This is a genomic window from Coriobacteriia bacterium (assembly GCA_013336165.1).
Classification (GTDB): Bacteria; Actinomycetota; Coriobacteriia; order Anaerosomatales; family JAAXUF01; genus JAAXUF01.
On record JAAXUF010000001.1, the window covers coordinates 229,093 to 286,763 of the forward strand.

Here is a 57,671-nt window from a genome sequence, read left to right on the forward strand (position 1 = left end):
CGACCTCCGCAGTGATCGGACGGGCCCGCTTGGCACCCTTTGCAAGCACTTCATCGGCAAACCCGGGAATCGCGGCCAACTCGGCTCTGCGCTTCTGAAAGTCGGCGAGGTAACTCACGAGGTCCTCGGCGAATGCGCGCTTGTGCTGCACGCAACCGCACTCGGCGACGCGGCAACAACGGTCGAACTCAGAGATGGCATCCGCATCGCCGATCAGCTTGTGCACCTGATGCAGCGGGCAGATGTCGGGGTCGCCCGGATCGGTCTTCAGGCGTCGCGCGGGATCGGTCATGAACGACATGGCTTTGGCGCGCAACTCCTCGGGCGGGTCAGACAGGAAGATCGAGTTTCCGTAGCTCTTTGACATCTTCCGGCCGTCGGTTCCCGGTACGCGGGCGCCTTCCTTGGCGATGATCGATTTGGGCTCGACCAGGTAGGTGCCATACGTGTTATTAAATCTCCGCACAATCTCGCGTGTCAGCTCGAGATGCGGGAGTTGGTCCTCCCCCACGGGCACGGCGTCGGCAAGCACGATGGTTATGTCGGCTGCCTGCATCTCCGGATACAAGAAGAACCCCACATTGCCCAGATCCTTGTCGGAGATCTGATCGCGCTGCTCCTTGTAGCTGGGAACGCGCTCAAGCCACGCCATCGGCGTGACCATGGTGAAGTACAGGGTGAGCTCGGCGACTTCAGGCACATCGCTCTGGCGGTAGATCGTGGAGACGTCGGGGTCGAGGCCGGCAGCGCACCAGTCAAGCACCATCTCTTCGGTGAACGCGCGGATCTCGCTCGGGTCGGCCCACAGCGTGGTCAGTGCGTGCCAATCGGCGATGAAGTAGTAGGCGTCATAGTCGTGCTGCATCTGAAGCATGTTCTGGAGGTTGCCGAACCAGTGCCCAAGGTGAAGCTTGCCGGTCGGGCGGTATCCGGTCAGGGTGCGCTTCTTGGTCATGGTGCGGAAAGACCTCCTATACGTGCGGACGACGGGGACACGTGAGCATCATACCGTCTTGGCTAGGGCAGTATCGCGTTCAAGATCGGAACCACGGTGTGATCGAAGTACCAGCCGAAGGGATCCAGCCCGGGTACAAGCGAGGGCAGGAGGAAGATCAAAACGATCAGAATCGCGAACGAGTACCGCTGCAACTGGTACCAACCCTTTAGCGCCCGATTTGGCAGGAAGACCGGCACGATGCTCGATCCGTCCAGTGGAGGAATCGGAATGAGATTGAAGAACATCAACACGAGGTTCGCGTACGCAAGCACAACTCCGACGAGTCTGACTCCGTCAGCGAGCGACCCCGAAAGGAGAAGCGAGGCCCACGCCAGGAGGGCGCCAGCGAGGGCAAGCGCCAGGTTGGCCGCAGGCCCAGCAAGGCCAACTATCAATTCACCCTTGCGCAGATTCTTGAAGTAGCGCGGATTGTAGGGCACGGGCTTCGCATAGCCGAAGATGAATCCACCGAAGATGAAACCTATCAGCGGCAACACAATGGATCCAAACGGATCGATCGACGCGATTGGATTCATCGTCAAACGTCCTGCGTTCTTGGCGGTGAGATCGCCCAGCCGATAGGCCGCATAGCCATGCATGAATTCATGGAATGTGATCGACGGTATGAGGAGTACAAGCCAAACGATGGTCACCGGGCTGATATTCACTCAATATCCTTTCAGGGGCGCAAGAGCCCCGCGCGCAACGCGAGCCGTCTGAAGGTTCGCGAGTTCGGCTTGTCTGCCAACAGCGCGACCGTCAAGACGGTCATCGCGGGCTCGCGCAAGTATAGCCGAGAACGCCTCGGACGGTGTTGCGCCCCACCCGGTCAGATCGCCCCTGCTGTCCTCGCGTGCCATGTGTCCCTACCTATGCAGCTCCCACACGCACAGCCTCACGAAATCGCTTCTCAGCCGCATCGAGAAGCGATTCTTCCGAAGCATACAAGCGCCCGACGACACTTCCCGCAACGATGCGGTCTCCCACTCGCACATCAAGCACGAGACCTGCAGCCGGATCAACCGTATCGCCGATGCGCTGCCGCCCGGCGCCAAGTGCAGCAGCTGCCCGGCCGATCTGCTCGGCATCGAGCCGAGTCACCCGGCCGGCCGTCTCAACTCGCACCTCGCGCATGAAGGCCGCTTGCGGCAGCAGCGAAGGATCCTCGGCGACGCGAGGGTCACCGCCCTGCGCTTCGACCCACAGCCGGAAGCGCTCGATCGCGCGTCCTGAAGCGATCGCGTCGATCAACATCGCGCGTGCGGCGCCCTCATCGGCTGCGACCTCGCCCATCACCAGCAGCCGAGAACCCAGCGCCAGGCACAGCTCCGTCAGCTCCGCCGGACCCTCGCCGCGCAGAGTGCGGATCGCCTCGGCGACCTCGATGGCGTTACCCACCGCCATGCCGAGCGGTGCATCCATGTCGGAAAGCACGCACTCGATCCGCCTGCCCAAGGCCGTACCGACGGCCGTCAGCTCTTCGGCCAGGCAGAGGGCGTCCTTGCGCGTCTTCATGAACGCGCCCGAGCCGACTTTCACGTCCACCAGGATCGCGTCGGCCCCGCCCGCAATCTTCTTCGAGACGATGGAACTCACGATGAGAGGTATCGACGGCACCGTTCCGGTCACGTCGCGCAGCGCGTAGATGAGGCGGTCGGCCGGGTCAATGTCGGCGGTCTGTGCGACCACGGCCACGCCAATGCGCCGTACCTGCGCGATCATCTCTTCGACCGAGAGCGCCGTGCGCAACCCCGGAACGGATTCCAGCTTGTCCAGCGTCCCTCCGGTGAAGCTTAAGCCGCGGCCACTCATCTTGGCGACCGGCACGCCGCACGACGCAACCAGAGGAGCGAGCACGAGCGTGGTGGTGTCGGCGACTCCGCCCGTGGAGTGCTTGTCGACCTTCACCCCGGGAATCGCCGAGAGGTCCACGCGCCGTCCGGATCGCACCATGGCATCGGTCATGGCGATCGTCTCAGGCCGTGAGAGCCCGCGCAGCAGCACCGCCATCAGCCACGCGGACATCTGGTAGTCGGGAACGTCGCCGGCAACGAATCCGGCAACTATCGCCGCGATCTCTTCGGCAGAGTGCTCGCCGCCGTCGCGCTTGCGTTCGATCAGCTCCTCGAAAGATGCGTCCATCAGGATCACACTCCCTGCAGCGGAGTCAGAAACGATGTTCCGCGCAGCCCAGAGTTCGCAAGCCCATAGAACTCCGCCACCGTTGCGCCGATGTCGGAGAACGTCGCCCGCACGCCGAGATCGACGCCGCGCGTGGCGCCCTTCACGCACGCGAGCAGCGGTGCATACTCACGGCTGTGGTCGGTCGACGGCGTAGTGGGGTCACAGCCGTGGTCGGCTGTCACGACCAGCAGATCGCCATCGGTCATGGCGCCGAGCAACTCCGGCATCCGCGCATCCAACTCCTCGAGCCCGCGAGCATAGCCGTGGGCGTCGTTCCGGTGGCCCCAGACCATATCGAAGTCGACAAGGTTCGCGAACACGAAGCCGGGTGCCGACCCGCCCACCAGCTCAACCAGCTTGTCGAACGCATCCATGTTGTCCGTCACATGTGGTGAGTCGCACACACCTCGCCATGCGAAGATTTCGCCGATCTTGCCCACGCCATGTGTCGCGATTCCCGCCTCCGCAAGCCGATCCAGAACGGTGGGACCCGTCGGCGGCAGTGCGAAGTCGCGCCGCCGATGTGTGCGCACGAACGCGCCACTGGCATCAGGACCGGTAAACGGCCGCGCGATCACGCGCCCGACCGCGTGTTCGCCGACCAAGACGCGCTCGCGCGCCACAACGCAGATGCGATAGAGCTCGGCGACCGGAATCACGTCCTCGTGCGCGGCGATCTGAAACACGCTGTCAGCGCTCGTGTAGACAATCGGCTTGCCCGTCGCGACGTGCTGTGCACCCAGTCGCTGGATAATCTCGGTACCGCTGGCAGCGCAGTTGCCGAGCCACCCCAAGCCGGTCTCGCGCGTGAACGCATCCATCACCTCTGGCGGAAAGCCGTCCGGGTACGTCGGGAACGGGGTCTCCAGGCGCAGACCCATCATCTCCCAATGGCCGGTCGTGGTGTCCTTGCCGGCCGACTCCTCGGCACACCGGCCCCACGAAGCTCGCGGAGACTCCACCGCGGGCACGCCGAGAATCTCGGTCACGTTGCCCAGCCCCATCGCTTCCAGATTGGGCAACGTGAGGCCGCCCACGGCGCGAGCGGTGTTCGAGAGCGTGTTCGAGCCGCTATCGCCGTACGCATCAGCGTCCGGCAGAGCGCCCGCCCCCACACTGTCGAGAACCAGGACGATAGCGCGCGCGGCCCGCATCGCCACCATGCTAGGCCACGACCCTCGCGACTTCTTCGAGACTCGTGATGCCTTCGGCCACCTTGTCGAGGGCGTCTCGGCGAAGTGTGCGCATGCCCTTGGAGATAGCGAGTTCACGCAACTCCTCAGAGGGCGCGTTCTTGATGAAGAGACGTGTGAGGTCTTCGTCCATCTCCATGATCTCAAAGACAGCCTGACGACCTTTGTAGCCCGTCTTGCGGCACTGTTCGCACCCGACCGGGCCATACGCCTGAACGCTGCGAGCCTCATCGTTATCGAATCCGACAGCCACCAGTTCGTCCCAACTCGCTTTGACCGGCTTCTTACAGTGTGGGCACAGCACGCGCACGAGGCGCTGCGCGATTGAACCGATCAGTGCCGATGAGGTCACATACGACTCGACCCCCATATCGTTCAAACGCGTCAGGGCCGAGGGCGCGTCGTTGGTGTGGATCGACGACAACACCAAGTGTCCTGTCAGAGCTGCGCGAATCGCGATCGATGCGGTTTCCGCGTCGCGCACCTCGCCCACCATGACCACATCGGGGTCGAACCTGAGGATCGTGCGCAGCCCGGCAGCGAACGTGAGACCTATACGCGTGTTGACGGCCACCTGCGTAAGGCCCTCCATCCGGTACTCGATAGGGTCTTCAACCGTGACTATCTTGCGCGTCGGCAGGTTCACGTAATTGAGAGAGGCGTAGAGCGTCGTCGTCTTGCCGGAACCGGTCGGACCGGCGATCAGAATGGCGCCATAGGGCCGGGCGAGCATGCGCTCGAGAATCGGACGATTGTGCGTCGATAGGCCGAGGTCGTCGAGCTGATGAAACGATACCCCGCTGTTGAGTACTCGGATGACGATGCCCTCGCCGTTGGGCGTCGGTAGGGTTGCGACGCGCATGTCGAGCGTCATTTCGTCCATTTTGAGCGCGATTCGGCCGTCCTGCGGACGCCGGCGCTCGGTGATGTCCATGTCGGCCATGACCTTGACTCGGCTGAGAATTCCCGCTTGAGTCGACTTGGGAAGATTCGCCACATCCTGCAGGACACCGTCAATACGGTACCGAATTCTGAGTTGGTGTTCCTGGGGCTCAAAATGGATGTCGCTCGCGTTGTCCATAACCGCTTCGCGAATCAATTGATTGACGATCCTGACAACCGGGACGTCGCCTTCGACGACGATGCCCTCCCCCTCATCGGACTCCTCTTCCGCGACGTCGGCCGCCCCGAACTCCTGCATGACGTCAGAGGACATGCTGTATTTTTCGATCGCGTAAAGCACTTGCGTGGATGAGGCGACGACCGGATCGATCTTATAGCCTGTGCGAATGGCGGTCTCGTCAATAGCCTCCACATCAAGCGGATCAGACATGGCTAGGATCAGATGATCGCCATTGAAGCCAATGGGAATGATGTTACGGCGGCGTGCCACTCGAACCGGCAGGAGAGAAACGGCGCTTCGGTCGATTTCGGTCGCAGCCAGATTGACGTGGGGCAGCCCTTTCTGTGAAGCGAGTGCCTCGGCGATCTGATCCTCCGTCAGAACAAGCTGGTGTACCAAGATCTCGCCGATCTTGCCCCCGTTGGCCTTCTGCATGACCAGTGCGGAGTCGAGCTGCGCCTCTGTCACAAGTCCAAGTCGAACAAGCAGTTCGCCCATCTTCTCTCGGGTGTAGCTCACATCTCCTCCAAAGGGACTCGGTAAGGCAACCGCCGTCTAAGCGCGCTTCCGAAGGCGCGAAACTAACAACTCCGCTGCTACGAGCACTATCACCGTCAATGCGGTATCTGCCAAGAACATTCCACCATACGGAGTCTGAACACTGCGAACCCCGAATGGAACAACCATATACGCAGTCCACGCCAAGTACGACTTCATGACGTAGTGCGTTGACAATCCCCCGAGGAATGAAATCGTCAAGCGAACCGTAAGCAAGAGGGCCCACACCAAGAGGACATTCATGAACGTCGAATAGAACCCTTGTGCACGCGCGGAACTCACAAAGAGCCTCTCTCGATCACCGGAGGGACCTCTAAGTGAAAGTATGGCTCCACAGGGGCCTTTAGCGCAAAGACTCGAGAACGATGCTCTCAATCATGTGTGAGGCGATCTTCTTGGAATCGATTCCGCTGGCGCAAAGGTTCTCAACAGCCCGCCGGACGCGGTCGTCGCTGGTCTCTGGCGCGCTTTCGATCGCGAGGTAAACCTTCTCCATGAACTCTGCAGAATACTCAGATGACCCGATGCGGGTCCGTCCCGAATTCCCGGAACTGCCGGCGGTGGTCAGTATGTGCTCATATGCGTTCGTCATGGTACTGATATCGGCATCGCTCGGACACGACTTGATAGTCACAAACATGCCTGGAAAGAAATGCTGCCGAGAAAAAGGGGAGCCCCAAGGCCGGCACCTTGAGGCTCAGGGGTAAGGGGTTGCAAATGAATGCAACTCGATAGTCAGGTTATCATCGGCGCAGGGCGTGCGCAACCTCAGCGTGCCTTCTGATCCACCTTGTTTTGAGCGTCACTCTCGGCCTCGGCAAGTGCTAGCCACTCTTCCTCAAGCTTCGGAATCGACACCTTCAGCGTCGCGTATTCGGTCATAGCTGCGTCGAACTTCTTCGTGTCGGTATAGAGAGCAGGATCCGCCATCATCACGATGAGTTCGTCGTATCTGGCTCGTGCGGTCTCGAGTCTACGTTCGACTGCCTGCAGACCATCTGTGGCGCCGCGCGTTTCGCGATGGACCCGATTTCGGGCCTCCGCCTCGGCTCGTTTCTGTTCCTTGCTCTTTGGCCCGCCGCCCTGCGTCATAACCGGTGGTGGCGTAGCGGCTACAGTGCCGGTTTGGTCGTGTATCCTGCGCGGAGCTTTCTCGCTCTTGCTACTACTCGAAAGCACAGAAAGGGCCGGCTTGGCGGCTCCCTTGGCGGGTGTGCCTGGCGCGGGGAGGCCCTTCTCTTTCGCCTCACGCTCGGCGACCTTCGAAAGGTAGTAGTCGTAGTCACCGTCGAATGCTGTGATGCGTCCGTCGCGAACTTCGATGGTCTTGGTCGCGATCGCTCGAATCAGGTGGCGGTCATGAGTTATGAGGACGATGGTGCCCTGATAGCGCTTGAGCGCCTGTTCGAGGACGTCGGACGATGTGATATCGAGGTGGTTGGTGGGCTCGTCGAGGCACAGAAGCGGTGCAGGTTTCACCAGCATCTTCGCCAGCGCAAGCCTCCCCTTCTCCCCTCCCGACAAGACGCGAACCTTCTTCTTGACGTCATCACCATTGAAAAGAAACGCGCCGAGAAGACTGCGGACCTCCGATTGAGTCCACCCGGGCGTGGTATCGTCGAGCTCCTGGTACACGGTCTTGTCGAGGTGCAACGCTTGCAACTGATGCTGAGCGAAGTACGAGACCTCGACGTTCTGGCCCAGCACACGCGTGCCGGACGTGGGCTCAAGAACGCCGGCGATCATTTTCAGCAGCGTGGACTTGCCGGCGCCGTTGGGGCCGACCAGCGCTATCTTCTCGCCGCGCCACAAGGAGAGATCCAGCCCGGTGTAGACGGCCTTGTCCCCATACGACTTACTGACGCCTTCGAGCTTGAGTACAAGATCGCCCGTCCGCGGAGGTTGAGGGAACCGAAACTTCACGGTCTTGCGCTCGGCAGGAAGCACGATGCGCTCGATCTTGTCGAGTTTCCGCTGTCGATCCTGCGCCTGCTTCGCCTTCGTGGCCTTGGCGTGGAAGCGCTCGACAAACGCCTCAAGGTGAGCGATCTCCTTCTGCTGCGCCTCGAATGCGACTTTCAGCTGCTCCAGGGCAAGTTCGCGTGCGGCCTGGAATTGCGTATAGCTACCTTTGTAGACGGTGATCTGCCCGAGATCGATCTCGGCAACGTGGTCGGCCAATGCCTCCATAAACGCGCGGTCGTGGCTCACGAGCAGGATGGCGCCGTCGTAGGAGCGAAGGAAGCTCTCAAGCCATGTGACAGACTCGAGATCCAAGTGGTTGGTGGGTTCGTCGAGCAACAATACATCAGGCTGGCGCAGCAGAAGCTTCGCCAGAGCCAAGCGCATCTGCCAGCCGCCTGAGAACTCCGCAGTCATCCTGCTGAGATCTTCTTCCTTGAAGCCGAGCCCGAACAGCACAGCGCGTGCGCTGGCCTCGATACCGTAGCCTCCCAGTGCTTCGAATCTCTCGTGCAGGTGGCCGTACTCTTCCAGCAGCTCCTCTTGGTCCTCGCCAGGCTCGCTGGCGGCGAGTTCCTCCTCAAGCAGACGCAGACGGTGCTCGATTGAGGTGACGTGCTCGGCGGCGGTCATTGCCTCGGCCAGCACCGTCTGGTCGGCCATCTCGATGGCTTCCTGCTCGAGGTAGCCCACGACGGCACCGCGCGCCAACGTGACCAGGCCGGAGTCGGGATCCTGTTTGCCCGCGATGATGTCGAGCAGCGTGGTCTTCCCCGCGCCGTTTGGGCCGACCAGCGCCACGCGGTCGCGTACGCCAACGCGCAAACGCGCGTCCCGGAAGAGGTCACGCGCACCGAACGATTTGGTTATGTTATCGATTGAGAGGATCACGGCGGTACAGTGTAGCAGACCCCGCCGCACGGTTACTCCTGCATCACCTCGGGCATTCTCTTCTCAGAGCAACTAACGCCGAGAGCGCGCAGGAGGTCTCACGTGACTGGCAAAGGCACCGTTGTGGTGATCGGGTCCGGTGCGGCCGGAAGGGCCGCTGCAAGGTCGCTGGCGTCCTTCGGGTGGAACGTCACGATCGCCGAGAATGACCGGGTGGGTGGCACCTGCCTGTGGCACGGCTGCATCCCGAAGAAGGTCCTCTATATGGCCGCCTCCTCGGCGAGGGACGCTCGGCGCGCGGCGCAGTTCGGAGTCGCGTGCGAGGAACCGAGGGTCGACTGGCAAGAGACGCTCGCATGGAAGTGGCACGCACAGGAAACGTTCGCCGGAGACCAGAAAGCGGCACTGGCATCCCGAGGCATCACGCTCATTGAAGGCACCGCCCAGTTTGCATCGGACACGGAAATCGAAGTGGGAGACAGACGGATTCGGTTTGATCACGCCGTCATCGCGACCGGCGCCGAGCCGATCATGCCGACCATACCCGGGATCGAGTTCGCCGACAGTTCAGCGGAAGCCCTCGGCTATCCGGAACTGCCTGAGTCCATCGCAATCATCGGGGCGGGTTTCATAGCTCTCGAGTTCGCAGGAATCTTCGCCTCACTGGGCAGTGACGTAACCGTCATCGCCCGCGGTGACCGCATTCTTCGTGCGCTTGACGACGAACTCGCCGACATTGCACGCCGACGCCTTTCAGCACTCGGCGTGAAGTTCCTCCTGCAGACTGCCACCGAGGCAATCGTGCGGGAAGGCGACGGGTTCGGCGTGCGGCCCACGACGCAAGATGGTCCCGAAACCACGGTCCGCTGCGCACGAGTCCTTTCGGCCGTCGGGCGAAGCCCTGCGCTTGGTGATCTGCGAATCGACGCTGCGGGCATTGTGCGAAACGAGAGTGGCGACCTCGATCTCACTGCCGCACTCCAGACCTCGAACCCGCGCGTGTGGGCATGCGGCGACGCTGTGGGAAGGATGATGCACACACCCGTTGCATCAATGGAGGGCCGGCTCGTCGCCATGTCGATCGAAACCGGAACGCCTATCGCCCCCGACTACGGCGTCATACCCGTCGCCTGTTTCACGGTTCCGCAACTGGCCAGCGTCGGCCTGACTCAGGCAGAGGCGGAGGCCGAAGGCATACCCATGAGAGTCAGCCGCACGCTCTCCCCCGACCTCGGCGCGGCGGTAATCGACGATGAACGTGACACTCTCACCAAACTCATCATCGCCGAGAAGGACGGTCGTATCCTTGGCGCTCAAATCGCCGGGCCCACCGCCAGCGACTCGATCTTTGCCGCCGCAATCGCCGTCAAGGCGCAGATGACCGCCAAGCAACTGCGAGACGTGCCGGGAGTGCATCCGTCGTATGCCGAAGGTGAGTTCTACGCGGCCTGGTAGCTACAAACCGATGTAGTACGCGATGCCCTCGAAGTTATACGTGGCGCTGTAGTTCAAGATGGTGTTGTTGGCCTCTTGGAGCGAAACAGTGTAGAAGTGGCTTCCGTTCTTCTTGTTGTAGAAGCGGTAGACGGGAGAACCGCCCGTTGAGGTCATCGAGACATTGTATGCCGGACCCTCGAACCTGTAGGTACTCGACCAGTTGGCAATTACCGTGTCACGCTCTTGCGCGCTTGCGGTGTAGAAGTGGCTGCCGTTCTTGACGTTGTAGAAACGGTAGAGAGGCACACTGTTGGCCGTATTCGATGCGTTGACCGAGTATGCGGGACCTTCGAATGTGTAGGTCGCGGACATAGTATTCATCACGGTGTAGCGCTCAAGTTCTGATCCAGTATAGAAGTGGCTGCCGTTGGTCTTGTTGTAGAAACGATAGACAGGCTTCAATGCTGGCGAAGCCAACGGGTCGCCGAAGAACAACATGTACTGGTTCCATACGCTCTGCTGCGGATAGTACGGAGTGTAGGTGTAGAAGTTCCAGGTCGGCTGATTCACCGGTGTTATCAGAATGTAGGCCCCGTCAGGGTAACTCCAGACCAGCTTCTGCTGTCCGGGTTGCCACTTGTAGGAGCCGGTCGTGCAACCGAGCGTTTGGGCGCCGGTCCACACCTGGTCCCCGAAACCCGGATGCCTGTCCGGGCTGCCTTCATATACGCCACAGCCCATGGCGTTCGTCAGATGATAGTCGGTTCCATAGGGGTCGGATGCGCTCGCCGTATGGAAAGGCTGCGTTATGAGGGACTGCTCTTTCTGTAACGTCGCAATGATGAGCTTCGGATTGACGTTCCAGTACCCCGCGGCCTCAGCGATGATCTGTGATGCTGGCTTGATCACCTGACTGTGAAGTCCGTTCGGTCCCCCCTCGGCACAAGAGTAGGACTTCAACACGCCGTTCTGAGTCTCGAGGAATGCCTGAATCTCAGCCTGAGACATCGAGTAACCGGCACGCCAGTTCTCATCGGAGATGATGTAGAGAGGATTGAAGGTAGCAGCAAATGCCTTTGTCGTTCCGAATGCCAGGATCCCTAAGGCCAGTGTCGCGGCGATCAATCCGAGCCTGACGACCACACTGCGACGCGTTCCTGCTGACACAAATGAATTCATCTGGAAACCACCTTACGAGCTTCTGTGCACGCTTGCTAGGACGAAGAGCGCGACTGCGGCACTCCCGTGAGTATACATCGGTCGTTCGGACATGGCACCTTAGCTTTGGTAACGCCTAGCCATCGGCCTACTGCCCGACGTAGTAGGCGACACCTTCGTAGCTGTAGATCCCAGGGTAGTTGGCGATGACATTGTTCCGCTCGAGATCCGACGCCGTGTAGAAATGCGTGCCGGTTTGTACGTTGTAGAAACGGTACACGGTCAACGCATTTGCCGGAGTCATCGAGACGTAGTATGCGACTCCCTCGAGCCTGAAGACCGTCGGATAGTTGGCCAGTGCACTGTTCTTTTCGTCCTCTGACGACGTGTAAAAATGCGTCCCTGTCTGCATGTTATAGAAGCGGTAGAGAGGTACGTTGTTTGCGGCATTGGAGGAGTTGATCGAGTAGGCGGCTCCCTCAAGACGATAAACCGACGAGTAATTCGCAAGGACCGTGTTCTTCTCATCTTCGGATGCCGTGTAGAAGTGCGTCCCGGTGTTCATGTTATAGGAACGATAGACACTTACCAAGGTTGGCGGCGAGACAAGGGCCCGATACGCCGCCTCCATGTTCACTTCACCGTACCCATAGAGGTCATCGCGGCCAGCAGTGCCGAGGTCCGTAGCGGTATTCTGTACCAGGGCCACTACCTGCGCATTGGTCATCGACGGCATTCCCCGCCAGATGTAGGCGATGGCACCCGCAGCTACCGGAGCAGACGCGCTCGTACCGTAGAACGCCGTGTCACCGGACGGTGTAGCAGCGTACACGGCTTCACCGGGGGCGCAGATGTCGACGCTCGGCCCGTAGCTGCTGAAGCTCGACTTTCTCACGCTGCCGACGTAGATTCCCACCGATGCCACGCTGACCACGTTGTTATACGCAGCGGGATACACCGGGGTGGATGAGTTGTTGTTGCCAGCGCTCGCAACGACAACGGCTCCTTTCCCCCACGCGTAGTTGACAGCAGCTTGACCAATGTCGGAGCGCCCGTAGCCGCCCTGCGAGATGCTGATGACCCTGCAACCATCGTCAGCTGCGCCAATAATTGCGGCGATGAGCTGACTTTCCAAGATGCATGTCTGCCCGGCGACATAGCCGTTCAGCGCCGTCGTGCACAGCCCCGCGTCCTTGTAGACGTAAACAGTGGGGTTCCATCCCACGCCGATGGTGCCAATGCCGTCTACAGGCGAGCCGATGATGGATGCAACAGCCGTTCCATGCGTGGAATCATCCGGAGGGACAGAAGGCGCGGAGGGAGTGACGTCACTATCTTGTATCACCGTGAGTAAATTCGTCGAAGTCTCGAAGCTGACACTGTCGCAATAGTCCCATTTCCCGATCACGTTTCCGCCGGCGAAGTCCGGTGACGTCAGATACACACCCGTGTCGATGACGCCTACTTTGACGTCGTTGGCAGTACCACGCAGGGGATACGTATCTCCGTTTCCGAGCGCCCACGCACCGTCGGCCTTGACACTCCGCAGCCACCAGGACTTCGTGTACACCCCTTGCGCATACATCGTCGTGTCGGTCCACATGCTCTCCGTGGGCGGCGTGTAGGTCATCGATTGAAGAATGTAGTTGGGCTCGGCGTACTTCACGTTTGGTGACGCGAGAAGCTCACTCGCGTACTGGGCGTCGGTGAGTCCGGAAGGCGTGCTGAGGGTGTAGACACCGAAGCCCGTATTCACTGCGGTCGCTTCTGTGCCGTCGGCCACCTGTATGGATTGTGCGCTGGAAGCCGCGCTGAGAGCATCTTCAAACATGACCACAACGCCAAGGGACTGAGGCTGCTGGCTCGCAGCCATTGTGGCAATGCTCGGCGTGCTAGCCGAAAAGGCCGCAGTCGCAGCAAGCGGCCGCACAGCGAATGTGGCCACGACGAGCAGAATTGCAACAAGCGCCGCGCTTCGTTTCATGCTGGGCATACTCTTCCTTGAATCATCGTCGGAGAACCCACCAAGCTATCTTCCCTCGGCAGTAGTATCGGTACGCAGAAGCCGTGCCATGAGCGCCTACTCAGCCGGAACACGTATCGGATGCATCAAGAGCAGAAACAAAAACGGCGCCCCTTCGAGCATCTCCATGCGGGAGCGCGAAGGGGCTGCCGATTGTCCTCCAAGCGTTGGCAGGCCAACCCACCAGCGCGATTGCTTCTTTCTACGGTTGCACGGGATCAGTTGACGCCACGCCGGCATCCGAGACGTGGCTGGTCCAGACGCTAGAGTCCCAATACCGCATCTCATGCCTGCCGGTAGGGTCCTTGTACCAACCGGCCGGAACGCTTGCGGCAACCGGACCTCCCGCAGAAGCGAGCTTGGGGCTCGGCCCGTACTGGTTTTCACCTGGCTGTCCCTCTGTCGCAAAGAAGATCAGAAGGATAATCCAGCCCACAAGAGGAATGAGGCCAATAAACCACCACCAGCCGCTGCGATTGGTGTCATGGAGCCTGCGTACGCCAACGGCGAGGCTGGGCACGAAAACGGCGAGGCCATACAGGCTGCCCAGCACACCACCAGAGCCAACGATGCCGTCGACAATGGAAAGCACGATCGAAGCAAGGAAGTTGAAGAGCGCGAACATCCAGAACTCCGTGCGGCGTGCCCGACCACTGAACACCGCGTACTTCTTGAATACTCCCAAGTACCAGTCCATGCCTACCCCCGTCTAGTCGTCCTGCCCCAGCCCTGCATGGTCCGCAGGCGAGCTTACCTTGCAATATAGACTAGCACTTTTCGAATGCTCGCTATCTCGATCTTCTCATGAACTCACGTCCGAATGCGTACCGGCCGGACCACTTCAATTCCGAGGGTCCTGTCACCATCGTCTGCGACGAAGTCATCGCGGTATTCCCACTTCGATATCGCCGGACATCCTTTCGAACGTGAGACCACATTCCTCAAGCTCCTCAATGAATGCGTGACAAACGGTTTCATCGTATAGCGTCCCCACACCTTGCTCTATCTCGGCGCGAGCCGCTTCCACTCCCAGTGCAGGCCGATAGGGTCGCTCAGACGAGATCGCTTCTGCCACATCGGCGACCATGAGCACCTTCGCACCCATGAGGATTTCTTGAGCCTTTAGACCACGCGGGTATCCCGAGCCGTCACAGCGTTCATGGTGCTGATAGACGAGTTCAACCACATCCCCAGGAATATGAGCATGCGACAATATGTCGTAACTCGCCTGAGCATGCTCGTGAATCATCCCCAATTCACTTGGCGTGAGTCTGCCTGACTTGTTCAGAATCTCGAAGGGCACCGCCATCTTGCCGACATCGTGTATCGTTCCGGCGATTTCGATATCGGCCACTTGCGTCTCCTGCATGCCCATCCTTCGAGCGATTGCCACTGCCAGGGCACTCACACGTTGCTGATGGCCGGCTGTATAGGGATCTCGCATTTCCGTGACTCTGCCGAGCACCTTGACAGTGGACTCGAATGCGTGCCTAAGCTGGTGCTCACTATCTTCAAGCTGATCGACCACCCGCTGAATACGAGCAAAATAGTCTCTAACCAACACGAACAGTAGTCCCGAGGTTACGGCAACGAACACCACTCCCTTCGCGACTGAGACTCCTGTAAGCAGGTTCGGGTTCAATGTCCACACCCGGGCCACAACATCCGAGATCAGAATCCAGATAGTTGCAACAACGGCGTACGTCGCCACGATTCTGGTGACACTTCCTGAACTGCCAAGTTCGCCAAGAACGGATCGGCGTCCCGACCTTGCTGCCACCTTCCCCATGAGGCCCAGCTTCCCTCCAGTCAAGGGCGACCACAGCTTCGTCTTGGGGCGGCCCGCCACAACAACTTACGGTAATCATCCCCGAGGTAAGACAGAACGAAGCAGGTCAGCGCGGTGCTAGATGTGATTCAGTTCGATCTGTACCATCTTGACCACGGCGATATAGTGTCCTACCAGCTAAAACGCCCCTTCGAGTATCTCCGGAGAGACCCCTCAGGGGCGTTTCGTTTCCAATGGTGGGCGATGTAGGATTTGAACCTACGACTTCTTCCGTGTGAAGGAAGCGCTCTCCCCCTGAGCTAATCGCCCATCTGTACCGCTTTCAAGCGGCAAGCAGTGATTCTAGCGGTAGCCGTCCGGGTGTTCAAGGTGCCAGCGCCATGCATCTCCGACGATGTCGTCCAAATCGCCCCTTTGCGGGCGCCAGCCGAGCTCTCGGCCGGCCTTCTCGGCAGACGCGATGAGCATCGCAGGATCGCCTGCTCGGCGCGGCCCGATCAGGACTTCAACGTCTCGCCCGCTGACGCGCGCACAGGCGCTGACCACTTGCAGGTTGCTGTAGCCCTGCCCGTTGCCAAGGTTGTAGACACCACCTGCGCCACCCGCTCCGACTCTCTCCAGGGCGATCCGGTGCGCGTTGGCGAGATCCAGTACGTGGATGTAGTCTCGAACGCAGGTGCCGTCAGCAGTGGGATAGTCGCCTCCAAACACCTCAAACCGCTCCTGCCCACTCCGCAAAGACGTCAGAATACGCGGAATGATGTGGGTTTCGGGGTTGTGCGCCTCGCCGATAGACCCGTCGGGCCATGCTCCCGCCACATTGAAGTAGCGGAACCGGATCGCCCTCAGTCCGGCGCTTGCGGCTCGCTGCTCGAGTATCTCCTCGAAAGCCAGTTTGCTAGCGCCGTACGGGTTGATAGGCCGGGTGGGCGCGTCCTCGAAAATCGGGACGCTATCGGGCTCGCCATAGGTCGCAGCCGTAGAGGAAAACACGATTGCCGAAACGCCGCTTTCCTCCATCACGTCGAGCATCACAGTCGGCTGGGTGGTATTGGCAGCAAAGTACTTCTCGGGATACGCGACCGACTCGGCGACCTCGATGTAGCCCGCCAGATGCATTACGGCATCGCAACCGGGCAAAACGCGCTCCAGGGCTTCGCGATCACCAACCGAGCCTGAAACGAGTTCGGCTCGAGGATCGACCGCCTCGCGATGCCCGCGCTCGAGCGTATCCAGCACCACACACTCATGACCCGCATCGAGCAACACCCGAGTGGTGATCGAACCGATATAGCCGGCACCGCCGGTGACCAAGAACCTCACACGAACTCCTCTCGACCGCTACCTGCCGATAGTCTGCAGGTAGGCCACGACTCCGTCTGCGATACCCTCAGCGATCTTGTCCTGATACTCGGAACTGGTCAGAAGCCGATCCTCTGTGGGGTTCGACTGGAACCCCGTTTCGACCAGAACCGATGGCACTTGCGCCCAGTTGAATCCGATCAGATCTCCGCGCCCCACTACGCCCCTGTCACGTGCGCCGGTTTCGGCAGTGACGCTCTGCTGGATGAGTCTCGCGGCATTCACACTGGCCGCGGCAAACGAGTGTGTCCACTGGTTGTCGGCGGGATACAGCGCGGATATTCCGGCTAGGGAGCCATCCGTGCTGCTGTCGGCATGAATCCTCAGGAAGAGATCTGCATGAGCGGCGTTCGCGATGTCGGCGCGCTGAGCATTTGTGAGCGCTACGTCGTTGGTCACGCGCGTCATGACCACCACGACGCCGGCCTTCTCCAGCCGCGCTTTCAGGTTCATCGAGATAGCAAGGTTGACCTGATACTCCGGAACGCGTGTGACGACGCCTGTGGCCCCTCCGCCGTCGCTGAGCATCATCTGTGTCGAACCGGGGCCGAGAGGCTCTGTCCGCCCGTCTGTGCGCGCCTGGTGGCCCGGATCGATGCACACAACGTAGGTTCTCTGCGGCACCTCGGCTGGTTGAGTGACACTGGCCGCGGGGGCAGAAGTTGTGGCGGCCGATGCCGTGGCATCCGCCGAACCAACATTGGGCTGTGACCCGACCGCCGTGTTGGATGCCTGGCCCCCGAATTGGCAGCTAACGACGCTGACCGTCGCGAACGCCAAACTCAGCGCGCACAACGCCAATCGTAGTGACCGGCGTCTCGAGAGTGCGTTCTTACCGCACCCCGCGATTCCGTGAGTCGTCAACTTGTTCAGAAGAGAGTCCTTCATTGGTGGGCCCGGTAGGATTCGAACCTACAACCAAGGGATTATGAGTCCCCTGCTCCACCATTGAGCTACGGGCCCGTGAAGTCACGTCGTAACGCAAGATTCTAACGTATCTTGGACCCAATCGGTTGCAAACAACCGGCCCGATTCGTATATACTGTCGTCTCGCGCCTCGCAGAAGGCAAGATGGTTTAGATTCCTCGGTAGCTCAATGGTAGAGCGTTCGGCTGTTAACCGAAATGTTGCAGGTTCGAGTCCTGCCCGGGGAGCCACACAAATCTAAAAAGGCCCCGCACAGCGGGGCCTTTTCTTATTCGTTGGAGAACATGACGCTAATCGAGATAGTCCTTCAGACGGCTCGACCGGCTCGGATGGCGTAGCTTCGAAAGCGTCTTGCTCTCGATCTGCCGAATCCGCTCGCGGGTCACACCAAACTCCCGGCCGACCTCCTCGAGCGTCCGAGGATGGCCGTCAACTAGGCCGAACCGCAGCTCGATCACCTTGCGCTCGCGCTCGGCCAGTCCGTCGAGGACCTTGCACAGCTGCTCCTGCAGCATCGAGAAGCTCGCCGCATCCGGCGGCACGACAGCTTCGCCGTCCTCGATGAAGTCGCCAAGCTGGCTGTCCTCCTCCTCACCGATGGGCGTCTCAAGCGACACCGGCTCCTGCGAGATCTTGAGGATCTCCCGCACGCGATCGGCGGTCATCTCCATCTTCTCGCCGATTTCCTCGGGAGCAGGCTCGCGGCCCAGTTCCTGGAGGAGCTGGCGCTGAACGCGAATGAGCTTGTTGATCGTCTCGACCATATGCACGGGAATGCGGATTGTGCGGGCCTGGTCGGCAATTGCGCGCGTGATCGCCTGACGGATCCACCACGTAGCGTACGTCGAGAACTTGAAGCCCTTGGTATAGTCGAACTTCTCGACAGCACGGATCAGCCCGAGATTGCCCTCCTGAATGAGGTCCAGGAAGAGCATCCCTCGACCGACGTAACGCTTGGCGATCGAGACGACGAGGCGAAGGTTCGCTTCGACGAGCTGCTGCTTGGCGTCTATGCCCACTTGCTCGATCCGAGACAACCGGCGCTTCTCGGGGCGATCGAGCGTGACGTTGTTGTCAAAAGCGTCCTCAAGACGCTTTCCGGCTTCAAGTCCGGCCTCAATCTTCATTGCAAGATCGATTTCCTGCGCCGCTGTGAGAAGCGGTACCTTGCCGATCTCCTTGAGATACATCCGCACCGGATCGCCCGTAAGCGCCGTCACGGAGTTGAGGCTCTCGCGCTTCTTGGTTTTCTTCTTGCCGGTCTTGGGCGCGACCTTGGGGATCACGATATCGACGGCTTCGTCGCCGCCCAGCTCTGAAACCACGTCGATATCCACGATGTCGCCGTCCGACACGATCCGGACCGAACCCTCAACGTCATCGGGAACCATAAGGCCGTCGGTGCTCAGATCGTCAACGACCTCGATCCCGCTGTCGCGAAAGTGGGCGTAGACGTGCTCGAACTGCTCCTCGGTCAGATCGATATCTGACAAGGCTCCTTGGATCTCTTCCTCAGTGAGGTTGCCTTTCGACTTCCCCATCTTCGTGAGTGTCCGGACTTCGGCAAGCTCAAGTTCGGGAACGGTCTTCGAATCGATAGCGCTCTTTTTGGGTGTAGTGGAGTTTTCGGGCACGCTGACTGTCACGCCTCCAGATCCTTATCCGACATCTCGGGCTCCCCTGCGGTACTCATCGAGTTCACTTTGCAGCGCAGAGACCTTCTTAAACATCTCGTCATAATCAGCCTTTTCCTTGAATGATTCCGGCTGCCTCAGACGTCCCTTCCCTTCCGCAATGCGGCGCTCAAGCTCAAATTCCTTGAGTTTGACCGCCAAGTCGTGCTCAACCGCATCGACTTCCGAGTCATCGACAAGCAACGACGATCCGGAAATCGCCTCAACGGCGTGTGGAAACCGCTCTTCCAATGTGCCGATAAGTTCGACCGCACTCGCCTGAGGCAACGCATGCATCAGGACCTCAGCTATTTGCCTGCTGGTCGGGTCTGACAGCAGGTTCTCGGTAAGCAAGAACTGTGCCCTGCTTCTCAGAGACGGCTTGCGAACCAGCAACGCGAGCAACTCATACTCAACCTGGACCTCGCGCGTCAGCGACAAGCCACCAAATGGAGTAGTCCCTTTGCTCGCTTGAGCGCCCTCGTCCTGCTGAGAAGGATTCACTTTCATCGACGCCATGCGGCCGATGACAATGGCGGGCTCCGTGAACAGCCTGCCCGCTATGTAGCGGGCATACTCACGCGCGGTCTCGGACTCCCTGATCGGCACCAGAAGCTGCACCGCATCGCCCAAGGCGCGTTCACGCTGTTCGGGCCGATCGAGGTCCCATCGCGCAAGCCGACGGTCGATACCGAAGCGCAGGAGCGGCGTCGCGTCGGCGACAAGGTCCCTGACGGCCTCGGGACCCTTCTTCGACACGAGATCGGCGGGATCCATGCCCTCCGGGATCACTGCGGCGAAGAGATCTATCCGCGAACTCCCAGCTTCCATCGTGCTGTCCCGCCCGACGAACTCCACCGCCCGGTCGGCAGCGCGAAGCCCCGCTGCGTCGCCGTCGAACAGATAGACGACCCTCTTGGCAAACCGCGACAGCAGCCGCACGTGCTCGCGCGTCAACGCCGTGCCGAGCGTGGCCACCGTATTGGGAAACCCCGCTTGGTGCATAGCGATGACGTCTGTGTAGCCCTCAACGACGATCGCAGTACCGGTCGACGTAATGTGGGTCTTCGCACGGTCAATGCCGTACATGTTGGCCGACTTGTGAAAAACCGGCGTGTCCTGCGTGTTCAGATACTTCGGCTCGCCGGAGCCGAGTACTCGCCCGCCGAACGCGATAATGCGGCCCTGCAGATCGCCGATCGGAAACATCAGGCGTTCGTAGAAGCGGTCGCGCATCCGCCCGTTATCGCCCTTCATGCCGAGGTTTGCCTCGGTGATCTCTTCCGCCGAGAAGCCTGCACTCGCCAGGTGGGTCGAAAGAGCCGCTCGGCCGGGCGCATAGCCCAGCTTCCACACCTTCGCGACGTCGCTCCCGAACCCGCGGGTGGCAAGGTACTGGCGAGCCCCCTGCGACTCAGCGTCGCGCGACTTGGTGAGCATGTCATGGTAGAAGTCGGCTGCCGCCTCGCTCGCTGCCATGAGCCGCTCCCGCTGACCCCTCGGCGCGCCTCCGCTCTCCTCCACGATCTCGATGTGAGCCCTGTCGGCGAGCATGCGAACCGTGTCGGCGAACTCAGCGTTCTCGGCCTTCATCAGGAAGCCGAACACGTCCCCGCCCAGCCCGCAGCCGAAGCAGTGCCACAGCTGTGTAGCCGGATCGACCTTGAAGGATGGGGTTTTCTCGGCATGAAAGGGACAGCAGCCCCAGAAGAGGCGGCCCTTCTGCTTGAGCACAACACGCTCCGAGATCGTAGCGACAAGATCGGTTGCTTCGCGGACCCGGCGCACGTCGTCATCAGGTATGCGCCCCACGAAACACCCCCTTCGCCACCAGAAAGCCTTCACGATACACGAAAACGGTGCTCACGAGATCTAAACGAGCCATTTCTGTGGGACGAACAGGCGCTCGAACTCACGGATCGCATAGCGGTCGGTCATGCCTGCAATATAGTCGACAACGGCTTGGACACGCTGCGACCCCTCGACCGGCCGCTCGTCGGCAGGCATGTCCTCGGGATGCTCAAGGAAGTGCGCAAACAGCGACCTGACAACGGCGTTGGCCTTCGGTTCTTCTGCCTTTGCGCGGTCAGACAGGTAGACATGGTCGAATAAGAAGGCGCGCATCTGCATCATCGCATCCCAAACCAGCGGCGACATCCGGATCTCGCCCGCATCAGCCGAGGTGGTGATCATGTCGTTGATCATGGTGGTTATCCGCGTCGCGTGGTGCCGACCCAAGATGGCGACCGGCTCGGCCGGCAGGTCAGCATCGTCCAGAACCCCTGCGCGCACCGCGTCGTCGATGTCATGGTTCACATAGGCGATGCGATCGGCGATCCGCACGATCTGACCCTCAAGCGTGACAGGGATGTGCTCGCCGGTATGCCCCAGAATGCCGTCTCGGACTTCCCATGTGAGATTGAGGCCTTTGCCTTCGTATTCCAAGCACTCGACGATGCGTATTGAGTGGATATTGTGTCTGTACCGAGTGGGTGTGACCGACGGGTCCGAATTTGAAAGCGCCTGCAGTGCCTCATCCAAGGCGTCCTCGCCGGTGTGCCCGAACGGAGTATGGCCCAGGTCGTGACCGAGAGATATCGCCTCTGTGAGGTCTTCGTTGAGTCCGAGCGCCCGGGCAATCGACCGGGAGATCTGGGCAACTTCAAGCGTGTGCGTCAGGCGCGTACGGTAATGATCGCCCTCGGGTGCCAGAAACACCTGCGTCTTGTGCGATAGCCTGCGAAACGCCTTGCAGTGGATGATCCGGTCGCGATCGCGCTGGTACTCCGTCCGGTAGGGATCCAATGCGATGCTGACCTGCCGGCCACGGCTCTCGTCCGCGAAAGCCGCGAGCGGAGAGAACCGCACATGCTCTTCGACTTCAAGAACCCGTCGCGTCCTAGCCGTTGTCATCTACTCTGCCGCCACCCCTCGGCGCTATGCGCCACCAAATCCCGCACCTGCAACTGCCGCGAGGCCCCCGACCACTCCCAGAACGGTCCCGAGTACCCACATAGCCCGGTCCCCCATGAACTTGCTGAGCCACACACCCAACGCCGCGCCAACAGCAGCGCCGAGAATCGCCAGACCTACGGACGGGAACGAGAGCCGCCAGTCGAGCCAGAAACGCATCAGCATGGCCGAACCTAGCGCCGCCAGTAACCACGCGGCAAACCACGAAGGCCACAGTATCCGCCTGCGCTTCGAACGCCCGCGGATAAGCGGAGATCCCGGATCCTGCCAGAGCCGCGTGTTCTTCACGCGTTCACCCTCCATGAGGGACTTGGGGTCCCGGCCGTGTGAGACCGGGACCCGCCAGCGATGCGGATGCTACCTGTTGTCGGATCCCGGAGCGTTCTCGGCAAGCGACGCCTGCGCTGCGGCAAGGCGGGCCAGCGGAACGCGGTACGGCGAGCACGACACATACGTCAGGCCGATCTTGAAGAACGTCTTTACCGATTCCGGGTCGCCGCCATGCTCGCCGCAGACGCCCAGTTTGATCTTGGGGTTGGACTCCCGGCCCAGCGCGCAACCCATTTCGACGAGCTTGGCCACTCCGGCGTCCACGGTTTCGAACGGATTGCGGGCGAGAATCTTGCGATCCAGATAGCGGGGCAGGAACTTGCCCTCGATGTCGTCACGGGAGAAACCGAACGTCGTCTGCGTCAGGTCGTTGGTGCCGAAGCTGAAGAAGTCGGCGACCTTTGCGATCTCATCGGCCGTCACTGCGGCACGCGGGAGCTCAATCATCGTGCCGATCGGGATCTCGAGCGGACAATCGCTGGCCTCGGCGACCGAAGCGATGACAGCCTCCGTCTCGGCGCGCAACGTCTCAAGCTCGGTCACGACGGACACCAGCGGAATCATGATCTCCGGCTTGGGATCCATGCCCCGCTTCTTGAGCTCACATGTTGCCAGGGCAATTGCGCGGACCTGCATCCCGTAGAGCTCGGGGTACATGATTCCGAGACGGCAACCGCGAAGGCCCAGCATCGGGTTCATCTCGACCATCGAGTCGATCTGAGCGAGCAGCTTGCGCTTGAAAGACAGCTCGGAAGCCGGCGCACCGGCGCATTCGGCACGGACGATCTCGACCTCGAGTTCGCGCGGGTTGTCGAGGAACTCGTGCAGAGGCGGATCAAGCAGCCGTACGGTCACGGGCAGGCCGTCCATGGCCTCGAAGATGCCGAGGTAGTCACCAACCTGCACGGCGAGCAGCTTCGCAAGCTCGGCGTCGCGGCCGGCTTGGTCCTCGGCGAGCACGAAACTCTGGATGATGTCTTTGCGGGTGCCGAGGAACATGTGCTCCGTGCGGCATAGGCCGATGCCGGCAGCGCCGAACTCGCGGCCGAGGCGCGCGTCATCGGGCGTATCGGCGTTGGCGCGAACACCCATCGTACGGAACTCGTCGGCCCACGTGAGGATCGTGCCGAATTCGTCGGACACACTGGGTGGTACCAGCGCAACGGCACCCAGCACCACAGCACCGGTCGTGCCGTCGATGGAGATCATGTCACCTTCGTGCAGCTCGATGTCAGTGCCCGAAATGGTGGCGATCTTCTTCTCGGAGTTGATCTTGAGAGATTCAGCGCCACATACGCACGGCTTGCCCATGCCGCGGGCGACAACCGCCGCGTGGCTGGTCTTGCCGCCGTGGCTGGTCAGGATGCCCTGCGCAGCGATCATGCCGTGCAGGTCGTCCGGAGTGGTCTCCCAGCGAACCAGGATGACTTTGCGACCGTCGGCCGCAGCTTTCTCGGCATCATCGGCAGTGAAGACGATCTCACCCACGGCAGCGCCCGGACTCGCGTTTAAGCCCTTCGCGATCACGTCGTAGTTGGCCTTGGTGTCGAACTGCGGGTGAAGAAGCTGGTCGAGCTGATCCGGATCGATCCGCAGCACGGCTTCTTCCTTGCCGATAAGCCCCTCGTCGACCATATCCACGGCGATCTTAAGCGCCGCGCGAGCGGTGCGCTTGCCAACGCGGGTCTGGAGCATCCACAACTTACCCTGCTCGATAGTGAACTCGATATCGCACATGTCGCGGTAGTGGTTCTCGAGGGTCACGAAGATCTCCTCGAGCTGAACGGCGACTTCGGGAAGCGGGTTATGCAGATCGGCGATCGGGCTGGTGTTGCGAATACCGGCGACTACGTCTTCTCCCTGCGCGTTCACGAGGAAGTCGCCGTAGAACTCGCGAGTGCCGTCGGCCGGGTTGCGGGTGAAGGCGACTCCCGTAGCCGAGCTGTCGCCCTTGTTGCCGAATACCATGGCCTGCACGTTGACAGCCGTGCCGAGGTCATCGGCGATTCGGTAGAGTCGACGGTAGTCGATTGCGCGGCGGTTCATCCAGCTCTTGAAGACGGCCTCGATCGAGAGATGCAACTGAGCCTCGACGTCTTGCGGGAAGGCGACGCGGCCGTCAACGGCCAGCATCGGAAACTCTTCCGGCGAGACGCTGGTTGAGACAATCTCCTTGAACTGCGTGACCAGCCGCTCGAGATCCTCGGCGGACAGGTCCGTGTCATTGCGCACGCCGCGCGACTGCTTCATCGCGGTGATCGCATTCTCGAAATGATCGGCATCGACGTCGAGCACGACCTTCGAGAACATCTGGATGAACCTGCGGTAGCTGTCCCACGCAAAGCGCGGATTGCCCGTCTGAGCGATCAGACCCCGGACTGAAGTGTCGTTCAGGCCGAGATTCAAGATGGTGTCCATCATGCCCGGCATCGAGAACGGAGCGCCGGAGCGCACAGACACGAGCAGCGGATCACTGGGATCGCCGAGACGCTTGCCCATCTTGGATTCGAGATCGGCAACGTAGGTCGCGATCTCCTCGGAAAGCCCTGCCGGAAACACAGGCGGCTTGGCCGTGTAGTACTCCCAGCAGGCCTGACAAGTGATCGTGAATCCTGGAGGAACCGGGAGGCCGATATTGGCCATCTCGGCGAGGTTCGCACCTTTGCCGCCGAGGACGAACTTGAGGCTCTTGTTTCCTTCGGTACGGTTCTCACCGCTCATGCCTTTGCCGAAGGCGTACACACGCTTGGTTTCAGTCAATGCCCTCTCCTTTAGTGCCGGTTAACAGAGGCTGTTGAGCATGATAGCGCACGAGTATCCTCACGCACATGCATAAAGAGATTGCGATACGATAATCCGCCCGTGGTTTCAGTCTTGTATCTCAAGCGCACCATGCAGGTGCCTGATCACTTCCTGCGCGGTTTCCTCGATGGCACGGTTGTCGGTGCGGATGCTGAAACAGCCGATCTTGCGCATCAGCGCACGGGCTTCATCAAGTTCGTCCTCGATATCGTTACGCTCCGCATAGTGGGAAACGTACGTGCCGAGTTCGGCCATCCGCTTCGCGCGGATCTCCGATAGCACGTCGGGATCGCTGAGCAGCCCGAAGACTCGCCGCGGTTCGCAGTCGAACAGTTCACGCGGCGGGTCGGTATCGGGTGTCAGCGGTATGTTAGCAACGAGATAGCCTTTCAGCGCCAGGTAGATCGAAAGCGGTGTCTTACCGGTGCGTGACACGCCGATGAGCACGATATCGGCGTGCGTGAGATCTGCGGGGTTGCGGCCGTCGTCGTGGCGAATCGTGTACTCCATCGCCTCGATGCGGTCGAAATACTCCTCGTCGGGCTGCCTGATCGCGCCGGCCTCGCCGCGAGGGGCGCTCCCATGGATCGACCCCAGAAGATCGACCGCCGGACCAACGACGTCGACGCCGCGCACGCCCTTCTCGGTGACAAGCGCCCGCATCTCTTCGCGAAGCGACTGCTGCACGAACGTGTAGAAGAAGATGCAGTACGTTCCGCAGTGGGCTTCGACCATGTCGCGCAGCTGGGACGCCGAGGAGACTTTGGGCAGACGCTCGAGCACGAAGGCGCCACGCGGGAACTGCGAGAGAGCCGCGCGAGCGACCGCCTCGGCAGTCTCGCCCACGGAGTCCGACAAGATGTGAATCGTGATGGGACCTGCCATCGCGAACTACCCTGCCAATCTGCTGAAGTCGGCGAACCGGGCGAACAACGCAATGAAGCGGTTCAGGAGCCTCAACCGATTCTCGCGCACCGCACTGTCGGGATCCATGACCAAGACGCCGGTGAAGAACTCGTCGATCGGGCCGCGCAATCCCGCGAAGGACTCCAGCAGAGCCGAGTGGGCGCGCTGACTGATGAGCGTGTCCGCAAGCCCCTCGGCGACGTCGAGTGCATCGGCAAGCGCCGACTCCTCCGCACCCATGAGTGCGCGGTCCACCCTCGTGCCGAGATCCGCCTGAGCGATGTTGCGGGCACGGCTGAATGCGACCGACAGATCCTCCATGTCATCGCTCGACTCGCGAAGTGCCGTGAGTGCCTCGCATCGAGCAAGCGCGTCCGCGGGATCGTCTGCCGCAACTGCAAGCACGGCCGCAACTGTGTCGTATGCGTTGCCGCGCTCACGCAGGAGCCCATCGAGCCTCGCGGTGAAGAATGCCTTGACGTCGCCGCCGCTAGCCTCAGAGTCGAACGCCAGAACATCTTGGTAGCCCTCAAGCGTGGCCGTGACCAGCGCGTTCAGACCCACGCTGAGCTTGGCGTCGAGCATGATCTGTAGAATGCCGATCGCTGCGCGGCGAAGCGCAAAGGGATCGGCCGAGCCGGTTGGGGCCTTTCCAGCCGCGAATATGCCGACGATGGTGTCGAACTTGTCGGCAAGCGCGACGATGCGCCCTGCGGCGGTGGCAGGAAGTGCGTCGCCTGCGAATCTGGGCCGATAGTGTTCCATGATCGCCGAGACAACTCCCGGCTCTTCACCGGCGGCCGCGGCGTAGTATCCGCCCATGACGCCCTGAAGATCGGTGAACTCGATCACGGCGCTGGTGACGAGATCGGCCTTGGCGAGATGCGCCGCGCGGATCGCGTAGGCGGCCTCGTCGGGGCCCGCGTCCGTGAGTTCCGCGATCTTCTCGGCGAGAGACTCGACACGCCGCGTCTTGTCGCCGAGCGACCCCAGCTTGGTCTGAAAGACGATCTTGTCCAGTTTGGCGACGTAGGACTCGAGCGGGTTGGCGAGATCCTCCTGGAAGAAGAATGCCGCGTCTGAAAGACGCGCGCGAATCACGCGTTCATGGCCGCGAACGATTGCGTCGGTGCGTGCCGGATCGCCGTTGTGCGCGACAACAAAGCGGTTCGTGAGCGTGCCGTCCGAGCTTTCGACCGGGAAGTAACGCTGGTGGCTTCCCATGGCATTCTCGAGTATCTCGCGCGGCACCTTCAGAAACGCCTCGTCGAACGTGCCAACCGCCACGGTCGGATACTCGACGAGGTTCACAACCTCGGCAAACGTCTTCTCCGGCACCACGACGCGCCCACCGATCTGCTCGGCGACGGTGGAGATGCCTTCACGGATGAGCTTGGCGCGCTCGGCCTGGTCGGCCACAACCTTGCCACGCGAGAGGGCACGCGCGTACTCGTCGGCTGTCGGGACCTCGATCTCGCCGGGAGCCAGGAGGCGGTGACCCCGGGTGATCCGGCCCGCCACCAACCCGGCAAACTCGACGGGGACTGTCTCGCCGCCGAAGAGAGCGAGCAGCCAGCGCACCGGGCGCGTGAAGCGCGCGTCTCCGCTCCCCCATCGCTGGGACCGCGGCCACTCGATACTCTCGGCGAGGCGCGCGAGCAGTGTCGGGAGTACTTCGGTGGCAGGCCCGCCGATCACTTCGACGATCGCGTAGACGTAGGCGCCCGCTTCATCATCAACGACGGTGAGCGATTCGACGCCGACGCCCTTACCCCGGGCAAAACCGATGGCAGCCTTGGTGGGAGCACCGTCCTCGGCGAAAGCGGCGGCAGCCGAGGGGCCCTTGAAGGTGTTGACGGCATTGGCTTGGTGTTCAGACAGCTCAGTCACACTGATGACGAGGCGGCGCGGAGCGCCAAAAACGCTGATTTCGTCATACTCGATGCGCGCATTGTCCAAGGCCTTGGGAACAGCGACCTGGAGTTGTTCGATGGCACCGTAGAGCGCCCCGGAAGGCATCTCCTCGACGCCAATCTCAAATACAAGATTCCTCGTCATCTCGCTGCCCCCCCTTCGGTCGCCGCAGAAGGGGTGACAAGTTCGATGTAGGCCGCACAGCATGCCTTGGCAAGCGCCCGTACGCGCAGAATGTAGCCTTGACGCTCGGTCACAGAGATGGCGCCGCGAGCGTCAAGCAGGTTGAATGCGTGCGAACACTTCAAGACGTAGTCATATGCCGGCAGAACTAGCCCAGCGTTCAGGGTACGGCTGCACTCGCCTTCAAACGTCGTGAAGAGGCCGAGCAGCATGTCGACATCGGCAACTTCGAAGTTGTAGGCGGAGTATTGCTGCTCATTCTTCAGGAACACGTCCCCGTAGGTAAACACGTGCCCGTCCGGTCCCTTTGACCAGATGAGGTCGTAGACGCTGTCCACGCCCTGGATGTACATCGCGAGACGCTCGAGGCCGTAGGTGATCTCGGCAGGGACGGGGCGACACTCGAAGCCCCCCACTTGTTGGAAGTACGTGAACTGCGTGCACTCCATGCCGTTGAGCCACACTTCCCAGCCCAAACCCCAGGCGCCGAGCGTGGGAGACTCCCAATCGTCTTCGACCAGGCGGATGTCGTGATCGGCAGGTTCGATGCCAATCGCGCGCAGAGAGTTCAGATAGAGGTCGAGTACATCGTCAGGAGAGGGCTTGAGGATGACCTGGAACTGGTAGTAATGCTGGAGCCGGTTGGGATTTTCCCCGTAGCGTCCGTCCGACGGACGACGGGACGGCTGAACATACGCCGTACGCCACGCATCCGGACCCAAGGATCTTAGTGTGGTCGCCGGGTGAAACGTCCCCGCCCCAACTTCTGTGTCGTAGGGCTGCAAAACAACGCACCCCTGATCGGCCCAGTAGCGAGACAGAGCGAGAATGATGTCCTGAAACGTCAGAGAACTCATCGCTTTAGAAGTTTCCCCTTTGCGATCAATGCAGCCAGATGCGGCCGCAACCGGTGTGCAGCCATCTTACACGACAAAGCGCCATTTACGGCCGATGCCACTCGGGCCTCATCCCCTCACGGGCTCATCGAGCATTCCCTCAAGATCTGAGTAGCCCCGCGTAGAAGTCGAGTGCTCTGAGCCGCGCAGCAACATGGAATGCGGCAAACGCTCGCAGAAGATCGAAACAGTCGGCGACAGCCGCCTGTGGCATGCCCAGCTCGGGAATCTCGATCATCTTGGCGCCCAGAAGCCTCTCAAGCCAAGCACGCCCCTCCGGCCCGAAAGGCAGCGCTCCGCCGTCACCTTCACCGCACTGCGGACACAGCGCTCCTCCCGCAACAACCGAGAACCGCACGCCTGCCGCCGCGTCCGCACCGCAGCGTGCGCACGTCGCCAGCTCTGGTCGGTAACCATGCATTGCCATGGCCTTTGCGAGAAACGCGACTATCACAGACGGGAGCGCCTCCAATGGGGCACTCTCGAGCACGTCGAGAGTTGCAACCGCCAAACCAAAGAGTCGCTGCTCGCTTTGTCCCTCGACCGAGATCTTGTCGATCAGGTCAGCCACGACCGCCGCCGCCGAGGAGCGATCAAGATCCTCGCGAAGCCCGGCGTGCGAGGACGAAGTCGACGCCTCCGTGATGATGTCGAGTGACTTGCCGGAATGCACCAGAAGGTCGACGACGGCGTACGGCTCGAGTCGCGCGCCAAATCTGCCGCCGGGTCTCCTGAGGCCTTTCGCAACCGCACGCACCTGTCGGCCGTCGGACGACAGCAGTGTCAGAATGCTGTCGGTCTCGCCAAGTTTCGTCTTGCGCAGTACGAGCGCACAGAGTGAGTACGACGGCATGTGCGTATCACGCGTCCAAAGCTTCTTGCTTCCATGCTTCCGACAGGATCTCCTGGCCGGCGGACGTTCCGATCCTCACCGCACCCGCCGCGATGAGCTCCAGAGCAAGATCCAAGCTGCGTATTCCACCGGCTGCCTTGACGCGTGCGCGTGACTCAACCTCTTGCACCATTATCTCGACGTCTCGGGCACTCGCTCCGCGAGGGCCAAAGCCGGTTGATGTTTTCACGAAGTCCGCTCCGGCTTCGACGGCCAGCCGGCACCCGAGCCTTATGTCCGATTCCCCAAGATAGCCAGTCTCGAGAATGACCTTCACAAGACCTCCGGGACGACCCGCGCTTCGAACAGCTTCAACAACACCGGCTATGTCGTCGCGAACAAAGGAGCTGTCCCCTTCCAGCAATGCCGCGATGTTGAGCACCATGTCGATCTCATCGCAGCCCTGCTCGCACAGAAGCTTCGCCTCCTCGGCCTTCGAGGCCGCTAGCGAATAGCCGAGCGGAAAGCCGACAACGGAGCAGGTCTTCGTCTCACAATCTCGAAGCGCTGCCGACGCGAGGGGAACCAGAAAGGGCGCCACGCACAGCGAGGCGAACCCGCGGTCGCGGTTCTCGGCAATCCACCGAGCACCTGCGGAAAGCCCGATCGTAGGGCTCAGCAGCGTCTGATCGATGAAGGCTGCCAGCTCACTGTACCCGGGAACACTCACAGTCCCTGCCCGTATCCGAAGCGCCTGATCTGGGACGCATCGCGTCGCCAGTTCGACTTCACTTTCACGCTCAAGTTCAGGAATACCCTGCCCGCCAGCAAACGCTCGAGGTCCACACGAGCGTCGGAACCGATCGATTTGAGCATCTCGCCCTTCTTGCCGATGATGATGCCCTTCTGTGAATCCCGCTCGACGTAGACCACGGCCCAGATGCTCCAGAAGTTGGTCTTCTCGTCATACTCCATCTCTTCAATGGCCACGCCAACCGCATGCGGAACCTCGTCGAATGTGGATCGCAGGATCTTCTCCCGGACGAACTCGGCGATCATTACCTCGAGCGACTGATCTGTCGGCATGTCGCGGGGAAACCACCGAGGACCCATAGGCAGAAAGCCAATTGCCATGTTCACGAACGCCTTGACGTTGTGGTCCTTCACAGATGAAAGGACTACCTCGTCGTCGAAATCGAGCAGCGCCCGACCGGCCCGCAGCTGCGTGTCGACCTGGCCGGCTGTCGCAATATCGGCTTTCGTAAGCACCAGGATCTTCTTTGCCTTGGCAGCGGCCACGTGTTGCGCAACCCACTTGTCTCCGGTGCCAATGGAAGCCGTCGCGTCGATGAGCATTGCGACGACGTCGACGTCTTCGAGCGACTTGAGCGCTGAACGGTTGAGCTCCTCGCCCAAGGCGTCGATAGGCTTGTGGAGCCCGGGCGTGTCAACGAGCACGAGTTGAGCATCATCTCGGTCGTAGACCGCACGCAGGCGATGGCGCGTCGTCTGCGGCTTGTCCGAGGTGATCGCGACTTTTGTGCCGACGATCGCGTTGACGAGCGTCGACTTGCCGGAGTTGGGACGGCCGACGAGCGCGACGAAACCACTCTTCACGGCGCCTGGTGTCTCGGATTCGTTGTACTTTGCCATCTATCTGTCCACATTCTGATCGAGGTATGAGCGAGTGAGCGGCTCCGGGAGGTACTCGTCAAGCGACGCTACGCGAACCTCATCCGTGGTTCCGCCCATGATGAGACGCAAATGAGGATTGAACTCGGCCAGAACCTGGCGGCAGCAGCCGCATGGCTTGACCGGAGAACTCGAGTCTCCGACCACGGCAAGACCTGTGATATCGGTGCAGCCTGCCGTCACGGCCGCCGAGACGGCCGAGCGTTCGGCACATATCGTGGCGCCGTATGCCGCGTTCTCGACGTTGACACCTTGGAAGATTTCTCCATTCGCGTAAACCGCCGCGCCGACACGAAACCTCGAATACGGAGCGTACGCCTTCTGCTGGGCCTCTCGGGCGAAGGCGAGCAACGTGAGGTCAGATTGAGTCGCAGCGAGCATCGTGATCTTTCCTCTCATCGGAAGAACAACTGGAATACGGCGAAGACAACGACCATCCCGACCAAGGCACCGACGATCACCTGCGGAATCGAATGGATTCTACCCTCCACCCGGCTCTGCGCGACGAGCACTGCCAGCCCCATGGCGAGCACAAGGGCCGAGGCATTGTCGGTCACATACCCAAGCACGAGAGCCGCCCCAAAGGAAACTGCCGCATGTCCGCTCGGCCAGCCGCCATGCAGGAACGTACCCGTATGAGATGCGGCCTTGAGCACAATGACCACCAGAAGGACGAGTCCCAAGGCGATCACTGTGAGGTCCGCCGAGGCGATCTTTGCGAGCTTCAACCCCTCAGCCGCTATCCGGCGGAGCGGGTCGAACATCACCAGATACGCGATGACGAGTGCGTTGAGCGCCGCCAAGAACACAGCTGCCGCAGCAACATCCTTCGCGATCTTCGCCAATGGATCAAAGGTGTTGGTCGCGATGTCGACCGTAGCCTCGATCGCGGTATTCAGTACCTCCATGATCAGCACCAGGAATATTGCGAAGACGATCGCGACCAAGCCAAATCGCTCGACGCCGAGAACAGCCGCCGCGATCAGCGTCAGCGCCGCTGCAAGAACGTGCAGGCGCATATTGCGCTGAGTCCGCAGCACGTGCACGAGGCCTTGGATCGCGTAGTCGAAACTCCCGATCAGTGGCCGTGTCACTCCCATGCGCCTCTTCAGCTCGCCGCAACCCACGCGGTCAGCAGCGACCGTTCGCGAGCCTGCATCACTTCCGCGTCGTCATCTTCTTCATGGTCATAGCCGAGAAGGTGCAGCACGCCGTGGACGAGCAGAAGGTTCAGTTCCTCCTCGACCGTGTGACCGTACTCGGCCGCTTGGGCCTCGGCGATTTCGGGAGCGATAACGACATCGCCAAGAGTGATCGGCTCGTCGGAGTCGGAAACCGCGCAAGGATCGTCGCACCCGAAGGAAAGAACGTCGGTTGGCCCCTCCTTGCCCCGGTAGACACGATTGAGTTCCGCAATCTCGTCAACGTCAACAATCGCCACGGACAGCTCAATGGTGTCAGGTGCCTCTTCTCGGTCCAGAACGAACCCTGCGAGCCTCTCAAACGCCGAGAGGTCGAGTGGTTCAGGTTCGCGGTGACTCGTGATGCTGATCTGCACTGATGGGCCTCCTCAGAATCTCGGGGATGGGCGGGTATTCGCACCGTGCGTGATACATGCCCACAAGCGTTCGAATGTAGATCGACTCGATTGTATCGAGTTCGTCTGACGTCAGCCCGGCTTGAGCAAGCTGGCCGTCGGCAAGCTTCTCGCTGACGACCGAGCGCACTACAGCTCCTACTCTCCCCTCGGTGGGATGCTGGATCGCGCGAACGGCGGCCTCACACGCATCTGCGGTCATGACGAGCGCCGCCTCGCGGGTCGAGGGGAGTTCTCCTCTGTAGCGAAAATCCGCCTCGTAGACCGCGGCATCGGCAAGCGCAGCCTTGTTGTAGAAGTAGCGCACGAGCGACGTCCCATGATGTTGGCGGATTATCGCGATCACTTTCGGCGGCAACCGGTACCGGTCCGCTAGGGCGATGCCATCATTGACGTGTGCTGTGATGATGAGTGCGGAGGCGATCGCGTCCGTCTGGTCGTGCGGATTGAAATCGGGCCGCTGGTTTTCGAAGAAGTACAGAGGGCGTCGGACCTTGCCGATGTCGTGGTAGTACGCGCCAACTCTCGTGACGAGCGGATCCGCGCCCAAGGCTTCCGCCGCTGCCTCTGCGAGATTCGCGACTGCGACCGAGTGCGTGTACGTACCCGGAGCGACGGTGATCAACTCGCGCATCAGGGGGTGGGCAGGACTGGCAGCCTCAAGCAATCGGATGTCTTCTGTCAGCCCCAGACTATCGCGGATGAACGGCACGATGATCAGGCCGATTGCGGTCGCCGTCGCCGCACCGACCGCGCCCACGAAAGCGGCTGCTGCGATAACCTCGTCGCTGGCACCCAACGCCGCAGCCAGCAGCCACGCGACAGCGCCGCCGGCGAGCACGATCAGCGCGGACGCAAGCACGATCGATGCGTAGACGATCGGCTGGGAAGGAAACGATGTCTTCACGCTGCGCGCCACCAGCCTGCTGGCGTTGTCGGTGATCTCGCGGTACCTACCCATGGTGCGGCCGCATCCCTGCAGAATCCGCGGGTGCGTATGCCTCCTCGTACTCGCTGTAGGCACTCACGATACGCTGGACGAGTTTGTGTCGCACGACATCTTTGGCCGTCAGGTCACAAAACTCGATATCCGGAATGCCGTGCAGAATGTCTCTGACCTGACGCAGACCCGAGGCTCCTTTGGGAAGATCGGTCTGAGTCACATCACCCGTGATGACGATTTTGGAGCCGAACCCTAAGCGCGTCAGAAACATCTTCATCTGTTCCGGGCTCGTGTTCTGCGCCTCATCGAGAATGACAAACGAGTCGTTCAGTGTGCGCCCCCGCATGAAGGCGAGCGGGGCGATCTCGATGACGCCGCGCTCCGTGAGCTGGGCCGATTTCTCGGCGTCCATCATGTCGAAAAGCGCGTCATAAAGCGGGCGCAGGTACGGATCGATCTTCTCGGTGAGCGTTCCGGGCAGAAAGCCGAGGGACTCGCCAGCCTCGACGGCCGGACGCGTCAGGATGATTCGTCCGACCTCCTTGTGCTTCAGTGCCTCGACCGCCATCGCCATAGCGAGGTAGGTCTTGCCGGTGCCGGCGGGACCGATGCCAAAGGTAATAGTGTTCTTGCGAATCGCATCGATGTAGCGTTTCTGACCGGCGGTCTTGGCGCGCACAGCCTTACCCTTGTGCGTGAGGATCACGTCCCCATGCAGAGCGGTCGGGGTGGTCTCACCGTGACGCATCAGCTCGATGGAGCGCTCGACCAGCTCCAAAGTCAACGACGCCTTCTGTTCAACAAGCCCCACCATCTCCGAGAACAACGCGGAGACCGTCTGACTGTCCTCGGCGGGACCCGCGATCGTGATCTGGTTGCCCCGGACAACGATGTCTGACTCAAACTGGTCTTCGATCAGCCTGAGCAGCACATCTCCTTGGCCGAGAAGGCTGGCCATATCGACTTCCGGCGGTACGACAAGTCGGATCTGCGTGGATTCCACGGTGTAGCTCGAACCTCTTCTTCACTTGTATCACCGGTGCGAAAAACACCGATGCGCGCACTTCTTGCCTGAATCGAAGTCTAGCACTCTATCAAGAGCGCAATTAACTTGCCAGATCGCCCCACCGTCCCTGGATCGTTTCTCCAAGCACATGATCCGCTTCGACGGCAGTCACTCTGACTTTCACGAGATCTCCCCTGCCAACTTCGGCTGCGGGAAACCTTACGCGCAGATAGTCCTCGCTCGTGCCCACAGCGATAGCGCCTTCGATGCTCTCGACGAGGACGATCGCCTCGCCACCAATACGTCCACGTTCAAAACGCCGCCGCAAAGCGTCTCCGACATCTCGCAGCGCTGCCGCGCGGGCAGCCTTGACCGGCGCGAGGACCTGACCAGACATCGCTGCTGCCAGCGTTCCTGGCCGCCGCGAATATCGAAACACATGGAGTTTCGAAAACCCCATCCGTTCACAAAACGCCCGCGTTTCGGCGGCCTGCTCGTCGGTTTCGTCCGGGAAGCCGACCATGACGTCGGTCGTGACCGTGAGACCGGGAATGCGCGACCTGGCCGCTTCGATCCTCTCGGCGTACTCGGCGGTCGTGTACGCCCGCCCCATCGCCGAGAGAACAGCGTCGCTGCCGGCCTGAAGGGGCACATGCAGATGAGCGCATGCGGCGCCGGCTCGCGCGAGCGTGTCGAGAAGCCGAGCTGTCAGATCGAGCGGCTCAATACTCGACACCCGGAGGCGAGCCACACCCGAACCCGCCACCGCTTCGATCAGGCCGGCAAGATCGGTCCCGGTGACCGGATCACGATAGCGTCCGATATTGATGCCCGTCAGAACGATCTCTCGCACGCCCGCCTCGGCGAGCGCCTCGACCTGCGAGGTGACCTCGGTAAGCGGCACGGAGCGCGGAACGCCGCGCGCGAACGGAACGATGCAGTAGGAGCAGTATGCGTCGCAGCCGTCTTCGACCTTCACTGCAGCCCGTGTGCGAAACGCGCCCGGCGCTCTGGTCGCACGCGGCGCACCGAAGACTGACTCTCCTGAGTCAACGCCAAGCAGCCCCGCGACCCGTGCGGAGACCTTCGACTTGTCGGCCTCGACGACCACCCTATCTCCAAGCGCCGAGAGCGACGCACCATCGATCGCGGCAAGGCAGCCCGTGACCACGACCAAGGGGTGTCCAGCGGATTTGAGCGCTCTGCGAACGGCCTTTCTCGCCTTGGCGTCAGCCTCCGAGGTGACCGTACAGGTGTTGATGACGATGACGTCGGCCTCGTCCTCGACGGCTAGCCGGACACCGCAGCCAAGCAGCTCCGAGGCGAAGCGCTCGCTCTCGGCGCGGTTCACCTTGCAGCCGAGCGTCTGAAGCGCGACCGCTCGCATGCCGGGCAGACTCATCGATCTCTCCCGAGACCGCCGAGCTCGTGAATCGCCAGAGCCAGCGCGACGACCGCGGCAGTCTCGGTTCGCAGTACCGATGGGCCGAGAGTGGCCACGCGTGCTCCGCGTGCAACCAGCGCATCGACCTCCTCGGCAGCCAGCCCGCCTTCGGGCCCCACGAAGAGTGCGACCTCCGAAGCAAGCGTCGCAAGCCCTGAAAGCGCCTCCGCAAGACCACCGCCCCGATGCTCTTCCCACAGCACAATCGCCCGCTCGTAGCGGCCGAAAAGTTCTGCGCCTTCGGCGAAGTCGACCGGATCGCTCACCTTGGGTACGAAATCACGGTGCGCTTGCTTGGCGGCCGACTGGGCGATCCTGCGCCAACGTTCTCCGCGGTCCTGCCGCTTGCGGTCGTCGTATTTCACTACCGACCTGCTCGTGAGAACCGGAATGATCGCCAAGGCTCCCACCTCCACAGCCTGTCGAACCACATCGTCCATCTTCTCGCCCTTTGCGACACCCTGAAACAGGGTTACGCGCGTCTGCGGAGGGTGCTGCGCGATTCGCTCGCCCACCTCTGCATCGATGGCCTCGGTCCCAACGGTCACCACGCATGCCAGCCAGGCATCGCCGGTAGGCTCCACGATCTCGATAGTCTCCCCCGCCTTCACACGCAGGACGGCGATTGCATGATGAAGATCCATCGCCGAGAGAGGCAGCTGCTGCTGCCTCGAGTCCACCAGTGGTTCAGCAAGAAAGAATCGATGATTCGACATGGCGGGGCCTCTAAGCTCCAAGCCAGTCTCGCAGTTTCTGGACAGGGGACTTGTACTGTGCCGTCTCATCGCCGAACTCCTTGGCGAGTTCCTCCATGAGTTCGCGTTGACGTTTGGTCAGCTTCTTCGGCACTTCGATCCCGATATGCACGAACAGGTCGCCATGGCCGAGCCCGTTGACCCGCGGCATCCCCTTGCTTTTGATGCGAATTTTGTCGCCGTCCTGAGTCCCCGCCGGCACATGGACGGTGCTGTCCTCGAGGACTCCGTGGACCTCAAGATCCGCGCCGAGAACCGCCTGCGTCACGGTGATCGTGGCCCGGCAGTGCAGGTCGTCGCCCTCGCGATGCAGGTATTCGTCGGGCTGGACGCGTACGGTGACGATGAGGTCGCCGCCTGTAGCACCGCGAATCCCCGCCTCGCCCTTGTTGCGCAGGCCGAGTTGCATGCCGTCGCGTACGCCTGCGGGAATCGTCACGGTGATGTGCTCGCGATCGGGTACGCGGCCCGAACCCTGGCATTCCTCACAAGGATTGTCGATGACTCTGCCGGTGGCTCCACACCGCTCACATGGTTCTGCAGACTGCATAATTCCCAAGAACGTCTGTTTCCGAATGAGGCGCTGTCCGGATCCGTGGCAGTCAGGACATGTACTGACTTCGCTGCCTTCAGCCGCTCCGGTTCCCGTACACGCGTCGCAGGTCGTCAAACGATCGACAATAATCTCCTTCTCCACGCCTGCGGCAGCCTCGGCGAGCGTGACGCTGATAGTCAGCGCCATATTCCGCCCCTCAAGACGCACGCCCGTGCGAGCACCCGACACGCCACCAAAGAAGCTGGAGAAGATGTCTTCCATCGTGAACCCGCCACCACCGCCGAAGAAGTCACCGAAGTCCCCGTACTGCGAGCCACCACCCGTGCCGGGACCAACAGACCCGAAACGGTCATACTGCTCGCGTTTCGCAGGATCGGACAAGACGTCGTAGGCTTCGTTTATCTCCTTGAAGCGTTCCTCGGCGTCGGGGGCGGAATTGACATCAGGGTGCAACTCGCGCGCCTTGCGGCGAAACGCTTTCTTGATCTCCGCAGCACTTGCAGAGCGCTCGAGCTCAAGAAGTCCGTAGTAATCTTTTGTGTCGGTAGGCACGTGAAAATCCCTTTCGTCGTCAAACGGTCCTGCGGACCGCGTATCAGCTCAAGACATCCGACAAATCGTCGGCGACCGCACGTACTGCAGCCATGGCGCGAGGATAGTTCATGCGTGTGGGGCCGATTACACCGATCACACCGTCGGCCACGCCGGTTCCGTAGTTCATCGCCACGATACTCACGTTCCCGAGTTCTGCTCGGCGGTTCTCGTGGCCTATGCGAACGGTAAGCTCTCGCTTACCGAGGGCGTCAGAGAACATCTCCAGCACGGAGATGCCGTCTTCAAGAAACTCAATCAACGGTCCTGCACGCTCGGCGTCATGGAATTCCGGTTGCGCCAAGAGCGCGGGAACGCCCACGTGGTACAACCGGTCGCGATCCGCCTCTCCCAAGGATACGAGAATCTCGTCGACGACGCGCGATACCAGCCCATCGCCGTTGCGGCCTTCCTCCAAGCGAAAGCGCGCAATACGGATCTCCTCGGCCTGCTTGCCGGACAAACGCCTGTTCAGAAGCTCTTCCACCTCTCGGAGGCGCACCTGTGTCGCTTCCTCGGCAAGGATGATCGAGTGATTGACGACTTGCCCAGCCTCAGTGATAAGCACGAAGAGCGCACGGTTCGGCGCCATGGAAACAAGGTCGAGACGTTTGACGCGAGCAAGCGAAACGCTCGGCGCGAGAACAACCGCAAGGCAGTTGGTGAGTTCCGTGAGCGCAACCGAAGTCCGGCGCATGAGCTCGTCGACCTCCGATGCGGCGCGCAGACCCGCAGACCTGATCCGATTGGATTCGAGTGAAGGGTTGCCTCGTTCGATGATGTCGTTGACGAAAGACCGGTAACCGGTGTCTGTTGGGAGTCTGCCTGCCGAGACATGCGGCTGAACGACGTAGCCCGTCTCCTCGAGGATCGCGAGTTCGTTACGCACCGTGGCTGGGCTGCAGCCCAGCTCATAGCGATCGACGAGCGTTTTGCTCCCGACTGGCGTAGCGCTCTGCACATATTCCTCGACGAGGGCCTGTAAGACCCTCCGCCGACGCTCGTTCAGCATCGTTCCTCCTTGAAATGGCATCAGCGATACCACCTGTTGGCACTCCAGTATACCGAGTGCCAACGTTCGCGCGAAGCGGCGATTCTGCCTACTCCGCGTTCCATATTCTCCCGAACACCTCATTGCCGAGCAGCCAGCCACGCGACGTGGTCGCATAGCGCGTCTCGGCTCCCGTGCCGGTCACTTGCTTCACGAGTCCGTCGCGAGCGAGAGATTCGAAAACGTCGCCCAAATCCGCCGCCTCGATCGCACGCTGCGCCACCCCGCGCGTCAGTCTCATCCCAAGCATCAGGTCTTCGCGAACCGACTCCGCTGCACTGAGCACCTCGACTTCCGGTTTCTCGCCGGCAAGCCATGCCTCGACGTCGGCAGCCGCCGAGTACCTCACGCGGCTGCATTCCGCCCCCAGTGGAGACGCGGCCGAGAACACCAACCCCATCGCACGCGCTGTGGAGACGTCGAGCATTCCATGCGCGGCCGGTCCGATCCCGGCATAGGGCCGGCCAGTCCAATACGCCGTGTTATGCGCCGACTCGTGACCCGGCGCAGCGTAGTTCGCGACTTCGTAGCGATGGAGGCCATTCTCGGCTAGGAAGCGCTCAGCTTCGAGCATCATATCGGCGGCAAGGTCCGGATCTGGCGACTGTAACTCACCTGCCGCAATCCCAGCAGCAAGGGGGGTCCCATCTTCCACGGAGAGCGGGTAGACCGATACATGCGCACATCCGGTCCCGACTGCTTCGCCCAGAGTATCGCGCCAGGATCGCATGCTTTGACCCGGAATCCCACACATAAGGTCAAGAGAGAACTCCACACCGCTGGCGGCCAGTTGCCTGCATGCGGCGCGCGCCTGAGCGACGTCGTGCGCCCTGCCGAGAACACGCAGGACGCTGTCGTCGAAGCTTTGGACGCCCAGACTGATGCGGGTCGCGCCTGCGTCAATCAGGACGGCGAGAGCATCGGCGGACAAGGAGTCCGGATTGGCCTCGACGGTGATCTCGGCGACCTCAGAGAGAGGCAACTCGCGCTTGACCAGCGTGATGAGACGGCCGACGCGCTCGGCGTGCAAGGACGGAGTCCCGCCGCCCACGTAAACGGTGCCAACCGCCCCCGGCATCTTCATGCCAGCCCAACGACGGACCTCGGCTTCCATGCCGGAGAATACCGCCTCGGCGTGTTCGCGGCTCACACACGTGAGGGAGTAGAAATCGCAGTAGGCGCACTTGGATCGGCAGAACGGCACATGAAAGTAGAAGTGGGCAGGCAACTGCGGGCTGGCAGCTGCCGTGCGGCCCCTGTCTTTCGAGTTACTCATCAACTTTCAGAATCGCCATGAAGGCTTCCTGCGGAACCTCGATGGTGCCGATGTTCTTCATGCGCTTCTTGCCCTTCTTTTGCTTTTCGAGCAGTTTGCGCTTGCGCGTGATGTCGCCGCCGTAGCACTTGGCAAGCACGTCCTTGCGCATCGCACGCACGGTCTCGCGGGCGAGAATGCGCCCGCCTATCGCCGCCTGAATCGGTACTTCGAACATCTGCCGAGGAATGATGCCTTTGAGCTTCTCGGTGAGGACTTTGCCTCGGTCGTAGGCCTTGTCCCGGTGCACTATGAACGACAGTGCATCGACAGCTTTTCCAGCGAGCAGGATGTCGAGCTTGACGAGATTGCCGCTACGGAATCCGATGTACTCGTAGTCAAGTGAGGCATAGCCCTTGGTGCGACTCTTGAGCTGGTCGAAGAAGTCCATGATGAGTTCAGAGAGCGGCATCTCGTAGTGCAACTCCACAGTGCTCTTTGAGAGGTACTGCATGTTGAGAAACGTTGCACGCCGCCCGGTCGCAAGCTCCATGACGGCACCGACGAAGTCCGGCGGCACGAGGATCGTTGTATTGAGATAGGGTTCTTCCATATGATCGAGATGTGAAGGATCGGGCATATCCTGGGGCGAGTGCAGAACCGACATCGAGCCGTCTGTAAGATATGCGTGGTACTCCACCGAAGGCGCCGTCGCGAGCAGATCGAGATCGAACTCCCGCTCGAGACGCTCCTTGACGACTTCCATATGCAGCAGGCCGAGGAACCCGACGCGAAAACCGAAGCCGAGCGCATGTGAAGACTCCGGTTCATATACGAGCGCAGGATCGTTGAGGCGGAGCTTGTCCAAGGCGTCGCGCAGCTCCGGGTACTGATCGCCGTCGATCGGGAAGATGCCCGTGTACACCATCGGCTTGACCTCGCGGTAGCCGGGCAGCTGCTCGGTCGCTCCGTTCCGAGCAAGCGTGACGGTGTCGCCAACCTTCACAAGCGATGGATCCTTCAACCCTGTGATGAGGTAGCCGACTTCACCTACGCCGAGTTCGTCGATCGGGAGGTTGGCGGGGCGACGAACGCCAACTTCCTCGACATCGGTCACCACGTCGGTGGCCATCATGCGGATCTTGAGACCCTTGCGGACCGATCCGTCGATGACACGGATGAGGGCGACGACTCCGCGATATGCGTCGAAGTAGCTGTCGAAAATCAGCGCCGTGAGAGGAGCGTCCGGATCGCCGACGGGGTGAGGCACGTTGCGGACGATCGCCTCGAGCGCCTCGCGAACGCCCGCGCCGGTCTTGCCCGATGCCAGCACGGCCTCATCGGCCGGTATGGCCAAACCCTCTTCGATTTCGTGGCGTACCCTCTCGGGGTCCGCGGCGGGAAGATCGATCTTGTTGATGAGCGGAATGATCTCCAGATGCGCGTTCATGGCCAGCAGTGCGTTGGCGACAGTCTGCGCCTCAACACCCTGCGTCGCGTCGACCACGAGCAAGACACCCTCGCAGGCCTGCAGCGACCGCGAGACTTCATAGGTGAAGTCGACGTGGCCGGGAGTATCGATAAGGTTGAGTTGGTACTGCTGCCCGTCATCGGCGTCATAGAGAACCCGCACCGCCTGGGCTTTGATGGTTATGCCTCGTTCGCGCTCGATATCCATTGAGTCGAGCACCTGTTCCATCATGTCGCGCTCTGAGACAGTGTGAGTCAACTCAAGGATGCGGTCAGCCAAAGTCGACTTACCGTGGTCGATGTGAGCGATGATCGAGAAGTTTCGTATGTACTCAGGGTTCGTCATGGCGCATGAGTGTAGCAAGCACCACGCCCGTATGCTAGACTCTCGTGGTTCGGACGCACCCCACTGCGACGGGCACCATCGTTAGTCGTCTGGAGGAACACGCACGTGGCGAACATCAAGAGCCAGAAGAAGCGCATTCTCACGAACGAGAAGGCGCATCAGCGCAACAAGGCCGTCAAGTCTGAACTCAAGTCTGCGGTCAAGAAGGTCCACACGGCTGTTGCAGCCGGAGATGCCGAGACCGCCGCGGCTGCCGCACTTGCGGCTTCACGGCTGCTCGACAAGGCTGCCAGCAAGGGCATCATTCACGCCAGCCAGGCATCCAACCGCAAGTCCGGCGTCGTGAAGCTTGCCAACAGCATCAAGGCCTAAGCGCAGACTTTCACCACCCAGAGTTCGAGAACGAGTCGGGAGTCCCGGCTCGTTTTCATTTCCGCCTCTGCCGAGGCGGCGGCGCGCAAAATGTCTGCAAGCTGATCTGCCGTAAACCCCTGTGCCTGTCTGGGCAACTGCTTGACTTGCCAGTCCGGACGGCCGACGGCACGCGCAATCCCCGGCAGCGAACCCTGTCCCCTGTCAATCATGGCGCGCGCGGTGATAAGGTCCCGAATCAGGCGTATCGACATTGCGTGGATCCCATGCACCGACTCGCCGTCCGCTATCAGGCCAGCGAGCAGCCGCAAACTGGTTCGACAATCACGGTTGCCAAGCGCCTCCAGATACTCGAACACCGAGGTTTCCGCGGTCGTCGAAGCGACCTCCTCGATGTCCTCGATGGTGATTCTCGCCTTGCCGCCAACGTAGGCTACCGTCTTCTCCACTTCGACTGACAGTCGGCGCAGGTCATAGCCGACAGCGTTCACCAACAACTCGGCTGCGCGAAGCGGTATCTGTTTCCCCTTGTCCGCGAAGAGCCGCTGCACTTCGCCCGGATACTCGGACTTGCGCGGAGCCGAGTACTCTGACGCGCCACCTTGCCGGTCGACAGCCTTGAAGAGTCTCGTGTTTTTGGCGAGCTTTGCCGCGACCATCACGAGAACCGTTGTCGGAGAAGGGTCGGCGATGTAGGCCACCATCTCCTCTTGTGCATCCTTGGACATCTTTTCGACGTTCTTCACAATGACCAGCCGGCGTTCCGACGCAAAAGGAAGCGTGTTACAGGCGCCGACCACGTCACTCGCGCGAGCATTGTCGCCATCGAACGAGTCCAAGTTGAAATCAATGTCCGCGGCTTCCGCCACGCGTTGCTTAAGCCGAGCAGTAGCCTGCTCGAGGCGGAGGGGCTCGCTCCCGTATATCAGGTAGACCGGTTTGAGGTCTGACAAGCCCTTGGACATTCTTCTCCCAACGAATCGCTGCAGCCATGTCCCATTCGGCAATGGTCGAAAGCAGTGTCGCACACCGAAGCGATGACGTGCCAACCAAACCACGCTCCTGCGCGACCTGAATCGGTTGCATCGCTGCGGCGAGGCGTCTGGCGCCGGTTATCACGACTCCATCGTCAGTGAATCGCGCAGTCACGTCGCCAACCTGATCGGTCCGAAAGACCATCGCTCCGCCCTGGACAAGAGCCTGCAGTGTGGTAGCCACCGGATGGCCGAACCTGTTTCCCGTGCCAACACTTATCAGTGCCGTCTTCGGGTGTAACGCGCTCATCACTTCTGAGTCAACCGCACCGGCACTGCCGTGATGGCCCACCTTCAGGGTATCGATGCCGTCGACAAGCTTCTTTGAGATGATCTCGCGAAGAACATCTTCCTCGGCATCCCCTGTGAGCAACGCGGAGTGTGTCCCGGACCACACAAGCAACACGACGCTGGCTTCGTTGGTCGCCGCGTCTTTGACTGGGCCGCTGGGCCATACAACCACGAGCTCGAACTTCCCTACCGTGATCTTGTCTCCCGCGCTCAACTCACGCACGTTGGTGCCCGCAAGAGCCCGGGCCTCGTCGATCGCCGGAGATGTGCTCTTAAGCGATCCGGCCGGCATCGCAACGTACGGGACGCTCACAAGACCCTCAAGAGCCGATAGGCCGCCGTAGTGGTCGTCATGAAGGTGCGTGATGATGACGCCGTCCAGCGTCCTCACATTCTCTCGGGCCAACGCCAGACGAAGCTGAGACGCTGAAGGTCCTGTGTCGACCAGCAGGCTGTGCGACCCGTCGCGAACCAGAATCGCATCGCCCTGCCCGACATCGAGCACAACGATCTCTGGTTCGGCCCCTATTCGCGGACCTGCTGCGAGCAACACAATTCCGAGAGCCAGAATGCCCAGCAGCACAGTCGCTCGCCGGCGAGTGGGTCGAGGCCATATCCCCCACACGAGGAGCGCCGCCGCCAGCAGAAGCGCCGTGGCCTCCAAAGGGAATGCAAGCGCCACTGCCGCGTGCGGCATGCGAGCCAACACCGCAGCCACCCACGTCGCACACGCTCCCGCAGCCCCCGCAGCATGAAGCACCATGCCACCGAGCGGGGCTACAACCGCCGAGACCGCCAAACCCACCAGCCCAACCACGAGCACCAGTGAGACGATCGGCCCCACCAGAAGGTTCGCCAGCGGTGAGACCAGCGAAAGCATTCCGAAGACCGGCACCGTCATCGGCGCAGTTGTCGCCGTGGCCGCGAGCGTGAGCGATGCCGGCCCGGCAAGTGAGCGCACCATCCTCGGCAAGCCAGCGGCGATCCACGCCTCGCCCAGGCCTGCGAACAGCACCAACCCGGCGACAGCGGCAACAGAGAGCCGGAACCCCAGATCGAACGCGCTTGTAGGCGAGAGGACCAGTATTCCCATGACTGCAGCTGCGAGGGCGGATCCGCCATCGACCCGGCGCCCGCTGAGCCATGCGGTCGAAACGACGACAGCCATCACCCATGCGCGGATCGCCGATGGCTGCACGCCTGAGAGCACGACGTAGCCTCCGAGCAGCACGGCGATAGACGCACTGCGCATGACCCTGCCAACTCCCAGAGCCCCGAGCACCCATCCGATCACCGCTGCCACCACGACAAGGTGGCTGCCTGATACCGCAACGAGGTGAGTGAGTCCCGTCGTTCGAAAGTCGGTGTTTGCATCGGTTCCAGACAGCCGGCGCCTGTCGCCGAGAACCACGCCCGCAAGAAGATCACCTCCCGGTCCGGGAACCAAAGCGACCTGTCGGCACGCCCACTGCCTGAGCGGACCGACAATCCCCCGCGCACTCTCCGCCCAACCCGCAGTCGAGACCGCCTTTGCGCGCAAACTGCCTGCGACACCGGACGCGCGATCCTCTGGCGACGGTGCAGTGATCCCGCCGGTAACTTCCACACGGCTGCCCAACTCGGGCACCGCCGAGTCCTGCGGCCAATTGATCGAAACGACTGCGCCCATACCCGTCGGGCTGAGAATAGTCGCCTCTGAACTCGACCCAAATCGCCCGGTAGAGGCGTCTGAGAGCACTTCAATCGTCCAGTGCGTATTTGCGCTCTGTGTCAGCTCCAAAGCCTTGGTATCTAAGTCCATCCAGTAGAACGCCGCCGTCGCGGCGCTGGCAGCAAATGCGAACACAATGAGCGCGGCCAATGTCTTACGCCTGCGCACCAGAAGACCGCCCACGGCGAATGCCAGACAGACCGCAAGCACAAGTGCCCACACGGTTGAATGTCCGCCGCCAAGAATCGGGGTTGCGGTCGCCTTCTGCGCAGCTGCGACACCGCACCATGCCGCAGCCGCCGCCCAGCCCAGTGGCGGCAGCGAAGGACGAAGCGGCATACGTTCGGGGCCGCTACTTGACACTGATCAAACCCTCGAGGTCCGCCAAGGTCTTGTCGCCGATACCCGAAACTCGGCCCAAGTCATCGGTGGACTTGAACGGTCCGTTCGCGGTTCGATCGGCAATAATCTTCGCGGCCGTGGTAGGCCCGATGCCGGGTAGCGTGTCGAGCATCGCGGCATCGGCCGTATTGATGTTGACTGGCCTGCCCGCTGTAGCGACCGCTCCGCCCGTTGAAGTCCCCCCGCCGGCGGTACTCGTGCCCTGAGCGAACTCCTCTTGCGTGGGAACCACGATCTGCTCGCCGTCGCGCAGTGCCTCGGCGAGGTTCACGCCCGCCTGTGCCGCGCCGGGCAGCAGCCCTCCGGCCGCATCGATCGCCGAGACTACCCTGGATCCTGTCGGCAGCGTATATACTCCTGGACTCCTGACGGCGCCCGTAACGTGCACGCACACTGTGCCGCTGGGTTCTTCCGAGGGGGCCGCACTCGTAGCCGCGTCGGTGCTGCGCGAAGCCGCCGCACCCGGGACGTACGTGGCCACGGCCGGCTGTCTCGGCCACCAGTGCCAAGCCGCGTACGATACGGCGATCGCCAGGCAGACCGCTGCCGCGATTACCACGGCCGGCGGAAGTCCCGCGATACCGGCACGGCGCGCCAAAGCCTCCAACCGCGCCTTCAATTCCTCCGTCACACGAAAACGCCCCCTCGCCTTCTTCCAAATGCGGCGAGGGGGCGTCGCCTTGTCGGTTATCGGTCAATCGGCAACTCATGCGAGCGCCGAGCCCAAGTCTCCTTCAAGTGACTTTCTGAAGTGTATCCGTCGTCTTACCCGGCGACGACAATGCTCACAATCCGCCCGGCAACGACCATGACCTTCTTCACGTCTTTGCCTTCAATCCACGAGCCGACCGCCACCAACGCCGCGGCGATCACGTCCTCCTCGGCGGTATCGACAGCGACGGTGACTTTGCCGCGAACCTTACCGTTGACCTGGACGGCCAGCTCGACCTCGTCCGCGACCACGGCCGACGGGTCCCATGTCGGCCACGCCTGCGTGTGCACGGATCCCTCATGGCCGAGAACGACGCGCCACAGTTCCTCGGCCATGTGCGGCACGAACGGCGCCAGCAACAGCGTCAGCGTATCGGCGAGTTCGCCGAGCAGCACCAGGTCGCGCTCCCCCACCGCCATGTCGCGGCGGTAGTCGTGTCCCGCGTTGGAAAGCTCCATAATCGCCGAGATGGCCGTGTTGAACTGGAACCGGCCTATGTCCTCGGTCACCTTGCCGATCACCCGGTGCAACTCGCGATGCAGCGTCTTGCCGGCGGGATCGCCGGCCGCGACCACGCCGCAGCCGCTTCTCGCCTCCTCGGCAGACTCCGTCACGATCCTCCAGACGCGCGTGAGGAAGCGAAACATGCCGTCGAGACCCTCGTAACTCCACTCAAGGTCCTTGTCCGGCGGTGCCATGAACAAGATGTAGGCGCGCAATGTGTCGCAACCATACTTCGCAATCATGTCCTCCGGCGCGACAACGTTGCCTTTCGACTTGCTCATCGTGGCGCCGTCGAGCTTGACCATGCCCTGCGTCAGCAGGTTCGTGAACGGCTCGGAGTACGTAAGCATCCCCATGTCGCGCAGTACCTTGGTGAAGAAACGCGAGTACAGCAGGTGCAGGATCGCGTGCTCGATGCCGCCGATGTACTGGTCGACCGGCATCCAGTAGTTCGCGTTATCGGCCGAGAACGGCAGCTCGTCGTTCTTCGCGTCGGTGTAGCGCAGGTAGTACCACGACGAGCACGTGAACGTGTCCATCGTGTCGGTCTCTCGCCGAGCAGGACCGCCGCACACAGGGCACGTCGTCTCGTAGAACTCCGGGAGGTCGGCAAGCGTCTGGCCCTTGGTGACGTCGATCTCCATCGGCAGCACGATCGGCAGGTCTTCCACCGGCACAGGCACCAGACCGCACGCCGGGCAGTGGATTGCCGGGATCGGGTTGCCCCAGTAGCGCTGACGGCTGATGAGCCAGTCGCGCAGGCGGAAATTGACGCTCTCGCGTCCCAGTCCGCGCTCGGCAAGCCATGCGCTGACCGCGTGCATGCCCTCGCTCGCTTTGCCGCCTGCAAGGCCCGAGAACGCCCCTGAGTTGATCATGATGCCGGGGCCTGCGTAGGCCTCTGCCCAGTCGACCTCCTGCGGAATCGCGCCGATGGTCGCCTCGGAGAGCGCCCCGGCCTGCTCGGCGGGTACGACGACCGGCACGATGGGCAGTCCGTACTGGCGCGCGAACTCGAAGTCCCGACCGTCACCCGACGGGACCGCCATGACGGCGCCGGTGCCGTAGTCCATCAGAACGTAGTCGGCGACCCAGATCGGCACCTTGCGGCCGTTGACCGGGTTTTCGACGTAGCGTCCGGTGAAGGCGCCGCGCTTGACGCGCTCGCCCATCGAGCGCTCGACGGCGGTCTCGCGCGCCGCGGCGGCGACGATGTCGAGCACCTCGGCCTCGTACTCGGTGCCGACAACGAACTGCTTGACTAGCGGATGCTCGGGCGCAAGCAGGAAGAATGTGCACCCGAACAGCGTATCGGGGCGCGTCGTGAACACGGTGATGCGGTCATCGGTGACGTCGCCGGCCTTGTCGCAGAGCGCAAACTCGACCTCGGCGCCTTCGCTGCGGCCGATCCAGTTCGCCTGCATCGTCTTGACACGCTCCGGCCAGCCCGGCAGGTCGTCGAGATCGTCAAGCAGCGCTTGCGCGTAGTCGGTGATCTTGAAGAACCACTGCTCCAGCTCGCGCTTCTCGACAACGCTCTTGCAGCGCCAGCACACGCCGTCGCCCACGACCTGCTCGTTGGCGAGCACGGTGTTGCAGCACGGGCACCAGTTGACGGCCGAGGACTTGCGCTCGACTAAGCCGCGCTCCCAGAACTTCAGGAAGATCCACTGGCCCCAGCGGTAGTAGTCGACGTCGCACGTCTTGACGGTGCGGTCCCAATCGTACGAGAAGCCCATGCGCTTGAACGAGGACGCCTGCTTCTCGATGTTGGCGTACGTCCACGTCGCCGGATGCGAATTGCTCTTGATTGCGGCGTTCTCGGCAGGCAGGCCGAAGGCGTCCCACCCGATCGGGTGCAGCACCTCAAAGCCCGCCATCGATGCTTGACGCGCGATCACGTCGCCGATCGTGTAGTTGCGCACGTGCCCCATGTGGATGTCGCCCGACGGGTACGGGAACATCTCGAGCACGTACTTCTTCGGCTTGGCGGCATCCTCCCGCGCATGGTACAGGCCATCGCGCACCCACTCGGCCTGCCAGTGCTCTTCGATGCGGTGCGGATCGTAGACGAACTCGCTCAAGAGAGGGCCTCCATCAGGCGTACGCGGGCGTAGCAGTGCTAATAGGCGATTCTAGCCGAGGAACGCCCCCGCCGAAACCCGCACGCGCCATGCGGGCACAAAGCACCCACCCGAAAACCCGATTCCTACGCGATCCAGACCAGGTACACCGCTGCCACCAGCAGCGCGGCGCCGCCAATCTTCGTGAGCACCCCGGTCGTCCTCGACAGCGATCGCATCATCCCGAGCGACCCGGATGCCACACCGAGTACAAGAAGCGGCACCCCATAGCCGAGTCCGTACGCGAACAGCAGCACCGCGCCTTTGAGCGCCGAGCCCTGCACCATCGCTATCGTTGCGATCGCACCGAGGATTGGCGTTGCGCACGGCGACGCCACCAGCCCGAACACCATCCCAAACAGCAGCGCGCCGAGCACACCACGTCGTCCGGGCCGCTTCATCGGCATGAACCGGTTCAGCGCGTCGAAGTTCAGGTTGATGACGCCCAGCATAGACAAGCCGAGCACTGCGCTCACGATTGCCGCGAGGTAGTAGCCCAGCGGCCCGATCCGAAGCGCGTATCCAAAGAGTCCCGCCGCGGCCCCGATGACCGCGAACACCAGGCTCATCCCCACCACGAACGTGGCCGACAGCGCCAGCCCGCGCCACCAACCTTTGTGTGCCGAGTTCTCCGTCTCCGTGCGCCCCACGCTGCCGGTCACGTAGCCGAGAACAGCCGGCACGAGCGGCAACACGCACGGGCTGAAACCACCCAAGACGCCACCCGCAAACGCGATCCCGAGCGCCAGAATGCCTCCCCCGTTACCTAACGCGAGCTGATCCGCAATCGACGCGAACATCCTACTTGCCGCTCAGAAGGAGGTTGAGTTGAAGCCTCAGCTCACTCTCGGTCATCGGACCGACGACAGATTTCAAGACCTCACCGCCCGGCTTGAGAAACAGCTCGGTCGGGACGTAGCCAAACTTGTACTGCGTGGCCAAGTCGTACGCACCCTGCTCCTCTTCCAGCGCATTCACGAAGATGACCTTGCCGGCGAAATCCGGCATAACCTTCTCCACGACTGGCGAGAACTGCTTACACGATGGACACGTCAGCGTGTGGAAGTAGACGAACACCGGTCTGCCATCGGCGAGCGCCGCCTTGTACTCCGCCGCGGTGTCACCCTGAATCGAAGTGATACCTGCGGAGGAAGACGCCGGCTCCACAGCCTTGTTCTCGGCCGAACGCGCTGAGGTGATGTTCTTGCCGATAACAACGGCTACCAAGGCCAGTAGGACAAGAGTGCACGCCAACACGATCTTGGTCGTACGCCCAAGTCTTCCGGGCACATGATCATCCGAATTCGCCATCTTAAAGACTCCTTGCATCAGCTGCGCCGTCTAACAGGCCTATACCCCTCGGATGCTACTCCGCACGTTGTCGATGCGGTTTCCGTATCCTCTGACCCAGAAGCAATTGGCCGATAAGCGGAGTCCGCTCAAGGAGCACCGTGATCGCTACCGAGATGCCCAGCGCGACTACAACCAGCACGAATACATTCGTCAATCCATTGCTTGAAAGCCACCACAACACAGGGCCTTCTATCGCGTATATCCCAAGGCTCCTTCGGCCAATCCAAGCTTGAACGTCAATCGCCTTGCCTGTTCGACCAAGATAAAGAGCATAGATCGCAGTGACTGCCACAACACCGCATGCATATGGGAGCAAGGGAGCCAGGGCGGAGAACCACACGCCCAACACGCGACCTCCACTTGTGCCGAGTTCGCGTGCGGCCGCCGCTAGCTTATTGATGGGCTGAAGACTCGGTACGTGTACGGGACTCAGGAGGTAGAACAGCGGCACAAACGCCGCCAGACTCACGGCGACGATCCGCCACCGATGCTTCACAAACTTCGCCCTGAGAGGCCCAAACACATAGCCGAGCACAACAAACGGGTACACCCAGAAGACTTTGTCCAAGTAGAGAACGTTCGGAATCGCGAAGAACACCCCGGAGAAGCCGATGATTGCGCCAACGACCGAGAGGGGCAGAGTCCATCGCGTACCGGGAGCGCTTTCAAGGCACAAGACGATCGCGGTGCAGATGAACAGGGCGTAGAGATACCAGAGATTGTCCCGACCCAGGACAGCGTCTCCTAAGGATTGGCCGAATCCTCTTGAAGGATGTGGAACAAATCGGACCGCGTAGAGAAGAACAAACCACGCCATGTAGGGAACCAACAGACCGCGAACTCGACTCAGAATCGAAGTGGTCAGGGAATAATCCCGCGGCGGCCACATGACCAACCCGCTGACGAACGCGAAAAGGGGCAAATGGAAGCTGTAGATGAGGCTCAAAGGCGGACTTGAAGCGGTGGCCAACGATATCCAGATGGGGCCCATGTTGACGACGCCTTGCTCGCCAGGGTCCACAGAACCCGCATCGATGATGGCGTGGCCCACCACAACCAGTACGATTGCCAGGCCCTTCAGTGCATCAATGGACTGGTCGCGTGACAGATTGACTCCAGACATAGACGTGGAATACGCATGCCAAATGGCATGGATCGCTGTTGACAATGTCAGAAGTGTACCCCGAACGCATGCATGCGTTCCCGCAGGAACGCATGAGAACCCCCTTGACAATCCCTCGCGAAGTCACAATTCGCAGAAGACTCAGTTCTCTTGACCGAGCAGGATCTCGGCGATTCCACTGATCGTCTCGATTCCATAGGCCATGCTCGAGTCACCGTCCGTCATCACCGCGAGCGAAATCGGCTGGTCACCTGGACGTTCCAAGCGGGCCACCTGATGCACGAGTTGACCCAAGCCTGTCTCCCTCCATCCTCCCTTGAAGAAGACGGTCCACCCCGCAGGCCTGGCTATGGTGGGAATTCCCCAGCTCTGATCCTCCTCAATCTGCGACAGCAGCTCGCGCGCAAACGCACGATGATTCTCGGGAAGGAGAGAATCAATTCCAAGGAAGAATCGCGCTTGATCGGCTGCGGTGAGCTGAGCGGAACCCCACGAGCCCCATACGTCGAAATTATTCATGCCGACAGCTTCTGCGACGGATCGAAGCCCATCATCACCAACAGCGGCATAGATCGTGGTCGCAGCATCGTTGTCGGAGTACTCAATCATCGCACTCAACGTCTGGCGCTCCGCATCGCCAATCTCCGGATTGGAGCGCAAATAGGCCACGAGGAGCATCGCTTTCACGACGCTCGCAGAAACGAAGGGCTCGTCTACGTTGTAGCCGCGAATCTGCCCGTCGCTCGTGGCCACCGCGAATGCAACGTTCCCACCCCGTTCGCTCGCCCATGCGATCGCCGCTTCCACCGCGGCGGTGGAAGGAAACGATGGGGTCGCAGGAGTAGCATCGGCAGTACTTGTTTCCGGCTCCGAGCCCGACATATAGACTGGAGTCACGAATGCGGTCACGCCACTCGACATGCGCACCGCCGTGTTGGGTTGTGCTGATCCCGATGAAGACTCTTCAACACCTGCCGGCGTGCAGGCCCCGAACAACAACGCAACGGCAAGAGCACAGGCCAGCTTTGCCACGCGAAGCGGCACGAACTTGCTCATTTGCCTACTCCAATTCGAATTCACCTGCATCGCTTACTTGAGCTACTGCCACAAACCAAGCCTATGTCGAACCGAAGGATCATGCATCCGCCTGATGGCGCAAATCGGTATACGCCCTGCATCGTATCTGCCGGGCTTGGCACCCCATCGATCCGCGCCTTGCATGCGCAGCATCACCTTGACGTTTTGTGTATGATTCGGAAGAACCGGTCACTGCCGATCGGTCGTAGGTGATGCGGGGGTGCAGCGCCGGTGAATGCGTCGAGCCAGCTAGGCAACGCAGCCAAGGAAGCTCGCTTCGAGAAGCTACCTCGACTGATGCCGACCTTTTTTGGCATATCCTTCTTGGTTGCGTTTGAGACCCTGCTTGCGATCGACGCCTACCCCTCGGCCGGCTCCAGTTTCGCAATGGTCGGAAATGTCACTCGTTATGTCGTTTGTGTTCTCACTTTCGGAGTGGTCGCGCTGGCGTCCCGCTCGCTGTTCCCACTTTCCAATCGACCGCATCTTCTCGGTCTGTCCGTGGCCGCATGCTTATCGGGCGGACTGGTTCTCATCGCGTCCCGATTCCTCGTCTTGCCGAAGGCATACCTCATTGCCGGATCGATTCTTGTGGGGTTTGGAATACCCCTGCTGAAGCTTTTCTGGCTCGAGCTGTTCGCCCGGCTTGACATCATTCGCGTCGTTCTTCACTACTCGATGGCGCAGGTTCTCGCGTCGCTGTCCATAGCCATCCTGTCGCTCCTCGATCCAAGGTGGTTCGTGATCGCTCTGTATCTTTCCTTTCCTCTCCTCTCCCTCCTCTGCTATCGGAGCTCTCTGAAGCACTACGCGAAGGGCGATTACGTTCAAGGCGAGAAGCTGGATAGTACGAGGTGGTCCTTCCCGGTGAAACCCGTCCTCTTGGTAGGTCTGTTTACCTTCACCAACACCCTTGTGCGCTCGTATCTTCCGATCGATGCACGAGGGTATGCCGCCCTTGGCGTTTCGCTCGCTTTGATCCCGATATTCCTCTATGCGTACTTCCGTTCAGAGACTTTCGACGCTCGCATGTTGTATCGAATATCGTTTCCTTTGATGATCACCGGCCCGCTTTGCCTGATTGTCGGGGGAAGTGTTCTCGGCGTAATCGGTGCCCTGAGCACCAACGCCGCCTTCTCCTGTTTCGCGCTCTTTGTCGTCGTGGTCTTGTGCAACATATCCTTCAGACACGGGGCGAATCCGCTGTGGCTCTTCGGCTTCGCATGGGGATCTCTTGATGCCGGCAAGCTGCTCGCCAAGATCACTGAGATGTCGCTTGTGCCTGTTGCGGCGCATCAGACAGTCTTCTTCTGCCTGATCATTCTTGCGTTGACGATCATGTTCACAATGCTCATGACAGGCAGCGATTGTGACGGCACGTGGGGAATCCTGGTGCGTCGCGGCGGCGCGTCCTCAGTCACCGCACTCGACGACATCGTCAACAGCTGCACTCGCCTCGCACGCGTGAAGGGCCTTACTCGAAGAGAAGAAGAGATCCTCTTCCTCATCACGCAAGACTGCAGTTCCTCGGTAATTGCAGCACGGTTGTCCCTTGCCGAGTCGACCGTCAAGACCCACCTCAAGCATATCTATGCAAAACTCGGGGTCCACAGCAAATACGAGTTGAACGGCCTGATCGCCAAGAGGTAGTCGCGATTTGGACACGCGGAGGTTTCCGCTCGATGTCTCAACGAGAATGACGGCCCGGCAGGAGACCTGCCGGGCCGTCATTGACACGCCGACTGCGCTCAGCGCAATCGCCCTTGATTGGCTGGCTAGCCTTTCAGGTACTTAATCGCGCTGGTGGTCGCTACATAACCTGAGACCGTGTTGTGCCACGAAGTCAGGCCGCCGATGTCCGGATAGGACCTCCCGAACCAACCGCACGAAACATCGCCTGCGGCATAGAGCCCAGGGAGCGGGGATCCGTTATCCTTGCACACTTCGTAGTCCGCTGTCATGAGGAGCCCGCCGAAGCTTCCAAGGCAGCGTGGGCGCAACTCCACGGCGTAGAACGGACCCGTCTCGATCGTGTACTTCAAATAGGCTGGATCCCTGTAGTAGTCCGGATCGACCTTCGCGTTGATGATCGCGTTATACTTTGCGACCTCTTCTTTGGCCACCTTAGAATTCCAGCCGGTCTTTGCCGCGAGCGCCTCGATGGTGTCGGCCTTGTAGACAAATCCGGTCTTCTCGCCGTCGGAGAGCTGCTTTGCAAGATTCGTAAGCGGTGTTCCAACAGCTATGCCGCGCCACGGCTTGACCAAGGTCCCGCTCTTGATCATCGCGTCGACGGTTGCTTGGTCAAGAACATTGAATCCCTTTTGTGCGAACAACATGACGTTGCCGCCTGGAGTCGCACCAAAGGCCTTCGTCTCGTCGCACCAGCGTCTTCCTTCGCGGTTGAGCCAGAGCAGAGGAATGTTTCCGAGGCTGGCCACATCGTCCGTCGCTTCGACCGTTGAAATGCCGGCCAACTTCGCCGTGAGCGGAAGTGTATGGTTGTGGCCGTGTACGCCAAACATAGCTTTGGTTGCACCCGCGTTCCACGCGGCCCACAGCCCGGCGCCATCATCGGAAGATATCGCGCAGTTCTCCATGGTGGGGGGGTAGTCGGGGAACATGTCGATCATCATCTGCTGGTTCGCGCACGCGCCGCCGGAGCACAGAACGACCGCTTTCGTCTTGATCGTCAAGTGGCTGCCGTCCTTGCGCGTCGCAACAACCCCGGATATCTTCCCGGCATCGTCTACAAGCAGCTTGTCGACACGATGGTTCCGCAGGGTCTGAGAGCCGAGACTGGCGGCTTTCGCATGAAGACCCTGGAAACGCTCGCCTTTGATCGGAGGCGTGATGCCAGTGGCGCTGGCAACCTTGAGCGTCATACCGGCATCAGCAAGCATGTCGACCATCGGGCCGGTAGCCCGACAGGCATTCTGGATCATCTTCTCGTTCGCCTGATACACAACCGAAGTGAAGTACGAGATCGTCTGTTCCTTGATCTTCTGTTCGACAGCCGCATCCGTGATGTTGAGCGCTGTCTTCTGCATTTTTGATCCGAACCAGCTCATCGAAGCGAACCCAGAGATCTCGCCCATTCCTCCTACTACGGGCGCCGACTCTACGCAGATCGCCTTGAGTCCAGAGGTCGCAGCGCGCGTCAGCGCAACGGAGCCGGAAGTCCCGCCGCCCACGATGACGATATCGGCAGTTGTCTCTTCGTCTTTGGCAACCGTGGGATTCGAAAGAAGCGGGCGCTTCAGACCGGCGGGATCTCCCCCAGCCTGTTTGACGCAATCGGCAACCCCACTCATGATCGCCCGGGACGAATAAGTCGCCGTGGTCACTGAGTCGACGCCCAGAGACTGATCGGCAATGATCTGCGCGCTCATCTGATTGAACGCGCCGTTGACGAGGCTCGGGGTCTCCGTGTGCGTGCCGAGTTCGATCTTGTCGATCTTGTTAGCCGAGAAGGTTACTTTGACGGTAACAGGACCCATGTGCCCCTTGTAGGTCGCGCTGTACGTCCCGGCCTTGTAGTTCTGCGCGGCAGGAGTAACCTTCACGGACACGCCGGCCTTGCTCATGCAATAGGCAGTCGCCTTGAGAATCGCTACCGAGGTCAGCGTTGCGCCTGAAACCGCGTCGACCGCAAGACTGTTCTTCTCGACGATTGTCTTCGGCAGACCTTCGAGCGCGAGACCTCCGATGCTCGGCGTCTCCAAAGGACCCGTGACTTTGAGGGACTTGATCGCTCCACTCTTGATGACCGCCGTTGCGGTGATGTCGCCATGGCACCCTTTTGCTGATGCCGTGTAGGTATCCTTCGAATCGTCCGTGGAAGTAGAACTGCATCCCGTCAACGCGCCTACCGAGCCGATTGTCGCCACCCCGACTGCACCGAGAGCAGCGCCCTTTAGAAATGTTCTTCTGCTGACTTCCATTCTTCCTCCTTCTCCTACGTCCGTAGGGACATTCCGTCGTCCCGAGATTGATGCTACGGCGAATGTCGATGCGATAGGTGGTAATCCCAGGGGTATTGCGGAGGCTGATTAGGGGTGTTTTTGTACCCCTCCGCCTCACGCGCATCATCGCGACACATGGTTCTTCGACTGAAGAACTGGGCGTCTGACGGCAAAGACCAATCCAT

The 57,671-nt window shown here is 61.1% G+C and carries 48 protein-coding genes, 3 tRNA genes and 1 pseudogene (1 of these 52 running past the window's edge); 4 read left to right on the forward strand and 48 right to left on the reverse strand.

All coding sequences use genetic code 11. The features are described 5' to 3' along the window. From trpS to HGA39_01195, 9 genes are all read right to left on the reverse strand, one after another. Positions 1 to 955: the 5' portion of a tryptophan--tRNA ligase gene (gene trpS, locus HGA39_01155; GenBank protein ID NTW27964.1), read on the reverse strand. It extends 119 nt beyond the left edge of the window; the window shows 955 of its 1,074 coding nt (coding positions 1-955); it begins with the start codon at positions 953 to 955; its stop codon lies off the left edge, out of view. 62 nt (positions 956 to 1,017) lie between these two features. Beyond that, positions 1,018 to 1,665, reverse strand: coding sequence for a site-2 protease family protein (locus tag HGA39_01160; protein NTW27965.1), 648 nt, complete (start codon positions 1,663 to 1,665; stop codon positions 1,018 to 1,020). Next, positions 1,666 to 1,857: a hypothetical protein gene (locus HGA39_01165; protein ID NTW27966.1), complete on the reverse strand. Its 192-nt coding sequence runs from the start codon at positions 1,855 to 1,857 to the stop codon at positions 1,666 to 1,668. Between the two features lie 10 nt (positions 1,858 to 1,867). Continuing rightward, on the reverse strand, positions 1,868 to 3,139 hold the full coding sequence (locus HGA39_01170; GenBank protein NTW27967.1) for a thymidine phosphorylase: 1,272 nt from the start codon (positions 3,137 to 3,139) through the stop codon (positions 1,868 to 1,870). Positions 3,140 to 3,144: 5 nt separating this feature from the next. Beyond that, a complete protein-coding gene (locus HGA39_01175) occupies positions 3,145 to 4,341 on the reverse strand; it encodes a phosphopentomutase (protein NTW27968.1) in 1,197 nt (398 codons plus the stop codon). Between the two features lie 4 nt (positions 4,342 to 4,345). After that, positions 4,346 to 6,016, reverse strand: coding sequence for a Flp pilus assembly complex ATPase component TadA (tadA, locus tag HGA39_01180; GenBank protein ID NTW27969.1), 1,671 nt, complete (start codon positions 6,014 to 6,016; stop codon positions 4,346 to 4,348). Positions 6,017 to 6,052: 36 nt separating this feature from the next. After that, positions 6,053 to 6,337, reverse strand: coding sequence for a hypothetical protein (locus HGA39_01185; GenBank protein NTW27970.1), 285 nt, complete (start codon positions 6,335 to 6,337; stop codon positions 6,053 to 6,055). Positions 6,338 to 6,398: 61 nt separating this feature from the next. Further along, complete coding sequence (locus HGA39_01190) at positions 6,399 to 6,647, reverse strand: hypothetical protein (GenBank protein NTW27971.1); 249 nt, start codon at positions 6,645 to 6,647, stop codon at positions 6,399 to 6,401. 176 nt (positions 6,648 to 6,823) lie between these two features. Beyond that, positions 6,824 to 8,908 carry an ABC-F family ATP-binding cassette domain-containing protein gene (locus HGA39_01195; protein ID NTW27972.1) on the reverse strand — a complete coding sequence of 695 codons (2,085 nt, stop codon included), beginning with the start codon at positions 8,906 to 8,908 and terminating at the stop codon, positions 6,824 to 6,826. Between the two features lie 102 nt (positions 8,909 to 9,010). Between HGA39_01195 and HGA39_01200 the strand changes: the two genes are divergently transcribed. After that, the gene (locus tag HGA39_01200; protein NTW27973.1) at positions 9,011 to 10,363 is read left to right on the forward strand and encodes an NAD(P)/FAD-dependent oxidoreductase; all 1,353 of its coding nucleotides are present in this window, start codon (positions 9,011 to 9,013) and stop codon (positions 10,361 to 10,363) included. Here HGA39_01200 and HGA39_01205 read toward each other — a convergent pair whose 3' ends face one another. From HGA39_01205 to HGA39_01240, 8 genes and pseudogenes are all read right to left on the reverse strand, one after another. After that, complete coding sequence (locus tag HGA39_01205) at positions 10,364 to 11,524, reverse strand: hypothetical protein (GenBank protein NTW27974.1); 1,161 nt, start codon at positions 11,522 to 11,524, stop codon at positions 10,364 to 10,366. A gap of 127 nt (positions 11,525 to 11,651) precedes the next feature. Next, positions 11,652 to 13,487 carry a S8 family serine peptidase gene (locus HGA39_01210; GenBank protein NTW27975.1) on the reverse strand — a complete coding sequence of 612 codons (1,836 nt, stop codon included), beginning with the start codon at positions 13,485 to 13,487 and terminating at the stop codon, positions 11,652 to 11,654. 397 nt (positions 13,488 to 13,884) lie between these two features. After that, positions 13,885 to 14,223 (reverse strand): annotated as a pseudogene (locus HGA39_01215) (DUF805 domain-containing protein). A gap of 183 nt (positions 14,224 to 14,406) precedes the next feature. Beyond that, positions 14,407 to 15,315, reverse strand: coding sequence for an HD domain-containing protein (locus tag HGA39_01220; GenBank protein ID NTW27976.1), 909 nt, complete (start codon positions 15,313 to 15,315; stop codon positions 14,407 to 14,409). Positions 15,316 to 15,549: 234 nt separating this feature from the next. Next, positions 15,550 to 15,624: transfer RNA gene (locus tag HGA39_01225), tRNA-Val, on the reverse strand. A 33-nt stretch (positions 15,625 to 15,657) separates the two neighbouring features. After that, entirely contained in the window at positions 15,658 to 16,638 is a 981-nt protein-coding gene (galE, locus tag HGA39_01230; GenBank protein NTW27977.1) for a UDP-glucose 4-epimerase GalE, read from the reverse strand. Positions 16,639 to 16,656: 18 nt separating this feature from the next. Further along, entirely contained in the window at positions 16,657 to 17,280 is a 624-nt protein-coding gene (locus tag HGA39_01235) for an N-acetylmuramoyl-L-alanine amidase (GenBank protein NTW27978.1), read from the reverse strand. Positions 17,281 to 17,565: 285 nt separating this feature from the next. Further along, a tRNA-Ile gene (locus HGA39_01240) sits at positions 17,566 to 17,640 on the reverse strand. Between the two features lie 119 nt (positions 17,641 to 17,759). Between HGA39_01240 and HGA39_01245 the strand changes: the two genes are divergently transcribed. Next, positions 17,760 to 17,834 (forward strand) — tRNA-Asn (locus tag HGA39_01245). Between the two features lie 60 nt (positions 17,835 to 17,894). Here HGA39_01245 and rpoD read toward each other — a convergent pair. The 22 genes from rpoD to lepA all read right to left on the reverse strand — a co-directional run bounded on the left by rpoD (position 17,895) and on the right by lepA (position 42,819). Further along, complete coding sequence (gene rpoD, locus HGA39_01250) at positions 17,895 to 19,238, reverse strand: RNA polymerase sigma factor RpoD (GenBank protein NTW27979.1); 1,344 nt, start codon at positions 19,236 to 19,238, stop codon at positions 17,895 to 17,897. A gap of 24 nt (positions 19,239 to 19,262) precedes the next feature. Then, on the reverse strand, positions 19,263 to 21,089 hold the full coding sequence (locus HGA39_01255) for a DNA primase (protein NTW27980.1): 1,827 nt from the start codon (positions 21,087 to 21,089) through the stop codon (positions 19,263 to 19,265). A 60-nt stretch (positions 21,090 to 21,149) separates the two neighbouring features. Continuing rightward, the gene (locus HGA39_01260; protein NTW27981.1) at positions 21,150 to 22,190 is read right to left on the reverse strand and encodes a deoxyguanosinetriphosphate triphosphohydrolase; all 1,041 of its coding nucleotides are present in this window, start codon (positions 22,188 to 22,190) and stop codon (positions 21,150 to 21,152) included. A 24-nt stretch (positions 22,191 to 22,214) separates the two neighbouring features. Next, positions 22,215 to 22,538 carry a hypothetical protein gene (locus tag HGA39_01265; protein NTW27982.1) on the reverse strand — a complete coding sequence of 108 codons (324 nt, stop codon included), beginning with the start codon at positions 22,536 to 22,538 and terminating at the stop codon, positions 22,215 to 22,217. Positions 22,539 to 22,607: 69 nt separating this feature from the next. Next, on the reverse strand, positions 22,608 to 25,340 hold the full coding sequence (locus tag HGA39_01270; GenBank protein ID NTW27983.1) for a pyruvate, phosphate dikinase: 2,733 nt from the start codon (positions 25,338 to 25,340) through the stop codon (positions 22,608 to 22,610). Between the two features lie 108 nt (positions 25,341 to 25,448). Continuing rightward, the gene (locus HGA39_01275) at positions 25,449 to 26,267 is read right to left on the reverse strand and encodes a kinase/pyrophosphorylase (GenBank protein ID NTW27984.1); all 819 of its coding nucleotides are present in this window, start codon (positions 26,265 to 26,267) and stop codon (positions 25,449 to 25,451) included. A gap of 6 nt (positions 26,268 to 26,273) precedes the next feature. Beyond that, positions 26,274 to 28,346, reverse strand: a complete 2,073-nt coding sequence (locus HGA39_01280; GenBank protein ID NTW27985.1) for a glycine--tRNA ligase subunit beta — start codon at positions 28,344 to 28,346, stop codon at positions 26,274 to 26,276. Further along, complete coding sequence (locus HGA39_01285; GenBank protein ID NTW27986.1) at positions 28,343 to 29,242, reverse strand: glycine--tRNA ligase subunit alpha; 900 nt, start codon at positions 29,240 to 29,242, stop codon at positions 28,343 to 28,345. The genes HGA39_01280 and HGA39_01285 overlap by 4 nt, the downstream gene beginning before the upstream one ends. A gap of 139 nt (positions 29,243 to 29,381) precedes the next feature. Then, positions 29,382 to 30,134 carry a DNA repair protein RecO gene (recO, locus tag HGA39_01290; GenBank protein ID NTW27987.1) on the reverse strand — a complete coding sequence of 251 codons (753 nt, stop codon included), beginning with the start codon at positions 30,132 to 30,134 and terminating at the stop codon, positions 29,382 to 29,384. 7 nt (positions 30,135 to 30,141) lie between these two features. After that, complete coding sequence (gene deoC, locus HGA39_01295) at positions 30,142 to 30,843, reverse strand: deoxyribose-phosphate aldolase (GenBank protein NTW27988.1); 702 nt, start codon at positions 30,841 to 30,843, stop codon at positions 30,142 to 30,144. Further along, positions 30,840 to 31,766 carry a GTPase Era gene (locus tag HGA39_01300; GenBank protein ID NTW27989.1) on the reverse strand — a complete coding sequence of 309 codons (927 nt, stop codon included), beginning with the start codon at positions 31,764 to 31,766 and terminating at the stop codon, positions 30,840 to 30,842. The genes deoC and HGA39_01300 overlap by 4 nt, the downstream gene beginning before the upstream one ends. After that, on the reverse strand, positions 31,767 to 32,186 hold the full coding sequence (gene cdd, locus HGA39_01305; protein NTW27990.1) for a cytidine deaminase: 420 nt from the start codon (positions 32,184 to 32,186) through the stop codon (positions 31,767 to 31,769). 14 nt (positions 32,187 to 32,200) lie between these two features. After that, positions 32,201 to 32,899, reverse strand: a complete 699-nt coding sequence (locus tag HGA39_01310) for a phosphatase PAP2 family protein (protein NTW27991.1) — start codon at positions 32,897 to 32,899, stop codon at positions 32,201 to 32,203. A gap of 14 nt (positions 32,900 to 32,913) precedes the next feature. After that, on the reverse strand, positions 32,914 to 33,363 hold the full coding sequence (gene ybeY / locus HGA39_01315) for an rRNA maturation RNase YbeY (GenBank protein ID NTW27992.1): 450 nt from the start codon (positions 33,361 to 33,363) through the stop codon (positions 32,914 to 32,916). After that, positions 33,329 to 34,363: an HDIG domain-containing protein gene (locus tag HGA39_01320; protein NTW27993.1), complete on the reverse strand. Its 1,035-nt coding sequence runs from the start codon at positions 34,361 to 34,363 to the stop codon at positions 33,329 to 33,331. Before HGA39_01320 ends, ybeY begins: the two co-directional genes overlap by 35 nt. Further along, positions 34,356 to 35,303 (reverse strand): PhoH family protein, encoded by a 948-nt coding sequence (locus HGA39_01325; GenBank protein NTW27994.1) that lies wholly within the window; start codon positions 35,301 to 35,303, stop codon positions 34,356 to 34,358. Before HGA39_01325 ends, HGA39_01320 begins: the two co-directional genes overlap by 8 nt. Before the next feature lie 148 nt (positions 35,304 to 35,451). Then, a complete protein-coding gene (mtaB, locus tag HGA39_01330; protein NTW27995.1) occupies positions 35,452 to 36,753 on the reverse strand; it encodes a tRNA (N(6)-L-threonylcarbamoyladenosine(37)-C(2))-methylthiotransferase MtaB in 1,302 nt (433 codons plus the stop codon). Next, on the reverse strand, positions 36,750 to 37,511 hold the full coding sequence (locus HGA39_01335) for a 16S rRNA (uracil(1498)-N(3))-methyltransferase (GenBank protein ID NTW27996.1): 762 nt from the start codon (positions 37,509 to 37,511) through the stop codon (positions 36,750 to 36,752). Before HGA39_01335 ends, mtaB begins: the two co-directional genes overlap by 4 nt. A gap of 10 nt (positions 37,512 to 37,521) precedes the next feature. Continuing rightward, complete coding sequence (gene dnaJ / locus HGA39_01340; GenBank protein ID NTW27997.1) at positions 37,522 to 38,658, reverse strand: molecular chaperone DnaJ; 1,137 nt, start codon at positions 38,656 to 38,658, stop codon at positions 37,522 to 37,524. A 43-nt stretch (positions 38,659 to 38,701) separates the two neighbouring features. Continuing rightward, on the reverse strand, positions 38,702 to 39,709 hold the full coding sequence (gene hrcA / locus HGA39_01345; GenBank protein NTW27998.1) for a heat-inducible transcription repressor HrcA: 1,008 nt from the start codon (positions 39,707 to 39,709) through the stop codon (positions 38,702 to 38,704). Positions 39,710 to 39,797: 88 nt separating this feature from the next. Further along, complete coding sequence (hemW, locus tag HGA39_01350; protein ID NTW27999.1) at positions 39,798 to 41,024, reverse strand: radical SAM family heme chaperone HemW; 1,227 nt, start codon at positions 41,022 to 41,024, stop codon at positions 39,798 to 39,800. Further along, positions 41,017 to 42,819, reverse strand: a complete 1,803-nt coding sequence (gene lepA, locus HGA39_01355) for an elongation factor 4 (protein ID NTW28000.1) — start codon at positions 42,817 to 42,819, stop codon at positions 41,017 to 41,019. Before lepA ends, hemW begins: the two co-directional genes overlap by 8 nt. Before the next feature lie 105 nt (positions 42,820 to 42,924). On the opposite strand from lepA, the gene rpsT reads away from it, so the two are divergent. Next, positions 42,925 to 43,191 (forward strand): 30S ribosomal protein S20, encoded by a 267-nt coding sequence (gene rpsT / locus HGA39_01360; GenBank protein NTW28001.1) that lies wholly within the window; start codon positions 42,925 to 42,927, stop codon positions 43,189 to 43,191. Here rpsT and holA read toward each other — a convergent pair. The 8 genes from holA to HGA39_01400 all read right to left on the reverse strand — a co-directional run bounded on the left by holA (position 43,188) and on the right by HGA39_01400 (position 53,500). Next, a complete protein-coding gene (gene holA / locus HGA39_01365) occupies positions 43,188 to 44,144 on the reverse strand; it encodes a DNA polymerase III subunit delta (protein NTW28002.1) in 957 nt (318 codons plus the stop codon). The genes rpsT and holA overlap by 4 nt on opposite strands. Then, positions 44,068 to 46,566, reverse strand: a complete 2,499-nt coding sequence (locus HGA39_01370; GenBank protein ID NTW28003.1) for a DNA internalization-related competence protein ComEC/Rec2 — start codon at positions 46,564 to 46,566, stop codon at positions 44,068 to 44,070. The genes holA and HGA39_01370 overlap by 77 nt, the downstream gene beginning before the upstream one ends. A gap of 13 nt (positions 46,567 to 46,579) precedes the next feature. Next, entirely contained in the window at positions 46,580 to 47,260 is a 681-nt protein-coding gene (locus tag HGA39_01375; protein ID NTW28004.1) for a ComEA family DNA-binding protein, read from the reverse strand. A 134-nt stretch (positions 47,261 to 47,394) separates the two neighbouring features. After that, on the reverse strand, positions 47,395 to 49,929 hold the full coding sequence (locus HGA39_01380) for a leucine--tRNA ligase (GenBank protein ID NTW28005.1): 2,535 nt from the start codon (positions 49,927 to 49,929) through the stop codon (positions 47,395 to 47,397). A 125-nt stretch (positions 49,930 to 50,054) separates the two neighbouring features. Then, positions 50,055 to 50,768 carry a hypothetical protein gene (locus HGA39_01385; protein ID NTW28006.1) on the reverse strand — a complete coding sequence of 238 codons (714 nt, stop codon included), beginning with the start codon at positions 50,766 to 50,768 and terminating at the stop codon, positions 50,055 to 50,057. A gap of 1 nt (position 50,769) precedes the next feature. Then, positions 50,770 to 51,279 carry a thioredoxin family protein gene (locus HGA39_01390; GenBank protein NTW28007.1) on the reverse strand — a complete coding sequence of 170 codons (510 nt, stop codon included), beginning with the start codon at positions 51,277 to 51,279 and terminating at the stop codon, positions 50,770 to 50,772. A gap of 55 nt (positions 51,280 to 51,334) precedes the next feature. Further along, complete coding sequence (locus tag HGA39_01395) at positions 51,335 to 52,444, reverse strand: acyltransferase family protein (GenBank protein NTW28008.1); 1,110 nt, start codon at positions 52,442 to 52,444, stop codon at positions 51,335 to 51,337. Positions 52,445 to 52,585: 141 nt separating this feature from the next. Then, positions 52,586 to 53,500 carry a serine hydrolase gene (locus HGA39_01400; GenBank protein ID NTW28009.1) on the reverse strand — a complete coding sequence of 305 codons (915 nt, stop codon included), beginning with the start codon at positions 53,498 to 53,500 and terminating at the stop codon, positions 52,586 to 52,588. 318 nt (positions 53,501 to 53,818) lie between these two features. Here HGA39_01400 and HGA39_01405 point away from each other — a divergent pair, with 318 nt between their 5' ends. Continuing rightward, positions 53,819 to 55,171: a helix-turn-helix transcriptional regulator gene (locus HGA39_01405; GenBank protein ID NTW28010.1), complete on the forward strand. Its 1,353-nt coding sequence runs from the start codon at positions 53,819 to 53,821 to the stop codon at positions 55,169 to 55,171. Positions 55,172 to 55,296: 125 nt separating this feature from the next. Here HGA39_01405 and HGA39_01410 read toward each other — a convergent pair whose 3' ends face one another. Then, positions 55,297 to 57,465 carry an FAD-binding protein gene (locus HGA39_01410; GenBank protein ID NTW28011.1) on the reverse strand — a complete coding sequence of 723 codons (2,169 nt, stop codon included), beginning with the start codon at positions 57,463 to 57,465 and terminating at the stop codon, positions 55,297 to 55,299. Positions 57,466 to 57,671 lie beyond the last annotated feature (206 nt).

What these genes read in the sequence shown, in the direction of transcription:
- HGA39_01285 (NTW27986.1), bottom strand. Translation starts at nt 29,242, where the DNA reads ATGAGTTCTCTGACGTTTCAGGACATCATTCTCGCTCTGTCTCGCTAC.
- lepA (NTW28000.1), bottom strand. Translation starts at nt 42,819, where the DNA reads ATGACGAACCCTGAGTACATACGAAACTTCTCGATCATCGCTCACATC.
- HGA39_01395 (NTW28008.1), bottom strand. Translation starts at nt 52,444, where the DNA reads ATGTCTGGAGTCAATCTGTCACGCGACCAGTCCATTGATGCACTGAAG.
- HGA39_01410 (NTW28011.1), bottom strand. Translation starts at nt 57,465, where the DNA reads ATGGAAGTCAGCAGAAGAACATTTCTAAAGGGCGCTGCTCTCGGTGCA.
- HGA39_01190 (NTW27971.1), bottom strand. Translation starts at nt 6,647, where the DNA reads ATGACGAACGCATATGAGCACATACTGACCACCGCCGGCAGTTCCGGG.
- HGA39_01275 (NTW27984.1), bottom strand. Translation starts at nt 26,267, where the DNA reads ATGGCAGGTCCCATCACGATTCACATCTTGTCGGACTCCGTGGGCGAG.
- hrcA (NTW27998.1), bottom strand. Translation starts at nt 39,709, where the DNA reads ATGCTGAACGAGCGTCGGCGGAGGGTCTTACAGGCCCTCGTCGAGGAA.
- HGA39_01320 (NTW27993.1), bottom strand. Translation starts at nt 34,363, where the DNA reads ATGGGTAGGTACCGCGAGATCACCGACAACGCCAGCAGGCTGGTGGCG.
- HGA39_01280 (NTW27985.1), bottom strand. Translation starts at nt 28,346, where the DNA reads ATGACGAGGAATCTTGTATTTGAGATTGGCGTCGAGGAGATGCCTTCC.
- HGA39_01370 (NTW28003.1), bottom strand. Translation starts at nt 46,566, where the DNA reads ATGCCGCTTCGTCCTTCGCTGCCGCCACTGGGCTGGGCGGCGGCTGCG.
- HGA39_01165 (NTW27966.1), bottom strand. Translation starts at nt 1,857, where the DNA reads ATGGCACGCGAGGACAGCAGGGGCGATCTGACCGGGTGGGGCGCAACA.
- HGA39_01205 (NTW27974.1), bottom strand. Translation starts at nt 11,524, where the DNA reads ATGAATTCATTTGTGTCAGCAGGAACGCGTCGCAGTGTGGTCGTCAGG.
- mtaB (NTW27995.1), bottom strand. Translation starts at nt 36,753, where the DNA reads ATGAGTCTGCCCGGCATGCGAGCGGTCGCGCTTCAGACGCTCGGCTGC.
- cdd (NTW27990.1), bottom strand. Translation starts at nt 32,186, where the DNA reads ATGCTCGCTGCGACTCAATCTGACCTCACGTTGCTCGCCTTCGCCCGA.
- HGA39_01300 (NTW27989.1), bottom strand. Translation starts at nt 31,766, where the DNA reads ATGGCAAAGTACAACGAATCCGAGACACCAGGCGCCGTGAAGAGTGGT.
- HGA39_01260 (NTW27981.1), bottom strand. Translation starts at nt 22,190, where the DNA reads ATGACAACGGCTAGGACGCGACGGGTTCTTGAAGTCGAAGAGCATGTG.
- HGA39_01405 (NTW28010.1), top strand. Translation starts at nt 53,819, where the DNA reads ATGCCGACCTTTTTTGGCATATCCTTCTTGGTTGCGTTTGAGACCCTG.
- hemW (NTW27999.1), bottom strand. Translation starts at nt 41,024, where the DNA reads ATGAGTAACTCGAAAGACAGGGGCCGCACGGCAGCTGCCAGCCCGCAG.
- HGA39_01335 (NTW27996.1), bottom strand. Translation starts at nt 37,511, where the DNA reads ATGTCGAATCATCGATTCTTTCTTGCTGAACCACTGGTGGACTCGAGG.
- HGA39_01210 (NTW27975.1), bottom strand. Translation starts at nt 13,487, where the DNA reads ATGAAACGAAGCGCGGCGCTTGTTGCAATTCTGCTCGTCGTGGCCACA.
- HGA39_01220 (NTW27976.1), bottom strand. Translation starts at nt 15,315, where the DNA reads ATGGGGAAGGTGGCAGCAAGGTCGGGACGCCGATCCGTTCTTGGCGAA.
- recO (NTW27987.1), bottom strand. Translation starts at nt 30,134, where the DNA reads ATGCCGTCGTACTCACTCTGTGCGCTCGTACTGCGCAAGACGAAACTT.
- HGA39_01325 (NTW27994.1), bottom strand. Translation starts at nt 35,303, where the DNA reads ATGGCCAGCCTTCTCGGCCAAGGAGATGTGCTGCTCAGGCTGATCGAA.
- HGA39_01390 (NTW28007.1), bottom strand. Translation starts at nt 51,279, where the DNA reads ATGGCGAATTCGGATGATCATGTGCCCGGAAGACTTGGGCGTACGACC.
- HGA39_01170 (NTW27967.1), bottom strand. Translation starts at nt 3,139, where the DNA reads ATGGACGCATCTTTCGAGGAGCTGATCGAACGCAAGCGCGACGGCGGC.
- HGA39_01385 (NTW28006.1), bottom strand. Translation starts at nt 50,768, where the DNA reads ATGTTCGCGTCGATTGCGGATCAGCTCGCGTTAGGTAACGGGGGAGGC.
- HGA39_01400 (NTW28009.1), bottom strand. Translation starts at nt 53,500, where the DNA reads ATGAGCAAGTTCGTGCCGCTTCGCGTGGCAAAGCTGGCCTGTGCTCTT.